Origin of the sequence: Arcticibacter pallidicorallinus, assembly GCF_003002875.1 — a bacterium.
Lineage (GTDB): Bacteria > Bacteroidota > Bacteroidia > Sphingobacteriales > Sphingobacteriaceae > Arcticibacter > Arcticibacter pallidicorallinus.
Genome location: NZ_PVTH01000004.1, coordinates 403,700 through 461,370, shown reverse-complemented (window position 1 = coordinate 461,370; position 57,671 = coordinate 403,700). Strand labels below are relative to the sequence as shown.

The 57,671-nt window shown below is 45.8% G+C and carries 41 protein-coding genes (2 of these 41 running past the window's edge); 25 read left to right on the top strand and 16 right to left on the bottom strand.

Annotated elements, in window-relative coordinates; all coding sequences use genetic code 11:
- Both B0I27_RS09135 and sucC read right to left on the bottom strand, forming a co-directional pair.
- Window positions 1-1,102: the beginning of a monovalent cation:proton antiporter family protein gene (locus B0I27_RS09135; RefSeq protein WP_106292922.1), read on the bottom strand. Its footprint begins 1,175 nt before the window's first position; the window shows 1,102 of its 2,277 coding nt (coding positions 1-1,102); its start codon is at window positions 1,100-1,102; the stop codon falls past the left edge of the window.
- A gap of 212 nt (window positions 1,103-1,314) precedes the next feature.
- Window positions 1,315-2,514 (bottom strand): ADP-forming succinate--CoA ligase subunit beta, encoded by a 1,200-nt coding sequence (gene sucC / locus B0I27_RS09130; protein ID WP_106292921.1) that lies wholly within the window; start codon window positions 2,512-2,514, stop codon window positions 1,315-1,317.
- A gap of 94 nt (window positions 2,515-2,608) precedes the next feature.
- On the opposite strand from sucC, the gene B0I27_RS09125 reads away from it, so the two are divergent.
- Genes B0I27_RS09125 through B0I27_RS09110 form a run of 4 tightly spaced genes read left to right on the top strand, consistent with a single transcriptional unit; the run spans window position 2,609 to window position 5,664 of the window.
- The gene (locus B0I27_RS09125) at window positions 2,609-3,265 is read left to right on the top strand and encodes an ABC transporter ATP-binding protein (RefSeq protein WP_106292920.1); all 657 of its coding nucleotides are present in this window, start codon (window positions 2,609-2,611) and stop codon (window positions 3,263-3,265) included.
- Between the two features lie 3 nt (window positions 3,266-3,268).
- Window positions 3,269-3,592, top strand: a complete 324-nt coding sequence (locus tag B0I27_RS09120; protein WP_106292919.1) for an ATP-grasp domain-containing protein — start codon at window positions 3,269-3,271, stop codon at window positions 3,590-3,592.
- Window positions 3,592-4,194: an HAD hydrolase-like protein gene (locus B0I27_RS09115; RefSeq protein WP_106292918.1), complete on the top strand. Its 603-nt coding sequence runs from the start codon at window positions 3,592-3,594 to the stop codon at window positions 4,192-4,194. The genes B0I27_RS09120 and B0I27_RS09115 overlap by 1 nt, the downstream gene beginning before the upstream one ends.
- 30 nt (window positions 4,195-4,224) lie before the next feature.
- Entirely contained in the window at window positions 4,225-5,664 is a 1,440-nt protein-coding gene (locus B0I27_RS09110) for a S41 family peptidase (RefSeq protein ID WP_106292917.1), read from the top strand.
- Here B0I27_RS09110 and smc read toward each other — a convergent pair.
- On the bottom strand, window positions 5,648-9,190 hold the full coding sequence (gene smc / locus B0I27_RS09105; RefSeq protein WP_106292916.1) for a chromosome segregation protein SMC: 3,543 nt from the start codon (window positions 9,188-9,190) through the stop codon (window positions 5,648-5,650). The two genes, B0I27_RS09110 and smc, sit on opposite strands and share 17 nt — an antisense overlap.
- Before the next feature lie 109 nt (window positions 9,191-9,299).
- On the opposite strand from smc, the gene B0I27_RS09100 reads away from it, so the two are divergent.
- Window positions 9,300-9,749, top strand: a complete 450-nt coding sequence (locus B0I27_RS09100) for a hypothetical protein (RefSeq protein ID WP_106292915.1) — start codon at window positions 9,300-9,302, stop codon at window positions 9,747-9,749.
- On the opposite strand, the gene B0I27_RS09095 is transcribed toward B0I27_RS09100, so the two are convergent.
- From B0I27_RS09095 to lpdA, 7 genes are all read right to left on the bottom strand, one after another.
- Window positions 9,740-10,384 carry an ATP-binding cassette domain-containing protein gene (locus tag B0I27_RS09095; RefSeq protein WP_106292914.1) on the bottom strand — a complete coding sequence of 215 codons (645 nt, stop codon included), beginning with the start codon at window positions 10,382-10,384 and terminating at the stop codon, window positions 9,740-9,742. The genes B0I27_RS09100 and B0I27_RS09095 overlap by 10 nt on opposite strands.
- Before the next feature lie 326 nt (window positions 10,385-10,710).
- Window positions 10,711-11,382: an N-acetylmuramoyl-L-alanine amidase gene (locus B0I27_RS09085; protein WP_106292912.1), complete on the bottom strand. Its 672-nt coding sequence runs from the start codon at window positions 11,380-11,382 to the stop codon at window positions 10,711-10,713.
- 1 nt (window position 11,383) lies between these two features.
- On the bottom strand, window positions 11,384-12,928 hold the full coding sequence (locus B0I27_RS09080; RefSeq protein ID WP_181276725.1) for a SusD/RagB family nutrient-binding outer membrane lipoprotein: 1,545 nt from the start codon (window positions 12,926-12,928) through the stop codon (window positions 11,384-11,386).
- Window positions 12,929-12,951: 23 nt separating this feature from the next.
- A complete protein-coding gene (locus B0I27_RS09075) occupies window positions 12,952-15,999 on the bottom strand; it encodes a SusC/RagA family TonB-linked outer membrane protein (RefSeq protein ID WP_106292910.1) in 3,048 nt (1,015 codons plus the stop codon).
- Window positions 16,000-16,350: 351 nt separating this feature from the next.
- Window positions 16,351-17,211 (bottom strand): sigma-70 family RNA polymerase sigma factor, encoded by an 861-nt coding sequence (locus tag B0I27_RS09070; protein WP_106292909.1) that lies wholly within the window; start codon window positions 17,209-17,211, stop codon window positions 16,351-16,353.
- A gap of 138 nt (window positions 17,212-17,349) precedes the next feature.
- A complete protein-coding gene (locus B0I27_RS09065) occupies window positions 17,350-18,189 on the bottom strand; it encodes an MBL fold metallo-hydrolase (RefSeq protein ID WP_106292908.1) in 840 nt (279 codons plus the stop codon).
- Window positions 18,190-18,269: 80 nt separating this feature from the next.
- The gene (gene lpdA, locus B0I27_RS09060; protein ID WP_106292907.1) at window positions 18,270-19,658 is read right to left on the bottom strand and encodes a dihydrolipoyl dehydrogenase; all 1,389 of its coding nucleotides are present in this window, start codon (window positions 19,656-19,658) and stop codon (window positions 18,270-18,272) included.
- Window positions 19,659-19,985: 327 nt separating this feature from the next.
- On the opposite strand from lpdA, the gene B0I27_RS09055 reads away from it, so the two are divergent.
- A complete protein-coding gene (locus B0I27_RS09055; RefSeq protein WP_106292906.1) occupies window positions 19,986-23,105 on the top strand; it encodes a TonB-dependent receptor in 3,120 nt (1,039 codons plus the stop codon).
- Between the two features lie 127 nt (window positions 23,106-23,232).
- Window positions 23,233-23,616, top strand: a complete 384-nt coding sequence (locus tag B0I27_RS09050) for a hypothetical protein (RefSeq protein ID WP_106292905.1) — start codon at window positions 23,233-23,235, stop codon at window positions 23,614-23,616.
- Here B0I27_RS09050 and B0I27_RS09045 read toward each other — a convergent pair.
- Complete coding sequence (locus B0I27_RS09045; protein ID WP_106292904.1) at window positions 23,613-24,734, bottom strand: acyltransferase family protein; 1,122 nt, start codon at window positions 24,732-24,734, stop codon at window positions 23,613-23,615. The genes B0I27_RS09050 and B0I27_RS09045 overlap by 4 nt on opposite strands.
- A gap of 183 nt (window positions 24,735-24,917) precedes the next feature.
- Here B0I27_RS09045 and B0I27_RS09040 point away from each other — a divergent pair, with 183 nt between their 5' ends.
- The 13 genes from B0I27_RS09040 (at window position 24,918) to B0I27_RS08980 (ending at window position 47,116) form a co-directional block, all read left to right on the top strand.
- Window positions 24,918-25,889 carry a serine hydrolase gene (locus B0I27_RS09040; protein ID WP_106292903.1) on the top strand — a complete coding sequence of 324 codons (972 nt, stop codon included), beginning with the start codon at window positions 24,918-24,920 and terminating at the stop codon, window positions 25,887-25,889.
- A gap of 21 nt (window positions 25,890-25,910) precedes the next feature.
- On the top strand, window positions 25,911-27,728 hold the full coding sequence (locus B0I27_RS09035; RefSeq protein ID WP_106292902.1) for a serine hydrolase domain-containing protein: 1,818 nt from the start codon (window positions 25,911-25,913) through the stop codon (window positions 27,726-27,728).
- Window positions 27,729-27,840: 112 nt separating this feature from the next.
- Window positions 27,841-29,064: an NlpC/P60 family protein gene (locus B0I27_RS09030; RefSeq protein WP_106292901.1), complete on the top strand. Its 1,224-nt coding sequence runs from the start codon at window positions 27,841-27,843 to the stop codon at window positions 29,062-29,064.
- Between the two features lie 59 nt (window positions 29,065-29,123).
- Window positions 29,124-30,200 (top strand): dipeptide epimerase, encoded by a 1,077-nt coding sequence (locus B0I27_RS09025; RefSeq protein ID WP_245925470.1) that lies wholly within the window; start codon window positions 29,124-29,126, stop codon window positions 30,198-30,200.
- Between the two features lie 196 nt (window positions 30,201-30,396).
- Window positions 30,397-31,254: a phosphodiester glycosidase family protein gene (locus tag B0I27_RS09020; protein ID WP_106292899.1), complete on the top strand. Its 858-nt coding sequence runs from the start codon at window positions 30,397-30,399 to the stop codon at window positions 31,252-31,254.
- Window positions 31,255-31,652: 398 nt separating this feature from the next.
- On the top strand, window positions 31,653-34,904 hold the full coding sequence (locus tag B0I27_RS09015; RefSeq protein ID WP_106292898.1) for a SusC/RagA family TonB-linked outer membrane protein: 3,252 nt from the start codon (window positions 31,653-31,655) through the stop codon (window positions 34,902-34,904).
- Window positions 34,905-34,916: 12 nt separating this feature from the next.
- The gene (locus tag B0I27_RS09010) at window positions 34,917-36,644 is read left to right on the top strand and encodes a RagB/SusD family nutrient uptake outer membrane protein (RefSeq protein WP_106292897.1); all 1,728 of its coding nucleotides are present in this window, start codon (window positions 34,917-34,919) and stop codon (window positions 36,642-36,644) included.
- A gap of 52 nt (window positions 36,645-36,696) precedes the next feature.
- Window positions 36,697-38,223: a glycoside hydrolase family 10-like protein gene (locus tag B0I27_RS09005; protein ID WP_106292896.1), complete on the top strand. Its 1,527-nt coding sequence runs from the start codon at window positions 36,697-36,699 to the stop codon at window positions 38,221-38,223.
- A gap of 1 nt (window position 38,224) precedes the next feature.
- Window positions 38,225-40,084, top strand: a complete 1,860-nt coding sequence (locus B0I27_RS09000; RefSeq protein WP_106292895.1) for an outer membrane protein assembly factor BamB family protein — start codon at window positions 38,225-38,227, stop codon at window positions 40,082-40,084.
- Window positions 40,085-40,109: 25 nt separating this feature from the next.
- Entirely contained in the window at window positions 40,110-41,837 is a 1,728-nt protein-coding gene (locus B0I27_RS08995; protein ID WP_245925469.1) for a glycoside hydrolase family 3 protein, read from the top strand.
- A gap of 105 nt (window positions 41,838-41,942) precedes the next feature.
- The gene (murQ, locus tag B0I27_RS08990) at window positions 41,943-42,749 is read left to right on the top strand and encodes an N-acetylmuramic acid 6-phosphate etherase (RefSeq protein WP_106292893.1); all 807 of its coding nucleotides are present in this window, start codon (window positions 41,943-41,945) and stop codon (window positions 42,747-42,749) included.
- 22 nt (window positions 42,750-42,771) lie between these two features.
- On the top strand, window positions 42,772-44,262 hold the full coding sequence (locus tag B0I27_RS08985; protein WP_106292892.1) for a sodium:solute symporter: 1,491 nt from the start codon (window positions 42,772-42,774) through the stop codon (window positions 44,260-44,262).
- 31 nt (window positions 44,263-44,293) lie between these two features.
- The gene (locus B0I27_RS08980) at window positions 44,294-47,116 is read left to right on the top strand and encodes an FAD-binding and (Fe-S)-binding domain-containing protein (protein WP_106292891.1); all 2,823 of its coding nucleotides are present in this window, start codon (window positions 44,294-44,296) and stop codon (window positions 47,114-47,116) included.
- 29 nt (window positions 47,117-47,145) lie between these two features.
- Here the strand turns inward: B0I27_RS08980 and B0I27_RS08975 are convergent, their stop codons facing one another.
- A complete protein-coding gene (locus B0I27_RS08975) occupies window positions 47,146-47,889 on the bottom strand; it encodes a DeoR/GlpR family DNA-binding transcription regulator (protein WP_106292967.1) in 744 nt (247 codons plus the stop codon).
- A 139-nt stretch (window positions 47,890-48,028) separates the two neighbouring features.
- On the opposite strand from B0I27_RS08975, the gene B0I27_RS08970 reads away from it, so the two are divergent.
- The 3 genes from B0I27_RS08970 (at window position 48,029) to B0I27_RS08960 (ending at window position 51,124) form a co-directional block, all read left to right on the top strand.
- Window positions 48,029-48,436 carry a c-type cytochrome gene (locus B0I27_RS08970; RefSeq protein WP_106292890.1) on the top strand — a complete coding sequence of 136 codons (408 nt, stop codon included), beginning with the start codon at window positions 48,029-48,031 and terminating at the stop codon, window positions 48,434-48,436.
- A complete protein-coding gene (locus B0I27_RS08965) occupies window positions 48,437-48,838 on the top strand; it encodes a hypothetical protein (protein WP_106292889.1) in 402 nt (133 codons plus the stop codon).
- Window positions 48,839-48,916: 78 nt separating this feature from the next.
- Window positions 48,917-51,124 carry a S46 family peptidase gene (locus tag B0I27_RS08960; RefSeq protein WP_181276724.1) on the top strand — a complete coding sequence of 736 codons (2,208 nt, stop codon included), beginning with the start codon at window positions 48,917-48,919 and terminating at the stop codon, window positions 51,122-51,124.
- 70 nt (window positions 51,125-51,194) lie between these two features.
- Here B0I27_RS08960 and B0I27_RS08955 read toward each other — a convergent pair whose 3' ends face one another.
- Genes B0I27_RS08955 through B0I27_RS08945 form a run of 3 tightly spaced genes read right to left on the bottom strand, consistent with a single transcriptional unit; the run spans window position 51,195 to window position 53,235 of the window.
- On the bottom strand, window positions 51,195-51,569 hold the full coding sequence (locus B0I27_RS08955) for a hypothetical protein (protein ID WP_146133107.1): 375 nt from the start codon (window positions 51,567-51,569) through the stop codon (window positions 51,195-51,197).
- Between the two features lie 3 nt (window positions 51,570-51,572).
- Window positions 51,573-52,076: a YdeI/OmpD-associated family protein gene (locus B0I27_RS08950; protein WP_146133106.1), complete on the bottom strand. Its 504-nt coding sequence runs from the start codon at window positions 52,074-52,076 to the stop codon at window positions 51,573-51,575.
- Window positions 52,057-53,235 (bottom strand): AIR synthase related protein, encoded by a 1,179-nt coding sequence (locus B0I27_RS08945; protein ID WP_106292965.1) that lies wholly within the window; start codon window positions 53,233-53,235, stop codon window positions 52,057-52,059. The genes B0I27_RS08950 and B0I27_RS08945 overlap by 20 nt, the downstream gene beginning before the upstream one ends.
- A gap of 117 nt (window positions 53,236-53,352) precedes the next feature.
- Here B0I27_RS08945 and galA point away from each other — a divergent pair, with 117 nt between their 5' ends.
- Both galA and B0I27_RS08935 read left to right on the top strand, forming a co-directional pair.
- Window positions 53,353-56,232, top strand: a complete 2,880-nt coding sequence (gene galA / locus B0I27_RS08940) for a beta-galactosidase GalA (RefSeq protein WP_106292886.1) — start codon at window positions 53,353-53,355, stop codon at window positions 56,230-56,232.
- An 18-nt stretch (window positions 56,233-56,250) separates the two neighbouring features.
- On the top strand, window positions 56,251-56,706 hold the full coding sequence (locus tag B0I27_RS08935; RefSeq protein WP_106292885.1) for a family 43 glycosylhydrolase: 456 nt from the start codon (window positions 56,251-56,253) through the stop codon (window positions 56,704-56,706).
- A gap of 15 nt (window positions 56,707-56,721) precedes the next feature.
- Here B0I27_RS08935 and B0I27_RS08930 read toward each other — a convergent pair whose 3' ends face one another.
- Window positions 56,722-57,671: the 3' portion of a hypothetical protein gene (locus B0I27_RS08930; RefSeq protein WP_106292884.1), read on the bottom strand. 34 nt of this gene lie beyond the right edge of the window; 950 of the gene's 984 nt are visible here — the last part of the coding sequence; its start codon lies off the right edge, out of view; its stop codon occupies window positions 56,722-56,724.

Here is a 57,671-nt window from a genome sequence, read left to right as displayed (position 1 = left end):
CAGATGCACCAACGGCAACGGGGAAAAGGAAATCGCTGATTACACCGAGTGACAGACCCAGGGTAGCTACGATAAACGCGAACTCCCCGATCTGCGCCATACTCATACCCACTTGCACGGATTGTTTTAATGGCTGTCCGGATAATAGTGCTCCCAGGGTAGTGCTGAACAGCTTTCCGAACAGGGTTAGCAAGGTAACAATGACGACCGTCCAGCCATGCTCCATAATGGTGACGGGATCAATCAGCATACCTACCGATACAAAGAATATAGCGCCGAAGAAGTTCTTTATAGGTAAGGTGATGTGTTCGACTTTCTCTGCTGAAGTGGTTTCTGCGAGGATGGAGCCCATAATGAAAGCACCCAGTTCTGCTGAGAAACCAACCTGGGTAGCGACAACCACCATACCCAGGCAGAGGCCGATAGATAGTATCAGCAGTGTCTCATCGTCAAGGACGCTCTTGGCTTTTCGGAGTAAGGTCGGGATCAGGAAAATTCCGGCAAGGAACCATAGGATAAGAAAGAAGAAGAGTTTTCCGACGGTGAACAGCATTTCCGTTCCTTCGAACTGCTTCGTTACGGCTACGGTGGATAGTAATACCATCAGGAGGATGACCACGATGTCTTCCACGACGAGGACCCCGAAGACGATCCGTGCGTACTGCTTGGTTTTGACCCCGAGCTCATCAAAGGCTTTGATAATGATCGTAGTAGAGGAGCTCGCCAGCATACCTCCGAGGAAGAGACTGTCCATGGTCGACCAGCCCATCCATTGACCGAGGAAGTATCCGGCCAGTGTGATGAAGATAATTTCGACAAAGGCGGTGATGGATGCCGAGCCTCCCACCCGGACGAGCTTCTTAAAGCTGAACTCAAGACCCAGACTGAATAGCAGGAATATAACGCCTATGTCTGCGAAGGTTTTCACATTTTCGGTATCCGCTACGCTGGGGGTTAATGAGAGGTAGGGGCCGACTACCAGACCTGCTATGATATAACCTAAAACCAGAGGTTGCTTAATGCTTTTAAAAAGTATGGTCACGAAGGCCGCGACGATTAAGATTAATGCTAAGTCCTCTATAAGTTTTGGTAAATGTCCCATTCAGTAAAATTGTGTGTGATCGCGACCTAATTTAATAAATTCCGGGGCGTTTGTGAAAACATCGGAGCTTTTTTACGGCTGAATGGCTAAAGTTCCATGGCAAAAGTGAAGGCAGGAGAGGGAGGCGGGATGATATTTAGCCAGATGATATGACGTAAAAAAAGGACGGCTCCTGTCGGATACCGTCCTTTCAAATTATAAGACCGTAAGAATTAAGCTTCTTCAGCCAATACTTTAGTCACCAGGTCAGCAGCTTCCTTTAAAAGGATTGCTGAGAATACCTGAAGACCTGACTCGTCGATTAATTTTTTCGCTTCCTCAGCGTTTGTTCCCTGTAGACGAACGATGATCGGTACGCGGATATTTCCAAGTTCCTGATAAGCATCGATTACACCCTGGGCAACACGGTCACAACGTACGATACCGCCGAAGATGTTGATCAGGATAGCTTTTACGTTAGGATCCTGAAGGATGATATTAAATGCCGCTTTTACAGTTTGTGCGTTGGCCGTTCCACCTACGTCAAGGAAGTTAGCCGGCTCACCACCCGCAAGTTTAATGATATCCATGGTTGCCATGGCAAGACCTGCACCGTTAACCATACAACCCACGTTTCCGTCAAGCTTTACGAAGTTCAGGTTTGATTTGCTTGCTTCCACTTCCATCGGATCTTCTTCAGACTCGTCGCGAAGTTCAGCATACTCCTTGTGACGGAATAAACCGTTATCGTCCAGGTTCACTTTAGCATCAACAGCAAGGATCTTGTTGTCGGACGTTTTAAGAACCGGGTTGATTTCAAACATTGCCGAATCAGTTTCTTCGTACGCTTTGTAAAGCGCAGTAACGAACTTGGTCATTTCTTTCATCGCTGCACCGCTTAACCCCAGGTTATATGCGATACGGCTTGCCTGAAACGGGCGAAGACCTAACTGCGGATCGATTTCTTCTTTGAAAATGAGGTGAGGAGTGGTTTCAGCTACGTGCTCAATATCCATTCCGCCTTCTGTAGAGTACATGATGATGTTGCGTCCTTTTGCACGGTCAAGCAACACACTGATGTAGTATTCTTTTGGTTCAGTCTCTCCCGGATAGTAAACATCCTGAGCAACGAGAACTTTATTTACTTTCTTACCTTCTGGACCAGTTTGAGGGGTTACCAGTTGCATACCGATGATCTGCTCTGCCCTTTCTTTTACCTCTTCAAGGTTCTTCGCCAGCTTTACACCACCGCCTTTACCACGGCCACCTGCATGAATCTGAGCTTTAATTACTACCCAGTCAGAGTTAAAATCTTCTTTCAGCTTCTTAGCCGCTTCAACTGCGTGCTCGGGGGTATCAGCAACGATACCTTCCTGAACTCTGACACCGAAGCTCTTCAGTATTGCTTTGCCTTGATATTCGTGAATATTCATTTGTTTTGAAGTTTGCGTGGCGTAAAGCTAATATTTTTTTTCTTTATAGAATACCGAAGACGGGAACATTCATTCTTTTAAGTAATTTCGTCGGATGCTGCAAGCGACAGGAATTTACAAGAAATATGGCAAGCTGGAGATCCTGAAAGGAGTCGATCTGACCGTCGCCAAGGGGGAGATTGTGACCATTCTCGGTGCCTCGGGCGCGGGTAAAAGTACCCTGCTTCATATCGTGGGAACGCTGGATAAATCAGATGCCGGGCAGGTGGTCGTCGACGGGATAAACGTTTCCTCACTTTCGGCCGCCAAGCTAAGTGCTTTTCGTAACCATCGTCTGGGTTTTATCTTTCAGTTTCATCACCTGCTCCCTGAATTTACGGCATTAGAGAATGTATGTATTCCGGCTTTTATCGCTAAAAAGGGAAAGAAGGAATCGCAGGTCCGCGCATTGGAACTGCTGGATTTACTGGGATTGAGCAGCCGGGCAGAACACAAGCCTTCGGAACTTTCGGGTGGTGAGCAGCAGCGGGTGGCGGTAGCACGCGCACTGATCAACAATCCTGCACTGATCCTTGCGGATGAACCTTCGGGAAACCTGGATTCGGAGAACGCACTGAGTTTGCACAGTTTGTTTAAAGATCTGAGGGACCAGTTTAATCAAACCTTCATTATTGTGACGCATAATGAAGAGCTGGGCGAAATGTCAGACCGCAAGGTCTTCATGAAAGATGGATTAATTTTAAGTGAATAGATATTGAATATTCTGATTACCGGAGCAACAACATCAAAGGCCTATCAGCTGGAACGGTTTCTGAACCGTCCGGATGAGATCATTCTGGCCGACTCGGCAGAGCTCCCTGCCTTTCTTTTGAAGAGCAAGCGCTTCCTGAAGATACCGGATGAAAATGCTTCTTCATTCGTCCATGAACTTCTTGCCCTGTGTCTCGATCATGAGGTGGAAGAAGTTTATCCGCTGAGACCGCAGGAGATCGCGGGACTCGCTTCGGCGCGACTGTTATTTGAAGAATACGGGATCAAAGTCATGACGCCCGCTGACTATTCATTGGAGAAAGAGTAATGATTAACTATTCGGATTTCGACCCGTCGAAAAAGGCTTTTATCTTCGAGCTGGATAATGTATTGTATCCGGAGAAGGACTACCTGCTGCAGGTGTATTACCTTTTTGCCAATTTTCTGGAGTATATAGAGACGGTTCCGCCTGCCGGTGATCTCATTGCTTTTATGCAGAAGAGCTATGAACATCAGGGGAAAGAGGGGATCTTTGATAGCGCGCAGGAGGTATTTGGCATTGATGAAAAGTACCGGGAGAACTTTTTGCGTTTGCATCGGGAGGCAAAGCTGCCGCTGAAGCTGCTTCTTTATAAGGAAATGCTTGATCTGCTGCAACAGATTACCGTGGACCGGAAACAGATTTTCCTGGTCACGGCAGGAAATCCGATTCAGCAGTTAAATAAGATCAGACACATGGAGTGGAACGGTCTGGAGAACTACCTGAAGGTGTTTTTTACAGACGAGCTGGAGCCGAAGCCGGCGCCGGGTGTGTTGATCAATATATTGAAGGACAATAGCTTAGATGCTAGCGAGGTGGTTTTGATAGGAACTGCCGGCGATGACGAATTATTTGCAAAAAATGCTGCTATAGAGTTTGTTAGCGTGTAATATTTCCTTTACTTAGAGGAAAATATTGAGATGAAACGAACTTCTTTTTCTTGTCTGCTGCGCTCCTTTTTTGTGCTTTGGCTCTTCGTGTTTACTTTTAGTGCCTGCAAGAAAAGTGAAGGTCCGGAACCGGAACTAAGCCGGGAACAAAAAGAGGGACTTCTAAAGGATTCCGTTTATCTCTATACCAAGTTCGTTTATCTGTGGGAGGATGCTTTACCGAACTCTTTCAACACCAGGCAGTATGACACGGGGGAGGATGTTTTGGACGCGCTTACCCAATTTAAGAAAGATGCGGGCGGACAACCTGTAGACCGCTACAGTTTCCTTGATCGTACGGGGGCAGTATCGGAAGAGATCCAGGAGGGCCTGGCGGGTGACTTTGGTTTTGATCTCCGTTACACTGCTGAGGATGATCTGCGTGTGAAGCTTGTTCAGCCCAATTCTCCGGCAAGTGCGGAGGGACTCGAGAGGAGCTGGCGGATCATAAGTATCAATGGAAACACGAATATCGGTCAGAAGGCCTTATCGTCCAACAACTTCAGGGCGTTGCTTGAGGCATTAGCTGGTAGCTCCATCACACTCAAGCTGAGAAAACCCGATAATGCGGAGGTTACTGTTACCCTTCCACGCAAGCAATATGCTCTCAACCCGATTCCTTTTTCAAAAGTTTATACCACAGGTAACGGTAAGAAGGTCGGTTATTTTGTATTCAACAGCTTTATTTCGATCGAAAATAAAAATATACCTACCGCTACGAAAGTGAAGATCGATGCAGTAATGGCTGATTTTCAAACTGCCGGAGTGAGGGAGATGATCGTGGATCTTCGTTATAATGGAGGAGGATCGGTGCAGACGGCAGAATACCTGACTGACTTGCTGGCGCCGGCAGATGCTAATGGTAAGGTGATGTACACCTACAATATGAACAAGAACCTGGCCGCTGATAAGGATTTTAAAGCGGCGTTCGCGCCGGTTAACATCAGCAAAAAAGGAACGTTGAATCTCAATAATATTTATTTTATTACGACAGGTGGTACCGCCTCAGCGAGTGAGTTGCTGATCAATAGCCTTAAGCCCTATCTGCCGGTATGGGTAATTGGAGAACAATACACCTATGGAAAGCCTGTCGGGTTCTTCCCGATCCCGATTTTTGACACGGAGCTGTATGCTGTTTCGTTTGAGACCTTGAATAGCAAAGGAGAAGGACGTTATTATTCAGGTATTCCGGCTAACAGATCGGAGCGTGATGATCTGCTTGAACCCTTTGGCTCATTAGCCGAAGATTGTCTGGCACAGGCACTCTACCATGCTGAATATGGGAGCTTCGGCACGCGAACAATTGCGGGTGTTTCTTCTATCGAGCGGACGTCTTCTGCCAGAGCCAGTGTATTACTAAATACGGCTCTTGACCGGAAAGGCAATAAGGATATGTTTAAGTTTGACGTTCCGGTTAAGCAACTTCCCTAAGGTCTACCGCAACTACTTTAGATACGCCTTGTTCTACCATGGTTACTCCATAAACGACGTCGGTACTCGCGATGGTTCTTTTGTTGTGAGACACCACGATAAACTGTGAGTCCGCGGAAAACTTGCGGATAATCTTATTGAACTTGTCAATATTGGTATCATCCAGCGGAGCATCGACCTCGTCGAAGACGCAGAATGGAGCAGGTTTCAGCAGATACAGTGAGAAGAGGAGGGCGGTGGCTGTAAGTGTCTTTTCGCCGCCGGATAGCTGATTAATGGACAAAGGCCGCTTTCCTTTAGGGCGGGCGATAATGTCTATATCTGAGTCAAGAGGTGATTGCGGGTTTGACAATATCAGATCGCAGCTGTCTTCTTCGTTGAACAGGGAGCGGAATACACGAACAAAGTTTTCCCTCACCTGCGTGAAAGCGTCCATGAACTTATCGCGTGCCGTGTCATCAATCTCTTTGATCGTAGCCATCAGGGAAGCTTTCGCCTCAGCCAGGTCTTTCTTTTCTTTTTGGATAAAGGTATACCGTTCGGTCATCTCGCGAAAGGCCTCCATGGCCATGGAGTTGATTGCTCCAAAGTCGTCGAGTTGCCTTTTGAGCTTTTGCGTCTTTTCTTTGAGGCTTTCTTCTGACTCTCCTTGCGGAACTTCTGAATCAAGCAAATCCTCGATATCAACAGCGAATTCGACAGAAAGACGTTCCTTGAGGGAGGTAAGCTCCATTCGAAGATCATTCTTTCTTGCAGACAGTTCGGCCGCCAGTTGTTCAGCGTGTTCTTTGTTTTTTCTGAGGGTGCTGATGCTGTTTTCCGTTTCGGTAATCAGAGAACGGGAAGAGAAGTATTCTTTTTCGGATTCGCTTACGCCTTTCTCGAACTCCTCTTTCTGGGCATACATTTTCGCCAGGTCGTCGTCTGATAAGTCAGTATGCTCCAGGATTTCGGTCATAGCAGCTTTGCATTTATCCAGATCAAGGGTGTTGCCGGCCATATTCTTTTCCAGAGATTCCTGCTGGTTCTCACGGTGTTCCAGATCTTTTAAAATGCCCGATACTTTGTTCTGCTGCTGATGGAACCGGATGTTATCCTGGTTGTAATCGTTCGCCTTCTCGTTTACGAGCTCAGCGAGTTCCTGGTAATCCTGCTGCTTTTCCATCAGCTCCAAGCTCATCTCATGTCGCGTTTCTTTCAGCTTCGCTAAAGAAGGCTCTGCAATGCTGAGCTCTTCATTGATGGATTCCATCTTTTGTTCGATATCCTGCTTGCGGTTCTGGCTGTTCTGAATAAAGGTCAGATACTGTTCTTTACGGGTCTGCAGGGTGATACGCTCATTGTTCAGTCGGTTGATATCCTGCTCCAGAAGCCTCACTTCGGTTTTCTTTGAAGATGCTCTTAAGTTATCCAATCGCTGGATTTCCTTTTGGAGTGTGTCTTTAAGGGCTTGGATCTCGACATCAAGGAGCTGTATGTCTTTGCTAAGCTTATCGAGGTTACGTGCCCGGCCAATACGCTTTCCGTCGAAGAGGCCAACGGACCCCCCGGACATGGTCAGGCGGCTCTTGCTATATCTTCCGGTGCTGCTTAGGTAAACAACATTTTGATCAGGTAAGGTTTCGGCGATTCCAGACTCGTCTAGAGAAGTCACCAGATAGACGTTACGAAGCAGCTGGTGACAAAGTCTGTAATATTTTGAGTCGGTTTCAATAATGCTCAGAGCGGGGATGACATTGTCGGGCACCATGGAAACCTTGCCAGGCTCGGGCAGATTTTGCAGGGCGTCCATTATGAAGAAATTTGCTCTGCCTTTAGAAGCGCTGCTCAGGAGCTGTATGGCATGGACCGCTTCGGCCTGTGAATCGACCACATAGTGATTCATGACCGGCTCCAGGTAGTTTTCGATAGCAACGCGGTATTCTTCTTTACAGAAGAGGACATCTGACAATAGTGGTGCCTTTTTCGCCCATGTCGTGTTCTTTTTCAGGAACCGGATGGACTCGGGAAATCCCTCGAGACTATCAACCAGAGACTTTGTCAGGTTATATTCGTTACGAAGTGCATCCAATTTACGGCTTTGTATTGATTGCTGTTCGCGGGTATGGAGAATCGCTTCTTCCGAAAATTTTATCTGATCATTAAGGGATCTTTCAAATTCTTCTAATTCGGAAAATTCCTGGTTTTTTGATTCGAGCTGTTTGTCGAGCGTCTCTATAGCGACATTGAATTCGTTGAGCTCCGCTTCTCTGGACTGCGTGTCTTCAAGGTGACGTTTGCTTTCTTCATAGAGCGCGTCGCGCTGGATCTTCAGGATGGTCAGATCTTTTTCGGTAGTATAAACCTGATTCTGCAGTTCGCTGTTTTGTTTGGCAAACTGGTCAAGCTTGTGCTTTGCCGTTTGCTGCTGAAGGCGCAGCTCGTCGAGCTCCATTTTTCTCGAAGAGAGTGCGGACTCTAAAGTCTGCAGATTTTCCTGTTCTTGAAGGTGCTCTTCGGAAAGGCGCTTGATGTTATATACGACGCTGTCGAGTTGATTTTTATCCTTAAGGAGCTCACTATTCAAACGATCTTCTTTGTCCTGAAGGTGCCTCAGCTGTTCGTTTTTTATCTTCTTTTCATTTTCGAAAGTGCGGATCTTTGAAATGAATTCGTTACTCGCTTTCTGCTGAGCGGAGAGGTTTTTCTCGCGGGTCAGGTTCTCCGTTTTAAGTTCGTGTAGAGAGCCTTCGAGGTTTTCGAGCTTCGTAATCAACGCTGTTCTCTCAGCCAGTTGGTGTTCTTCCTGAGATGCAATGCGGCCGAGGGAGTCGCGGAATCCGGTTATATGGAAAGATGCGAGAGATATACTGAGATTTTTATATTGCTCCTTCAGCTTGTAGTAGCGGTCAGCTTTCTTGGCCTGGTTCTCCAGGGTTTTCATGTTCTTCTCGATTTCGTACAAAAGGTCGTTGACACGGCTGAGATCCGTCTCTGTATCGCGGAGTTTGTTGAAGGTCTGCTTTTTACGCAGCTTGTATTTAGAGATGCCTGAGGCTTCTTCAAAGAGGCCCCTTCTCGATCCTTCCTTGTTGGCGATGATCTCGTCGATCATGCGGAGTTCGATGATGGAGTAGGAGTCAGATCCTATGCCGGTATCAAGGAAGAGGTCATTGATGTCTTTGAGGCGGCACTGTACATCGTTCAGGCGGTATTCACTGTCGCCATTGCGGTATAGTTTACGTGTGATCGTGACATGCGCGAATTCAGTAGGGAGGATGTTTTTAGTATTGTCGAAGGTTAAAGAAACCTCTGCCAATTGGGATGGTTTACGGGTTTTTGTTCCGTTGAAGATGATGTTCTCCATCTTTTCAGAGCGAAGCATCTTTGTGCTTTGCTCGCCAAGTACCCAGCGGATAGCGTCTACGACATTGGATTTACCGCAGCCGTTAGGTCCGGCTATCGCTGTAATCCCCTCGTTAAAATTGATTGTTATTTTATCCCCAAAACTTTTGAAGCCTTTGACTTCCAACCGCGTTAGTTGCATTTCCCCTTATGTTATCCCTCAATCCCCTTACGGGGCGTTTTTTCGAGTGGCAAAGTAATGAAATTACTACGAATTATGAGAATCGGTATTTAAGCCTTAACTTTAAAGGATGGGAGAGTACTTACCGTTTTTGTTCGCCATAGCCTATGTAATATACGGGTTTTACAACAACCTGAAAAAGGCGCAGGAAGAAGCTAAGAAGAGAAATCCGGCGAAACCCTGGGACGCGGCTCAGGGCCCTGAAAAAGAGGAATCGCCTTGGGAAAGGAAAGTTACTCCACCGCCCTCACGGCCTTCGTATACCGAGCCTGAGCCCATTTTGGTAAAAGAGGTCCGTCATCCTGATCATCATGAGCCTAAATATGAGTCGGTTTATCAACAACCTGCTTATGCCGAGTACGTTAAGCCAAAGTCGACGAGAAAACAGAAGAGCGTTATTCCCACTACTGTGACTATATCAGATCGAATCAATAATCTTGATGCAGCCGATATGGCCTATGACTTTAATATGCGGGATGCGGTGATTAAGAAAGCGATATTAGACCGGCCTCAGTATTGAGGAATGTATTGATATAGGATTAGGTCTTCTTCTGTTGTAATGTTGTAGGCAGCGTGATTGTGAAGCAGAACTATGCGATCACTCACTTCCAGTAGGGGCTGATACATGTGGTCTGTGAGAATAATCCCCTTGGTTTCTCCTAATTTGCGAATAATATCCTGTAGGATTTCAACCTGATAGGGTGCGATTTCAGAGAAGGGTTCGTCAAGTAAAATGTAATCAGCCGGTCTGGAAAGGACCCAAAGGCACTCTAGAAAGCGGCGCTCGCCTCCGGAAACATCCGTTAGCTTCATCTTCAATAGGTCTGCGTACTTCTGGCTGATATCATCGCTGATCAGTTGGGGATTGCATTCGGACAATACATCTTTTACCCGGAAAAAGCGGGGCATAAAGTTGTCCTGTGGAAGGTATGCTATTTTTCCTCCGAGGTAGGAACAGGAAATCATTTTACCCTCGAGCGTTAAATGTTTAAATTGAGGGCTCAGCGTGCCGAAAATTACTTTTAGAAGGCTTGACTTGCCACAGCCATTTCGACCCAGCAGGCCAACCACCTCGCCGGGCTTACAGCAGATGTAGCAGCCTGACAAGATATCTTTGCTGCCGAATGCCAATGCAATGCTATCAGCTTCCAGCATATAACAGGCGATTTATGAAAGTCATTACCAGCAAAAATGCGATAAAATCAACGAGGCAAGAGCTTACGTAGAGTCTAGTGGTGCTACAGCCGTTGTTTTGAAAGTAAGGCCAGTACTTTCGAACATCGAAAATACTGGTGTAATATAATATGAGATACAGGGAGGCCTTCACGGCAATAGTGCCAGGAAGTGAAATGGACTCGACATAAACATATAAGGCCGCAATCCATCCAATGGCAAACCAAACGTAGTATAACCGGAAGAATTGCAGATAAATTTTCACCTAAGCAAATTAGGAATTTAATCGTTGTTAAACAACGGTTCAGTTAGGGTGCTCCTTTCAAATGCAGGTCTTTTAAACGTGTTCGGATTTTTCTCATGAATCTCGTCCCTGGGTCTGTTTTTACGGTGAGATAGGAGGAGTCGGTTTCCTTCCAAAGCTCATGTCCTATAAACTTTTGGTATTCATAGTGTCCAATCAGATAGTCGATATTGTATTTTGTTTTTAAGTATCTGACAAGATCTTCGTTTGCCCTTAGCTGTGCCCGGGTCAGGGGGCTTTTACTGCTTCCGACGTTTTCCACGCCGATAGCGCAGTGGTTCAGGCCGATCACATGTCTGGCAAATACTGTATCAGGCAGTAATTGAAAAATGGTGCCATCCCTGTCAATCAGGAATTGCGACGATACATTCAAAGTACTGGCTGAGGAAATGCTTTTTCTGGCTTCCGGCAAGGTAGCTGAATAAAATGCATGGAAAGTACGCTCAATGTCAGGAATCGCCGTCCAGTGCAGAACAACCATTCTGGGTTGAATGGTTGCTCTGTCTTTCTTTATTCCGTGGCGGGTCTGCAGGTATTCAATGGATAATTTTTCTCGCTCATCGTCAAATACTATCGGTTTGTGGAAAATACGAAACGTTGACGAAGAACAGGAAGACAGTAATAACCCAGCCAGGACTAACGATCTCACATACTTATCATATGTTCTTTCTGCCATATTATTCCGGTTGATTCCACCAAAGAGGAGTGAGTAAGCGGAACCTTTCGGAATTGTCGCCAACAGCTTCCGGGTTACGATTTTGTTCGTTGGTTTCGTATACCATGGCCTGGATCCACTGCGTTGGGTTATCGACATCGAATATTACGGCATTGATGTTTGCAGGACGCTGTAAGCCAGGTCCGTAGATCTGCTGACTGTAATCCATTCTTCTCATGTCAACCCATGTTTCAGGATTTAAACATTGCGTGATATACTTTTGCCGCATGATATGGCTTAAGCCCTGAGTCAGATTACCGAAATGGGCATTCACGCCATTGGTTAACTGTGCTTGCCAATACCTGTCTATATCTGCAGCACTGACTCCGAGTTTTCTCATGTTTGCTTTAACTCCTTCTTCATAGGCCACTAGCGCCCCTGGCTGATCTCCGGATCTCAGGCGTGCCTCCGCTTCGATGAGTTTCACTTCGGAGTAGGTAATAAAGGGGAATGGCGAATCCAGATTTGTGTAGTATCCGCTCTGGCTGAATCTGCCGTAGTCATTTTCGGAAGTTTTCTGTCCCGTGCCGTTTTGACCGCCCACGAGACCCGCACCGGGTTTTAATCCTCGATATTGTCCGTCGGAAGTGGCCGGTGTCATGATCTTACTGATCCTGGGATCTTGAAACGCGGTATTAGTGACCGGAAGCGTATTGAGTATGTCAACGAAAAACTGTGTCCAGGCGAAGTATCTCGGGTCGCTTGCACTTGTGAAGCCGCCCCAGCTTGCCCAGGGGTTTTGATCAGTAACCATGGCGCCTTTAATGTAAGCGAACTGTGCATCCATGCCATCCTTGTTGAATGCATTTTGACAAGCCTCAATTATACGTGCGGAGTTGTATAAGCTTGATTTTTTGGAGAGGTGATTCAAGTATCTCGCTTTGAGAGCCCAGGCGAAGCGCTTCCATTTGTCTACATCTCCCTGGTACATGATGTCACCGCCATTGGCGTTTAGACCGGTTTTATTTGAAGGATCATTGAACGCCGCTATGGCCTCGTCCAGCATTTGGTCAATTCGCTGGTAGACGGTCTGCTGATCCTGCATGGTCGGGGTCAGATTGATCTGCGCTTTACCGGAGTAGTATTCATCCAGGACAATTGAGCCATACTGATCAGTGAGCAAGCCGAAATTCATAGCCAGAAGGGTCTTTCCTACTCCCACAAAGTGGGGATTTCCTTCTTCTACGCCCAGATTGATAAGGTCTACACAATTAGGCATGGTAAACACATAAGCGTTTTGCCAGAGGAAATAACTCGCGGTGAAACGCCATGTTTCGGCGTTAAGGTTGGTGCCGGTTTTGAGCTTTGTGGCGCCATATTGCGTTACGCCAGCGATTTCACGTGCTCCCCTCCAGAGGGAAGCTCCGTTTGAAGTGGTAATCGCCCCTGCGATACGACTTGCCGCCGGAACTTTCGTGGGATTGTTGGGGTCCACGTTTACATCAAGATATTTATCGCATGAGCTCACTATGAGTGCAGCAGCTAATAAAAGTATATTTCGTTTCATATGTTGTCTCATCGTTGCAGGTGTTAGAAGGTCAATTTAAGGCCAAAGTCAAATCCACGGGTAGCAGGAACTCCCAGATTGTCGAATCCAAAGGAGCCGGTGCCGCCCACTCCGGCGCCACTGCCGGATACTTCGGGGTCTACACCTGAATAATCGGTAATCAGCACAAGATTGCGGCCCGTTAATGAGAGTTGAAGTGTTTTAAAGGGGGTTTTGGCAAGTAGCGAGGTAGGGAGGCTGTATGCAAAAGTTGCATATCGCAGGCGTGCCCAGCTTCCGTTTTCGACAAAGTCATAACCCTGGTTGGCATAGATAGTTTGATAGTAGTCTTGAGTCAGCTCAACAGATCTAGCATTCGGTTGTCCGGTTGACTCCACAATGCCCTCAAATACCATGCTGCCTCTGTCAAGCGTCTTGCTGCTTAAACCAGAACGAACCAGTGCATTTTGAGTCCCATTATAGATGTCGCCCCCAACTCTGAAGTCCCAAAGGAAGGAAAAGGATGCGTTCTTATACCGGAAGGTGTTCGTTATACCGCCCAACCAGTCCGGATTTCTGTCACCGATCAGTTGATACGTAGACTGAACCTGCGGATAGCCTGTGTCTCCAATGAGTAATACGCCTTCGGCATTCCGTTTCCATACTCTTCCGTTTATTCCGTACATGGTGCCATTCAAAAACGCGGCGCCCTGGGCTGCGTTATTGTCGACCCAGGCGTCAGACAGTTCAACGCGGTCGATATTACCCGGGAGGTTGCTCACTTTAGATCTGTTCATGCTGTAATTTACATCGATCGTCCATTTTAAATCAGTGCTTGTGAGCGCCTGAAAGTTCAGTATAACCTCAGCTCCTTCGTTCTCGATGCGACCGCCGTTTAAATAGGCAAGGAAAGAAGCGGAGGAAGGAGGGGTGCGGATGCTCAATATCTGATCATCGGAATTCGTTTTGTAGTATGTGACATCAAGCCCTAACCTGTTGTTGATGAACTTCAGATCGGCACCAAACTCAATGGAATTGGTGAACTCAGGTCGAAGGGCCGGATTGCCGTAGTTTTCATTCACGTTAGTGATAAAGCCCCGTGGGTTTATTGTGGAAGTATTCGTAGTGGTTCCGAGCGTTGTTGCCAGCACATGCGCAGGGGCGTCTTTACCAACCCTCGCCCACGAAGCGCGGAGTTTGGCGAAGGAAACGAAGTTGTTTTCGGCGGTCGATCCTAATTCTTTCAGAAGATCTGTAAGGATGATAGAGGTGCTTACAGAAGGATAAAAAAATGATCTGTCGCTGACAGGGAGCGTGGACGACCAGTCATTTCTCCCTCTGAAGTTCAGATATATGATTTCTTTCCAATCCAGATTTAAATCTCCGAAGAGGCCGATGATTCGCCTTCTTTCCAGTCGGTTGCTGACAGTCCTGGTGGCGGTAGGCGTGTTATTCAGGCTGGGGAAGGTTGGGTCATAAAAGTTTACTCCCGTGGATGTAGTGGTGTTTCTTCTATAGTCTTCTATGTTGTGTCCTACTGTAAAGCTTGCATTGAATTGGTCTGCAAAAGACTTTTTAACAGTGGCAAGTAATGTAGATGTCGTTACCTGATTTGTGCTGATCGCTTTGGCGATAGCACCTTTTTCTTCACCTGTGACAATTGTTCCTGCGCCGCGTACGCTCTGAAAGTCGTCCGTATAATAGTCGGTTCCCAGGCGGTAGGTGATGTTCAGAAAATCGAAGGGATCATATACGACATTTCCAATCGCCAGAATTCGATTTACATCGCTTGTTATAGGTTTGTTTCGGGTTGTCCAGTATGGATTGTCATTTCCGGTGGTACTTAAAACACGCTGGTTGCCGTTCTCGTCCAGATATTCTTTCATGTTATCGCTGCGAGGCCAGAAAAGTGCACCCATAATGCCATTTGAACTGCCTTGAGAAAAATAGTTCCTGGAAGACTGAATATAATTTGCGCTTGCTCCTACGGTTAGCTTTTTGCCGACCTTTGTGTCTGCGTTAAACCTTGCCGACTTTCTGGCAAAGTCTGTCTTGTCTACAATTCCGCCCTGATCAAATAAGGAGGCGGAGGCATAAAAAGTACTCCTCTCGGTGTTCCCGCTCACCGAGATATCGTGACTTTGGGTAAATCCTGTTTTGAAGAAATCGCCGAGGTTATCATATACAAGATCCGTTGTCGCATATTCCGGACCCCATGAATTGGCTGCAGTAGTGCTGAACGCCCCTCTTTCTCCCTGCTTGTACCGGGATTGGAGCTCCGGCAGTTTGTTGACATTATCAGTTGAAAAAGTTGTGTTGTAAGAGACAGTTGGTGATCCGCCAGACCCTTTCTTTGTGGTGATTACTATAGCACCAGAGGCGGCCCGTATTCCGTATAGCGCAGCTGCTGCGGGACCTTTCAGGACCGTTACGCTTGCAATGTCTTCTGGGTTTAGATCGACTGCTCTGTTGGATGCAGGGGCGACTCCTGCTGCCAGTCCGCCTTGTGAAACCGGAGTGGTATTGTCGACAGGAATACCATCCACTACAAACAGGGGCTGATTATTACCACTAAGGGATGTTCCTCCCCGGATGATTATATTGGAAGACGCTCCGGGTGAGCCTCCTGAATTTGTGATTTGGACACCTGCGGCTTTCCCCTGCAGGGCGTTTACTAAGTTAGGCTGCTGTGATTCTCCAATTTCTCTCGATCCTACATTTTGAGTGGAAAATCCGAGGCTCTTGGTTTGCTGCTCTCGTCCAAAAGCTGTTACGGCTACCTCTTTCAAGGTTGTCGCGTCGGCCTGAAGGCGTACGTCGATGCTTCTTTGTGAGCCGACCCTGATTTCCTGCGTTACCAGCCCAACGAAGCTAAACGTCAGAATCTGCCCCGGGTTTACTCTGATGGAATATCTTCCGTCGTTGCCGGTACCTGTTGCCTGGGTGGTCCCTTTAATTTTGACAGATACGCCCGGTAGCGGAATGTCATCTGTGGCGGAGACCACCCTGCCGTTTACCGTTATCTGTTGTGCCGTAACCCTGGAAAAGCAGATGCTCATTCCAAGTGTTAATAGGAGTAGCAGTTTTCTCATAATGTTGTAGTTTTTCTGGTGAAAGAGATAAGTTGATGTAAGTTAGCGATTCATTGGGAAAGTTTCTTAGTGTTTGTTCGTCTTTTGATTAGTTATTTGCAAGAATGTGCATGTGTTTTGCACTTATTATGCGTGAGGAGTAAGTTTCATAGGCAATTCTTACTGTTTTTTCTCCTAATTGTGCCGGTTTGCTTCTGCGGTTTCGTTTTTTGGATGACGCCTGTTTTTGTGCACTTAAGTGCAGGCGCACTCTTCGAAGAAGGACTATAATTGGTTTCTTATATTAAGTTATGAAAAAGTTCTGATACTAAAAAAGGCCGCCCGAAGGCAGCCTTTTATATCTTAATGCTTCTATCCTAAATAGGACTTGAGAATTTTACTTCGGGATGTATGCCTTAAGCGTTGCAGGGCTTTGTCTTTAATCTGACGCACGCGCTCACGGGTTAAGTTAAACTGCTCCCCGATTTCTTCAAGAGACAGCGGTTGATTATTCGTTATTCCGAAGAACAGGGAGACGATTTCTCTCTCTCTGTCTGTCAGGGTTTGGAGCGAACGTTTTATTTCTTCAGCCAGAGACTCATTAATTAAAATACTGTCGGTGTTTGGATCTGAATTCTCCAGCACATCGAGAAGCGTGTTTTCCTCTCCCTGAACGAAAGGAGCGTCCATGGACACATGCCTGCCTGAATTGCTTAGCGTGTCAGAGATCTTGTCTACTGTGGTCTCCAGCGTATCTGCGAGTTCTTCGGGAGAAGGCTCCCGCTCATACTCCTGCTCTAGCTTGGAAAATGCTTTGCTGATTTTGCTTAAAGAACCGACCTGATTAAGCGGCAGTCTGACGATGCGGGACTGCTCAGCGATGGCTTGTAGGATAGATTGACGGATCCACCATACAGCATAAGAAATGAATTTGAAGCCTTTGGTTTCGTCGAAGCGTTTTGCTGCCTTTATCAGACCCAGATTGCCTTCATTGATCAGGTCGCCGAGGGTGAGCCCTTGATTTTGATACTGCTTCGCTACGGAGACCACGAAGCGCAAATTGGTTTTAGTTAGCCTTTCCAGTGCGGCTCTGTCGCCTTCCCGGATTTTCTGAGCAAGAATAACTTCTTCTTCTGCTGTGATAAGATCTACTTTGCCAATCTCGTGGAGATACTTGTCAAGTGATTGTGACTCACGGTTGGTTATGGACTGAGAAATTTTAAGTTGCCTCATTTATAGTACGCTACCCCTTTCTGATCGTTAATTCCAATTAGTGCAATAACAACATTTAAGATAAAAAAGTTGTTAAATATTCTTAATAAAATTATTAATTCAAAATCAAATAGCAACATGAAAATGCGCTAATTGGGGTTAAATCGCAGATATAGGAAAGGTTTCCCTGACACGGATACCTTTTTCGGTGCTTTGTAAAGTGCAGCATTCGATGTCTGCATCATGTCCGAAGAATAGAATATATTCATTATCAAGTGCTTCGGTTAAAAATACTGCTTTCTCTTTCATGGTTAGTAAAGGACTGACGTCATATCCGGGAACGTAGGGAACCGGAATGTGTGCTGCTGTTGGAATCAGATCTGCTATATAGACGACTGTTCTGTTCTTGTATTGCAAGGCTGGGATCATCATCGACTCGGTGTGACCGGAGCTTATACGCGTAGAAACGCTCTTTGGAAGCTGATCCTGAGAGTCAGAATTCAGGAAATGCAAGACCTTATGCTCTTGTAGAGGGAGGAGGTTCTCCTTCAGAAAAGATGACCTTTCGCGATCATTGGGATTCATTGCCCAGTCCCATTGAGACTGGTTGGTCCAGTATTTAGCATTAGAGAACGCAGGAAGATATTCGCCGCTGATGATTTTTACGGCACCACCCGCATGATCAAGGTGAAGGTGGGTGAGGTAGACATCGGTGATGTCGTCTCTTGAAAATCCATGAGCAGCTAATGATTTGTCGGTAGAATCATCCCCATGCAGATAATAGTGACGCATCAGCTTCTGATCCTGCTTGTCTCCGATACCTGTGTCTACCAGGATTAGCCGTCCTTCATCCTCAATAAGCAGAGAGCGCATAGCCAGTCTGACGAGGTTGTTTTCATCTGCGGGGACTATCTTGCTCCATATCGTTTTCGGGACGACCCCGAACATGGCACCCCCGTCCAGTTTAAAATATCCGTTTACAATAGCATATAAGTTCATGGTTTCTCAGCGTAAAAATTCAGGTCTAAAAAAAAGACCTGCTCGCAGGCAGGTCTTCTGATATGTTAAAAAAAGTGTAGTTACAAATGGATCACTTCTCCGTAGGCGTCAGCCGCAGCTTCCATGATCGCTTCGCTCATGGTAGGGTGAGGGTGTACCGTTTTCACGATATCCATACCTGTAGTTTCCAGTTTGCGGGCAACCACCACTTCGGCGATCATTTCGGTTACGTTAGCACCAATCAGGTGAGCACCAAGGAACTCTCCATATTTCGCGTCGAAGATCACCTTAACGAAACCATCCTTTGTTCCGGCTGCACTTGCTTTACCAGATGCAGAGAACGGGAACTTACCTACTTTAACTTCAAATCCTGCTTCTTTCGCTGCCTTTTCTGTGTATCCTACAGAAGCTACTTCAGGAGAGCAGTAAGTACATCCAGGAATGTTGTTATAGTTCAAAGGTTCCGGATGATGTCCGGCGATCTTCTCCACGCAGATGATACCTTCCGCAGACGCTACGTGAGCGAGTGCCTGACCTTTAACGATATCACCGATAGCGTAAACACCTTCAATGTTCGTTTTGTAAAAGTCGTCTACCAGTACGCGGCCTTTTTCTGTTTTTACGCCGGTTTCTTCGAGACCGATGTTTTCGATATTTGGCGTGATACCTACAGCTGAAAGGACGATATCCGCTTCAAGTGTTTCGGTGCCCTTAGCCGTTTTGACCTGCGCTTTGCAACCAGCTCCTGAAGTATCTACAGATTCTACATTAGCACTTGTCAGGATATTAATACCCGCTTTCTTTAAGCTGCGCTCCAGTTGCTTTGAAATTTCTTCGTCTTCTACAGGGACGATTCTGTCCATGAATTCCACAACGGTTACTTTCGTGCCCATTGCGTTATAGAAGTAAGCGAATTCAATACCTATTGCACCAGAACCCACAACGATCAAGCTTTTAGGTTGCTCAGGCAAATTCATCGCCTGGCGGTATCCAATAATCTTTTTGCCGTCCTGCTTCAGGTTAGGGAGTTCGCGAGAGCGGGCCCCTGTTGCCAGGATGGTATGTTTAGCAGTATATTCTTTGGCTGAACCGTCAGCAGCTTTAACTTCAACTTTGCCGCCTTTTTTGATTTTTGCGGTTCCCATGATCACGTCGATCTTGTTCTTCTTCATGAGAAACTGAATGCCTTTACTCATGCCGTCTGCAACGCCTCTGCTGCGTTTAACTACAGCACCAAAGTCAGCTTCTCCGCCTTGAACCTTGATTCCGTAATCAGAAGCGTGATTGATGTATTCGAATACCTGTGCACTTTTCAGAAGGGCCTTTGTTGGAATACATCCCCAGTTAAGGCATATACCGCCCAACGATTCGCGCTCAATAATGGCTGTTTTAAGTCCAAGTTGTGAAGCTCGAATTGCAGCAACATAACCGCCGGGTCCGCTTCCGATAACTATCAAGTCGTAATTCATGAATTTCTTATATAAAATGTTAAAACGGTCAAATTTACAAATTGTATGTGGTTTTTAGAAACGAATTAAATAAGGGTGCTGGGAGGGGGTATGGGTTTGAAAAGAAGCTCCTGTGAGATCATGCGTGAAGAATGTGTAATCGACGAGTATTAGATTCAAATTTGAAATGATTTGTAGCAAACAAGCCTGTTTGATAGAAAAAATATAAGGAAAACGGAAAAATCATGTAATTCTTAACATTAAATTCATGTAGAGTTCTCCAAAAATCTAAAAATCGTAATTATCTTTGCGGCAATAATTCACAGAATTAAGAATTAATTAAAATTTATGAAGAAGTTTTTACTTTTTACGCTTGTTGCATTGCTTGGATTTGCCTCAGTGAAGGCCCAGGTTACGACAAGTAGTTTAACCGGAACCGTAAAAGACGCGAAAGGGGAGCCCCTTATCGGTGCCACCGTCAAAGCTGTTCACGGGCCAACAGGAACGCAATATGGAGCTTCTACTAACTCAGAAGGACGAGTTAGCATTTCCAATATGCGAATCGGAGGTCCTTACACGATCAGAATCAGTTTCCTTGGCTTGAACTCGGAATCGCTGTCGAATGCTTATCTTAAATTAGGTGAGCCTTTTTCTTTCGATGTTACTTTGAAAGGTGAAGGGAGTGAACTTCAGGAAGTTGTTGTAACGGGTAAGGTTGATCCACTATTAAATAGCAGACGTACCGGAGCCTCAACCACGATCAGCAAGGATCAACTTGAATCTCTTCCATCTGTTGGCAGATCGTTAAGCGATTTTACTCGTTTAACTCCACAGTCAAGCGGCAGCGGTTACGGTTTTGGTGGTGCTAGCTATAAGTACACCAATATTACTGTTGATGGAGCGACAAATACGAATTTATTTGGACTCAGCGGCCCCGCTCCAGGTGCAAAGGCGGGTGCGCAGCCGATTTCTCTGGATGCCATACAGGAGGTTCAGGTAGTCTTGGCACCTTACGATGTGGTTTACGGAAACTTTACAGGAGCGGGTGTAAATGCGGTGACTCGTTCAGGAACCAACCAGGTTGAAGGATCAGCCTATTTCTTTGTAAGGAACCAGGATCTTGAAGGAAAGAATCCGGTGACAAACAAGCGATATGATAATTTCCATCAGTATCAGTATGGAGTGCGCGTAGGTGGACCGCTTATCGAAAACAAGTTGTTTTACTTCGTCAATGCTGAGCAAACCAAGCAAGATAATCCATCTACATACAATGTCGGTGATGCAGGAGCTGCAATCAGCAGAACTACAGCAGACAGGATTGCGAGCATTGCGAATGGTTATGGTTACAATGTGGGTTCTTACACAGGAGCAAATCCGCAGAGCACAAATAGCGACAAATTATTCGCCAGGTTAGACTGGAATATTAATGATAAACATCAGTTGATGGTTCGTCACAACTATATCAGCGGATATACTGATAAGTTAACGCGAAGTGCTACTGAATTTCATTTCTCTAACAACGGTCAATCTCAAAAGAGTACGCAGAATATTACTGCTATAGAATTAAGAAGTGCTTTCTCTTCAGGCTGGTCGAATAACCTGATCCTTGGACATACATCGATTAAGGATAAAGCGCAGACCAAAGGGGAATTGTTTCCAATGGTTACGATCAATAATATTGACGGTATTTCAGGAAACAGAGCGGTTATTGGTTCTCAAAACAATAACGTAGCTAATGAGCTTGATCAAACTATATTCGAGGTTACCAATAACGTGAAATTCTTGTCAGGTAATCACTCATTTACTTTTGGTACGCACAATGAGTTCTATAAGTTCAGAAACTTGTTCATGAGTAACCTGTATGGTAACTGGACCTTTAATAATATTGATGATTTTGAGGCAGGAAGAGCGCTAAGTATGTCTTCCAACTACTCATTGCTTCCTGGTGGTGAATTACCACAGGCTAAATTCGGTGCAGGACAGCTAGCCTTCTATGCGCAGGATGAGTATACTTTTTCTGATAGATTGAAAGTTACAGGTGGGCTTCGTGTTGACATCCCATTGATCTTCGATACGCCGGCAGCTAATGCAGATGTTGAAGCTGCTTTTCCAGGTCAGCGTACCGACAGAAAAGCGAAGTCATCTCTGATGTTTTCACCCAGAGTTGGATTCAACTATGCTGCAAACGCAGAGCGTTCATTGCAGTTCAGAGGAGGTTTCGGGATATTCACAGGTAGAGTTCCTTTTGTTTGGGTAGGAAACCAGTTTACCAATGCAGGAACGACACAGGGAAGCATTTCCGCAGCTAATCCGGATAGGTTCATTGCAGATCCTTATAATCAGTCTGCTGTCACTATCAATGGCCAGCCTCAGGCAGGTAAAGTATCTTCACGTGCAACAATTAACCTTATCGATGAGGATTTCAAATTCTCTCAGGTGATGCGTGTGAATCTTGCTTCTGACTTTAGATTACCGGGTGAAATCACCGCAACGTTAGAAGGTATTTACTCCAAGACGCTTAATAATATCCTGTTCCAGGACTTAAATATTGAGCAAAATGGAACGCTTAATCCTGCTTTGACAGGTGGTGCCGATAACCGTCCAGTATACAAAGCTCAGGTAAATAGCAAATTTACTAACGTGATGTATTTAACCAACACGGATAAGGGGTACACCTACTCGTTGACAGCACAGCTTCAAAAGGCTTTTGCAATGGGACTGAATGCTAATTTTGGTTATACATACGGACAGGCAAGAGATGTTACCAGCGGTACAGGAGATGTTGCTTTCTCAACATGGAGGTTCAACCAGATTTCCGGTGACCCTAACAATCCGGGACTGGCTATTTCAAGCTATGAGATCCGTCACCGTTTAGTTGGGGGATTAAACTACCGTGTGAATTATGGTAAAGATAATCTGTATGGAACCACCTTCTCGTTATTCTATTCAGGATTCTCAGGAACGCCATTCACATACCTTTATGGAAACGACCTGAACGGCGATACGAACAACCAGTCAGGAAATGACCTGATTTTCGTTCCTGCTAATGCAAGTCAGATCAAGTTTAGCGGAGATGCCGCTGCGCAGGCTGCACAGTGGGAAGCTCTTGAAGCGTTCATTAATGGTGATAGCTATTTAAGAACCAGAAAAGGCGACTATGCAGAGCGTAACGGTGCAAGAACTCCATGGAGCCACAACTTCGATCTTAGAATCTTACAGGATGTGGGCACTGCCTTCGGCTCGACCAAAAACAGATTGCAGATTTCCGCAGATATTTCTAATGTTGGAAATCTATTGAAGAAAACGTGGGGACGCCAATATTTTGTGAGCAATCAGGCTTCTTCTCTGATCTCATACAATAACGGAGCTTACTCCTTCAGAGCACCTACTACTGGTAAAGCATATCAGGTAGACGCGATTTCGTCTACTTGGCAAATGCAGCTGGGAGTACGGTATTTGTTTAACTAAGTAATCCTTACAAAAAAAGAAGCTGTCTCGTGTAAACGGGGCAGCTTCTTTTTTTTTATGACATGCGTAATTGTAAATATGCTGTGTGCACGCTAAACAAATGTCGAAGGAATGCTGTATTGATTAAATGTCTTTAACAACACAGATCGTCTGGCTTTTTATTCTGGCAATACCTATCGCGTGCGTTGCCTGGACAGTTACTCATGAGGAAGTATTTCGCGAGCCGCGTGAATATTGTGTGCAATGCAGTCAAAAGGGAAGAACTTTGCTTCAGAGGAAGTTTTTCTATCTTTTCACCTGCGAGTATTGCTTTAGTCACTATATCACCATCTTTTTTTTAATCCTGACGGACTTTAAGCTCTTAATGGACGACTGGAGAGGTTATATTATAGCAGGATTTGCATTGGTTTGGGTAGCCAACCAGTACATGAGTCTGTATGGATATTTGCGTATTGATCTTAAAAAAGAAAAGCTCCTTACCAAGAAGGAGGAGCAGGAACTGGAGGGTTAAACCTTTATAATCCAGTTTTTTTTATACATCGGCCATAATAGCAACAGAAATAAAAGAACAAAGGTTAGGGCCCACGCAAGGGATGCAAGGTCTGCCGGTAGCCAGGATGTAAAGAATGTCTTGTATAACCAGGTATGCAAATTTACTTCTTCCCCATTTCTGCTGAGTTTTATCATTCCCATTGTCTTTGCTATGACTGCCGACAAAAAGAATACAGTAATAGCATTTACGCCGTACGCTACGAAGATCTTGCACCATCTGCTATGACCTTGTACGTCAATTACCCAATAAAAGAGAGCGAGCCCCATGGAGGCAAGGCCGCCACAATAAAGAACATAGGAGCTTGTCCATAAAGACTTGTTGATGGGGAAGAAGAGCCCCCAGGTCATTCCAAGAATCCAGGCTATAAATCCAAAGCTAAAGAGCCAGGCAGTCCTTTCGGCAGCTGACTTCTCTTTGTTTTTTAGAATGCCGCCTATCAGCATCCCAAATAAACCGGTCGCTACAGCAGGCATGGTACTTAATATGCCTTCCGGATCCCAAGTTTTGGATGATTTCCAGGTGTGGTTTTCGGTGAGGATTAATCGGTCCGCCCATGCCGCCAGATTGGTTTCCTTTTCAAGATTAGGAGCGCCGAATCCAGGTACCGGAACAAAGGTCATTAGTATCCAATATACGACCAGGATACTTGTCATGATAATAAACTGAGTTTTGGGTTTGGTCTTTATAAATATGGCAGCACATATAAAATACACCACTCCAATGCGTTGTAAAACACCCATGATCCTTACAGTTTCGAAGTTGAATTTCGGGTACAATGCGAGAAGCAAGCCAAGCAAGAATAATATGCATCCTCTTTTTGCGGCCTTTATGAGAAGTTGATTATGATTGCCGGGGTCTGTTTTCTTGGTTTGAAGCGCAAACACAATTGCTACGCCAACGATGAAAAGGAAGAATGGAAATACCAGATCGGTAGGAGTGCAGCCGTGCCATTCAGCGTGTTTCAAAGGCGGGTAGATCTTAGCCCAGCTTCCGGGGTTGTTGACGAGGATCATCGCTGCCACTGTAAGGCCTCGGAAGGCATCCAGAGATAGAAGTCGGTTATTGGGAAGAGCCATGTGACGAAATGGGTTTAGTGTAAATATATGCGTTATGATGCGTTTTTCAACAAACGGTACGCAATTATTTGCAATTGCCGTTTCGTCGGCTTATCTTCATTTTGGTAATCCGCAATAACTGTCTTCCAATACCAATGGGGGGAGAGGAATCCATTGAATCACCACTTACAAGCTTAAACCACGATGAGATATACGTTTACGATCATTTTATTTCTTATTTCCGCCAAAATAAGCCTGTGTCAGGAAGCGACCGGAGAATCCTCTGTGAATGTCAATGATTTGATGAGGAATGTCTTTAAGCGTAAGGCGATTTCTTCCAAGCAATTGAAAACCAGTATTCAGTCTGAATTTGCAGTGTATCCTGAGGCAGCCTTCGCTGTCTCATACCGGGACATAGATACGGGTGATAAGTTTAATATCAATGAACGTGAGAGTTTTCATGCTGCGAGTACCATGAAAACTGCCGTGTTAGCAGAAGTGTACAAGCAGGCCCATGATGGCAAATTTTCACTCGACGACTCGATACTCGTCCAGAACTCCTTTAAGAGCATCGTCGATGGGAGTAGTTTTGCTGTTGATTCTGCAGATGACAGCGAGAAGGAACTTTATAACTTGATCGGATCTCATGTTTCCATTCGTGATATCCTGATCCGGATGGTTACCAGAAGCAGCAATCTTGCCACAAACATCATTATTGAGAAGATTGGCGCAGAAAATGTCAACCATACGATGCGTAGTTTGGGAGCGAAGGATCTTCGGGTGTTACGTGGAGTTGAAGACATCAAAGCTTTTGAACAGGGCTTAAACAATACTACTACAGCTAATGACCTGGCGGTTATTCTGGAAAAGATCGCAAGGAATGAATTGATCAATGCGCAAGCCTCTGAGGAGATGATTGATATTTTGATGAATCAGTATGACAAGAATATTATCGGAGGAAAGCTGCCTCTTGATGTGAAGGTGGCTAGTAAAAGCGGGGCCATCACTTCGATATGTCATGATTCGGGAATAGTCTTTTTGCCGGACGGCAGGCGCTATGTAGTGGTGCTGTTATCAAGAGGAATAGATAACCACAAGGCGGCTTCGCAGCTGCTTTCGAATGTGTCAAAGCACATTTATGAATATAATAAGAGCAAACATAAATTTCCCAGGTAGACACATCAACAGATAAATAATATGGGCTTACGCAATTTAATTCTTTTCAAAGTGCTTGTACTCTGCAGCCTGATTACTTCAGGTGTTTATTCGCAGCAGCAGCATAAGCTTAATCAACGCTGGATTAAGGAAAGGAGAGGCGTTGAAAAGACCACCGTGTTGCTTAATAATGAACAAGGGACCATTCCCCTTAAGGACCTTGCTGGAAATCGTATAGTCAGTGTGGGTTTTGATTCCCGGCTTTCACCGGTATTTGATCGGGTTCTAAATTTTCATGCCCGGGTAGCCAGTGTCGGGGGAAAAGAATATCTGGATAAGTCGGGCCGAATGGAAGATTTGAGTTATGATCTGAAGTTCTATAATACGGTGATTTTACAGGTTTCGGCTGATCAGTTGAGGGACAGTCAGGTTCTCGACTTTATCAGGGATAATCAGAAGAGCAAGACGATTATCGTCGCAGCTTTTGGTGATAGAAAGGTTCTGGCCAGATTAAATGATCTCCAGGTGCCGGTTATATGGTCATCAGGCTATTCTGCAGAGTCAGTTGATTATGTAGCACAGGCCATTTTTGGAGGTTTGCCGCTGCTTGCAAAGCTTCCAATTGACGTCTCGGAAAGGTACAGGAAGGGCGCGGGATTTCAGACTGAAGTAACGCGTCTTACGTATACAGTTCCCGAGGAGCTTGGTATAAAAGCCGAGGATCTTCAAAAGCCTGTTGATGAGATCATTGCCGAGGCTATCGCACAGCGTGCGACCCCGAGCGCTGTTTTGATGGTGATTAAAGACGGTAAGGTGATCATGAATCAGGCTTTCGGATCTCATACATATGAGGGTACGCAGCCGACAAAAACAACCGACATATACGATCTGGCGTCTGTCACCAAGATAACGGCTACTACTGCCGCAGTTATGAGACTGTTCGAGGAGAAAAAGCTTAATTTGGATACGCCTGTCAGCGCCTACATACCAAAGGCATGGAGTACCAACAAACGAAATATTCCCGTTCGTCAGGTTATGCTTCATGAAGCTGGTTTTATACCTTTTATTCCGTTTTTCAAAGATATAAAGCCTGAGGATTTTCGCAGGGATTCTTCTGCAGCTTATCCGATTGCAGCTTCTCAGAACTACTATTTCCGCAAAGATTTTTTTAAAAATGTCATGTGGCCGCTAATGCTGAATTCTGCATTGCGTGATACGGGCAAATACGTGTACTCTGATTTGAGTATGTATTTTATGAAGGAGATTGTGGAAGGTATATCTGCTGAGCATATGGAAGACTACGTTCAGCAGAACTTCTATAAGCCCCTGGGAATGCAGCGAGCCGGGTACCATCCGCTTTACCGCTTTCCCAAGGAGCAGATCGTTCCTACCGAAGTAGACACACTCTTTAGAAATACATTATTGCAGGGGTATGTGCACGATCCAGGGGCATCTATGGTGGGAGGTGTATCGGGACATGCCGGTCTGTTTGGCTCCGCATATGATCTGGCTATCTTTTATCAGATGCTTCTAAACGGTGGTACTTATGGCGGAGTTCGGTATTTTAAACCAGAGACTGTTGAAATGTTCAGTTCCAAGCAGTCGCGAACAAGCCGCCGTGGACTGGGTTTTGACAGGAGTGATGCAAAGACCGAATATCCTTCCAAACTTGCTTCGGCAAACACGTTCGGACATACAGGATATACGGGTATAAGGCTGTGGGTAGACAAGGATGTTAATCTGATCTATATTCTCTTAACCAACAGAGTTCATCCGGTTACCTCCAATAAACTAAATGACCTGAATATCAGCTCAAGGCTCATGGATACGATATATAATGTTATTTCCGAAGTGAAGTAGGAAGTCTTTTCAGGGGATGCGTTTTTGTGCAATGTATTCTAGTAAAGTTGCAAGAACTATGCTGTGTATGATACTAAATCGCTATATTTAGGTAATATCCATCGACCTGTAAATGAAAATCTCCATTATCATCTTTCTGTGCTTCTTTAGTACGACTTTTTTATCAAAAGCCGAAGAAAAAGATTCGCTATTGCTTAATCGGTACGGGAACCTTCTGAATGAAATACGTAAGGAATTCGCGCCGGATAAGCGTACTGACCTTTTCAATCTTACACTTGTTGATGGAGCGCTGGAAGTCGAAACAACAAGAGAGGACGCTCTTGTTAAGTTCAGGTCTGTGATCAAGGAACAAAACGTCGGGGGGGCTGTGGTGGTAGAGAAACTACTTCCGGGGAAAGACTTGGGTGAAAAAGTGTTTGGAATAGTGCGCTTATCTGTTTCTAATCACAGACAAAATCCCGCACACTCTTCTGAAATGGTAACACAAAGCTTGCTTGGAACGCCGGTACAGTTGTTGAAAAAGGAAAGAGGTTATTACCTTGTAAGGACGCCTGACCGCTATATTTCGTGGTTAAGTGCCGACGAGCTAAGTCTCCTTACCACTAGTGAAATGCAACAGTGGAAAAAGGCAGACCGCGTCGTTTTTATTCCCGAATACGGTCACTCTTTTGCCGAAGCATCGGGTCAGTCTCTCCCGGTGTCTGATCTGGTAAGCGGAAACATTCTGGAGGTTATTGGTAAACATAGAAAATTTAGCAAAGTGAAATATCCCGATGGCCGTGTCGCATGGATTTCAAATAAAGAATTGATGCCGTTGGACAAGTGGCTGTCGAGACCCGTGCCTGGCGGTGAAGATGTGTTAAAAACGGCCTATAAATTTCTTGGCGTCCCCTATCTATGGGGCGGAACGTCGACTAAGGGAATGGATTGTAGTGGATTTACCAAAACCTGCTATTTTCTAAACGGAATACAATTGTCTCGTGACGCGTCGCAGCAAGCTCTTTACGGCGAAAATATCGACATTTTTGATAAAGATAGTTTGAGCTTGGAGAAGTGTCTGGCAAATTTACAGGCCGGCGATCTCCTTTTTTTCGCGGCAGGACGGGCGGAAAATAAGAATGCCCGCGTTACTCATACTGCGATATATATTGGAGAAGGTGAGTTTATTCATGCAGCCGGACTTGTCAGGATAAACAGCATAAAGAAGGACGCTTCCAATTATGCAGATTTTCAGAGCAGGACCATTGTAGGAGCGCGGCGGATCCTAAAATCGGTAAGTACGCCAGGTATCAGGTGGATAGGTCGGGATGAACTTTACAGAACAGCATCACATTAATATATATGCATAGCAGAAGAAATTTTATCAAAACAACAGGTTTGCTAACAGGAGCGACTATGATAACAGGATCATCCGACTTACTTGCTAAGGCATCATCTGAATGGGCTGGCAAGGGCAAAATGCAGTTGAGTTATAAAGCCTATACACTCAACCTTCGTCATGCTTTCAATCTGGCGACAAGTTCACGGACGACTACTCCTGTAGTGCTTACGCAGTTGACCTATAACGGTATCACCGGATATGGGGAAGCTTCGATGCCGCCCTATCTTGGCGAATCGCATGAAACCGTGCTGAAGTTTCTATCGAAAGTTGACCTTTCGGCATTTGAGGATCCCTTTCAAATGGAAAAGATCCTGGACTACGTGGATCGGCTTGAAGAAGGAAACAAAGCGGCGAAAGCATCGGTCGACATTGCCTTGCATGATCTTGTGGGTAAAATGATCAAACAGCCCTGGTACAAGATATGGGGATATGATGCCGCGGACACACCTAATACTTCTTTTACCATCGGAATAGACACGCCCGAGGTGGTGCGAAAGAAGGTAAAAGAAGCCGATCCGTACAAGATTCTGAAAGTGAAGCTTGGGAGAGATACCGACAAGCAAATGATAGAAACAATTCGTGAAATGACCGACAAGCCTCTGTGTGTAGATATTAATCAGGGCTGGACAGACAGGCAGATGGCACTGGATATGGCTCACTGGCTTAAGGAGAAAGGGATCGTGTTCCTGGAACAGCCGATGCCCAAGGAGAGGATTGATGATAATGCATGGCTTACAGAAAACAGTCCGCTTCCAACTATTGGAGATGAGGCAGTTCAGCGACTGGACGACGTGCTTAAAGCATATAAAGTCTACAGCGGTATCAATATCAAATTAATGAAGTGTACAGGAATGCGCGAAGCACATAAGATGCTGACTTTGGGTCGGGCGTTGGATATGAAGATCATGATCGGTTGTATGACTGAGACTTCCTGCGCTATCTCTGCTGCCGCACAATTATCTCCGATGACTGACTGGGCCGATTTGGATGGCGCGCTTTTGATCAGCAATGATGTTTTCAAGGGTACGACGGTGATTGATGGTAAAGTGACTTTGAGTTCCGCGCCCGGTATAGGCGTCGAGAAAGTGTAGCATATAAAGACTTTTAGATAGAAGGGGGAGTTATGCCGTTTTCTAAGTCTGTGTTTATTCTTTTTCAAGCGATGTGGTCCGTTTAGGTGCATAGTTATGCGTTTTTTTGATTTTTTTATGCAAATTCTTGCATGTTTAAAGGATTACATTTATCTTCATACTGTTGGCAAGCCACACTAACCGGTTATCTGAAATTATGAAGGTCATCTTGCGTATAGCATTTGCTTTAATAGGAACCAGTTCTTTCGCACAGAGCGACTCTATTGCTGTAGCCGATGCGGATTGGCTGACAACGAAAATTTCCAAAGGCGTTGTTTTAAAGCAAGCGTCTTTTAATCAGAATCTTTTTGCATCCAACCAATATATCAGCATACTCGAAATTAAACAGAAACGACGATATGCTGTTGATCTAGCCCATGACGATTCTGTGCTAAGAACGACAAGTAATTTCGGAGAAGCGCATAAAGCTATAGCCGCTGTTAACGGCACATTCTTTAACATGGCTAAAGGAGGATCTGTGGACTACCTTCGGTCAGACGGATCAGTGATCAATTATAATATGCTGAACAAGGACGGTTCTCGAGCCCTGCACCAGAAAGCTGCTATCGCTATAAAAAGGGGTAAGCTGTCGCTATTGCAATGGGATGGCACCGCTGAGTGGGAGAAATCTATCGAAGGTGAGGATGTTATGGTTAGCGGTCCATTGCTGTTACGGGACCGGTCTTTTGTTTCCCTTGATTCGTTAACTTTTAATACTGCACGTCACCCAAGGTCGCTTATCGCTAAGGGTAGAAGAAATAAAGTATTTTTCATAGTGATTGATGGTAGAAGGGAGCTTGCGGCCGGAATGTCTCTTTTTGAAGCGAGAAATGTATTGAAATGGTTGAAACTTACTGATGGTATAAATTTAGATGGAGGAGGGTCTTCGACCCTTTGGATATCGGGTCAGGATTTCGATGGAGTCGTTAGTTATCCTTCAGATAATAAGAAGTGGGACCATGAAGGGCAAAGAAAGGTCGCCAATGTGATTTTGTTAAAAAAGAATAGACGATAAATGGTTGTCTGTGCAGAAGTGTTTTTTTGAAATTTAACGATCGTTAAATGCTGTATTTGGGGAGTTGACGTTATTTCAGGTTTCTTTTTGCAGGATTTAGCGTTAATTTAAAAAATTTCAATTGTGTTATGAGTGTCAGAATGAGAAATAGCCAATAATTTCGTCGTTTTTTAAACGAAATATTAATTAAATACTCAATTAGGTGTAAAATTATTAGTTAGGAAACTATTTACTTCGTTGAAAATTGCGGTTTTATGCAAATGTTTATATAAAAGTTGCAAAAAGTAACGTATTTTAGATTTCAATTTATAATAATTAGGGCTTTGATCTCGCTTATTGCTGTATGAGGTTAAGGCAGTGGATTCATTAAATCAATAAACTCAAAATCAAACAATGTTATGAAAAAAAGGCTACTCACATTTTTAATGGGCCTCATCATGATCACTGTGCAAGCGGTTGCGCAGCAAACGGAAATAACAGGAACGGTTATTTCCGTTGACGATGGTAGTCCATTGCCGGGAGTTTCTGTTAAGGTCAAGGGAACCACCCAAGGTACAAGCACTAACGCGAATGGTAAGTACACCATCCGTGTTGATCGTGGCGCGGTGTTAGTGTTCAGTTTTATTGGTTCAGCTACCCAGGAGAAGGCGGTTGGTGCTAACTCCGTAATCGACGTTAAACTTGGAACCGATTCGAAATCGCTTGATGAAGTAGTGGTTGTAGGTTATGGTACGCAGAAAAGGGCTAATCTGACGGGAGCAGTTTCAACGGTAGACACAGAAGTGCTACAGTCAAGACCTGTTACCGATGTAGGCCGTGCCTTGCAGGGTACTACTCCAGGGTTGAGTATCACCACTTCAAGTGGAGCTATAGGACAGAACCCGAGTATCAAGCTGAGGGGGAATACAGGTACGCTGACTGGTACCGGAGGAGCACAGCCCTTGATACTTGTCGACAACGTGGAGATACCAAGCCTACAGCTGGTTAATCCTGAAGACATCGAGTCTATTTCGGTTTTGAAGGATGCAGCTTCAACTTCTATTTATGGAACGCGCGGAGCATGGGGTGTAATTTTAATCACCACAAAAACCGGTAAGAAAGGTGCTCCGACTCGTGTTCAATACTCAAATAACTTCTCTTATAGTACTCCGACTACTACGCCTCAGGTCGCTCCCGCAGCAGACGGTGCTGAAATGGCTTTCCTTGCTTTCAGAAGGACGAATCCTAGTACCCCTCTTTTTAGTGCGGTGGGCGTTTCTATCGATGAAACTGCAATCCAAAAGATGAGAGAGTGGGAGACTTTATACGGTGGTGAAGATTTAGGAAATGAGATGGTATTAGGACGAGATTTTGAAATCAGAGAAAATCGTCTCTTCTTCTATCGCCCATGGGATGTAAATGAAATGTTCATGAGGGACTATACTCCGCAGCAAAACCACAATCTTTCCGTTTCCGGTGGAAGCGAGAAAACAAGCTATAATCTTGGAGTTGGTTACCTCGGGCAAGAAGGTGTTTTGAAAGCTAATCCAGACCAGTTTGCACGTTATAATCTTAACCTTGGAATAAATACATCGGTTAACGATTGGTTTGATGCAAGAGGAAAAGTTTTGTATTCGAATTCAATACTAGAACAGCCTTTTGTGTTTGCAGCAGCGGTTTATGATCCATGGTATTATTTGTATCGTTGGCCTGCGATTCATCCCTACGGAACTTATGAAGGTAAGCCTTTTAGAAATGCTGTGACAGAAGTGGAGCAGGCAAATATGAATAAACATACATCCGGTCTTACACGTGTATCGGTTGGAGGAACCCTTAGGCCTGTAAAAGGTTTAACTGTAGATGCTGACTATACTTATACGTCTGTAAATAATCATCAACGGAACGCTGGTGGATCGGTTACCGCTCTGAATTATTGGGCCGGACTGACCAATGGTCAGATCCCGTATCAGAATTATACAGCTGCGAGTTACAACAAGGCGGAATATAACTCCTACTGGTCTGATATGCATACCGGGAAGTTGTTCGCAACATATTCAAAGGATGTTAATGATCATGCTTTCAAAGTGATCGCAGGTGGTGATGTGGAGACCTTCCAGAATTATTCACATAACTCAGCCCGTCTTGCATTGATTGATCCGAACCTTGTGGAGCCGGTTCTAGCTACAGGGGATCAAACCATAGGAAGCACCCGTGGTCATTGGAATACAGCAGGTGCTTTTGGAAGAATTAACTATAGCTTCAGAAATAAGTTCCTTTTGGAGGTGAACGGACGCTATGACGGATCCTCCAGATTGTCGCCGAACTTGAAATGGGGCTTTTTCCCATCGATGTCTGCCGGGTATATTATCAGCGAGGAGCCATTTATGCAATTCGCAAAGCCGGTTCTTTCATCGTTGAAATTTAGAGGGTCCTGGGGAGAAATTGGAAATCAGAATACCTCAGTAAGTAGTATCTATTCCGTTTTGCCTACGACTAATTCGAATTGGCTGATCGACGGCCAAAGAGTGCTCACTACAGGAACACCCGCGCCTATTTCCGGAACTCTCACCTGGGAAAGCGTTGCTACACTTGATTTTGGACTTGACGCAAGGGTGCTAAACGATAAGGTTGGAATCGTGTTTGACTGGTATCAAAGAACCACTAAAGACATGCATTCTGCAGGCGCTGCTCTCCCTAGCTCATACGGTGCAACTGCCCCTAGAAGGAACTTTGGTGAACTACAGACAACAGGATGGGAGATTGCCGTAGATTTCAATCACAGATTTGCTAATGGTTTAACCATTAATGCAATGGGTACCTTAACAGACTTTAAAGAGAAGCTGACCAAATACGAGGGTTCACGTGCAGTCACTGGGAATTATCAGGGCAAAGTTCTTGGTGAGATCTGGGGTTATGAAACTGATCGGTTTTTTACAAATGACGATTTTGTTCAGGATGCGAATGGTGTACCTGTCTTGCAGGACGGACGTTATGTTTTCAAAGAAGGAATTCCTAGTCAGGCTCAGTTTGAGGGAAGTGGATTCTTTTATGGCCCGGGTGATATCAAGTACGTGGATGCAAATGGAGATGGCGCTATCTGGAGAGGAGATAATACTGTAGAGAATCCGGGAGACCAAAAGGTAATAGGTAATTCAACCCCACGCTATCAATACGGTTTCCGCCTTGGAGCAGATTTTAAAGGTATCGATTTTACTGCATTTTTCCAGGGTGTTGGAAAGAGGGACTTCTGGGCGCAAGGTCCAATGTTTGTACCTGGTTGGAGACCCGGAGAAGCATGGTATGCTCATCAGTTAGATTACTGGACGGAAGAAAATCAAAACGCTTTTTATCCCCGCGTGACTCAGATTGGTGAGGCTAGTACTAAAAACTTTTATCCACAAACAAAGTATCTACTGAATCTTGCTTATCTCAGGATGAAAAACCTGGCGGTTGGCTATACCTTGCCTCAGGCACTTACTCGAAAAGCCCATATCGAACGTCTCAGGATCTATTTCAGCGGAGAAAACTTGTTTGAGTGGGATAAGTTAGGTAAAGTTCCAATCGATCCAGAAGTGAATGTTACTGAAGCGGGTGCGAACGACCCAGCTGCCTTTGGCCGGGTTTACCCTTACCGCAGATCTGTTTCTTTAGGATTACAAGTTACATTGTAAAATTTGATAGTAATGAAAATTAGAATATTAGCGCTGCTTTGCCTGGGATTAACAACAATTGTTAGCTGCAAAGAGGATTATTTGGAGAAACCACCACTTGACCAATTGTCAGATGGTACTTATTGGACGAATGAAGCAAACGTCAGAACCTTTGCATATGGTTTTTACACGGACTATTTTACCGGTTATGGATCGGGAAATACCTGGGGAAATTACTTTTCGGGTCAGGCTTTAAATGATGATTTTGCGTCAGGAACGCCTCCTGAATACACAAGGGTGGTCCCTGCAACAGGTGGAGGCTGGACCTTCACTTATGTCAGAAAAGCAAATCTCTTCTTGTCAAAAGTCCAGAATATGGAGGTCGATGCCGATATGCCGGAAGAGGCAAAACTGCACTGGCAAGGAATTGGTAGGTTTTTCAGAGGACTTGAATATTTTGACTTAGTGAAGCGTTTCGGGGATGTTCCTTACTACGATCAAGTGCTTGATGAGAAAGATGTCGCTCAGTTATATAAGCCGAGAGATCCGCGGACTTTAGTAATGGATAAAGTTTTAGAGGATTTTAAATATGCCGCTACAAACGTTCGCGCAGTTGATGGGAAAGCAGGATTGACGGTTAATAAGTATGTGGTTTTAGCATACATGTCTCGTGTGTTTCTTTTTGAAGGTACATGGCAAAAATATCATCTGAACAATGCGGCGAAAGCAAAGGAATATCTGGAGGCTGCAAAATGGGCAGCTGCTGAGGTCATCGCTTCGAAGAAATATTCACTGAAAAACTATAGAGAGGTCTTCAATTCTCTTGATTTAGCCACCAACACAGAAGTGCTTCTTTACAGACAGTACGTGGAGGGAATCCTGACACATGCCCTGATGTCTTATAATAATAAAGAGGCTCAAACTGGTGCACCAAAGGATCTGATCGAGACTTATCTGGCTTCTGACGGTTTGCCGATATCACTTTCGGCGGTTTATCAGGGCGATAAAACTATCGCTCAAGTTATGGCAAACAGAGATCCTCGTATTAAGGAAACATTTGTGAACGAACTTCGTCCTGCCGGTGTTGTTAGTGCCTCGTCAACTACCGGATACGCGACTCACAAGTTTCTGAATGAATCTATCAAGGATCAGACAATTGGTACATTAAACTTAAATCCGACAGATGCTCCTATCATCCGCTTTGGAGAAGTACTAGTCAACTATGCCGAAGCGGCTGCAGAGCTCGCTACTGTAGGGGGGGCGGCTCTGACAAATGAAGATCTCAATATTTCTATCAACGTACTTAGAAGCAGACCAGGCATCAATATGCCAGCATTAAAGGTAGCTGGTGATGTAGCTATGGTTGGCACTGTTGCATACACAGATCCTCAGAAGGACGCTGACGTGTCTTCCATTATTTGGGAAATCAGAAGAGAACGGAGAGTTGAATTAGTTTACGAAGGCTTCAGATGGGATGACCTGAGAAGATGGAAAAAACTGGAGTACACCGATACTGAGGCTAATCCTGACATCAATAGGGGAGCATACCTTAAGAAAGCAGATTTTCCTAAGATTTCAGCTAACGTTGTACTCGATATGAATCCTGCAGATACTGAAGGTTATATCACGCCGGCCTGGAAGCCTGAGTCTCAGAGGAAGTTCACCAATCCCCGCATTTATCTGAATCCAATTCCTCAGGATCAGATTGTACTTTACAAAGAAAACGGAGCGACTTTAACTCAAAACCCTGGTTGGGAATAAATTGTCCTTACTAACCCTCCGGTAATCTCCGGAGGGTTTTCATTACAGCACCATGATAAAAAATTTTACCTGCCTGCTTCTTGCTTCCCTCTTCATCAGTTACTCGGCGCAAAGCCAGGATTACAGCCCGAAGCGGGAGTTTAGAGGCGTTTGGGTGGCTACAGTTCAGAATATCGACTGGCCGTCAAAAAAAGGGCTTAATTCAGACAGGCAAAAGCAGGAGCTTTCCAACATTTTCGACCAGCATCAGAAGTCCGGCATGAACGCGATCATGTTTCAGATCCGTCCTTCTGCAGATGCGCTCTACGCAAAAAGTTCAGAGGAGTGGAGTATGTTCTTATCCGGTAAACAGGGAGTGGCTCCATCTCCATTGTACGACCCGCTTGAGTTTGCCATCCAGGAAGCACATCTGCGCGGCATGGAACTACATGCCTGGTTTAACCCCTATCGTGCCACCAACGATCTTGTTGAGGCCAATGTCAGCCCGCGTCATATCACCCGTACAAAGCCTGAGTGGTTCTTCACTTACGCAGGAAAGAAATATTTCAACCCCGGAATCCCTGAGGTCAGACAATATATCGTGTCAATCATCATGAATGTTGTTCGTAACTATGATATCGATGGTGTTCATTTCGATGACTACTTTTATCCGTATCCGGGAAAGGAAGTACTTCCCGACACTCTTGCTTATGCGGCCCATGGTAGAAATCAGTTTTCGTCTATCGAAGACTGGCGACGTAATAACGTCGATATGCTGATTAAGGAATTAAATGATAGCATACACGCAGAAAAGAAATATGTAAAGTTTGGCATCAGCCCTTTCGGAATCTGGAGAAACAAAAAAGATGATGCTTTAGGTTCAGAAACAAACGGACTTTCTGGATATAGCGCTTTATATGCAGATGCCCGCAAATGGCTTTCTGAAGGCTGGATCGACTATATCAATCCACAGGTTTATTTTCCTTTCAAATATCCTGCAGCGGCTTATGAAAAGCTGGTCGACTGGTGGAGCGATAACGCTTTTGGGAAACACGTTTACATTGGCCAGGGTGTCTACCGGGCTACCGAACAACGCGATGGCTGGAATCAAAGAAACCAGCTTCCGGAACAGGTACGTTACCTCAGAAAAAATCCGAGGGTGCAGGGAAGTGTATATTTCAGTTCGAAGTCATTGACGAATAATCTGGCAGGGTTCCAGGATTCCCTTCGCAAGGATCTATACCTCGCCAAGGCACTCGTGCCTACGATGATATGGCTTGATGCAATACCTCCGCAGTCTCCCTTAAAGCTCGCCGTAAAGCGAAAAAAAGGGAGTAATGAACTCTCATGGGAAAGCCCGCTCCCGGTGCGCGACAATGAGCCCTCATACGGCTATGTTGTTTACCGTTTCGAAAAAGGCGAAAAGGCAGATATTAACAACCCTGTCAATATCCTAAATGTCAGCTTTGACAGCTCAAAGCGGTCTTTTCTGGACAAAGATACCCGCAAGGGAGCCAGATATACCTATGTAGTTACTACTCTTGACAGGCTGAAAAATGAAAGTCTTCCGTCCAACGAGATTAAGGTAAAGTCAAAATAATATGAAATATCTCAGAGCTTTTCTATTAGCGCTTATCCTATTTTGTTTTAATACCCTTTTGCACGCGCAGTCTGTGCGCTTTGCTTTTGTAACTGATACGCATGTAGGCGGTTCCACTGGTGCAGATGACCTTAGACGCACTGTGCAGGATATCAATCTGGATAATTCGCTGGAGTTTGTGGTTGTAACAGGAGATATTACCGAGTTCGGTTCAGATATTGAGTTAGCTCTTTCCCGCCAGATACTCGACAGCCTGAACAAACCCTGGTATGTAATTGGGGGTAACCACGACTCTAACTGGTCTGAGAGTGGTGCCAACAGCTTTCGCAAGGTTTTTGGATCTGAAACTTTTGCTTTCGTTCATGGTGGGTATCAGTTTGCCGCAACGAGCTCTGGGCCGAATATGCGTATGAGTCCCGGACAGGTGCCCCGTGAGAACCTGGTATGGCTGGATTCTGTGTTAAACAACATGAAAGATCCTGAAATGCCTCTGATCTATATTAATCATTATCCCCAGGATTCTTCATTGAACAACTGGTATGACGCGATCGATAAGGTGAAGAAGAGAAATATACAGCTGATGCTGTGCGGCCATGGGCATCAAAATAAACTGTACAACTTTGAAGGCATCCCACAGGTAATGGGACGATCTAATCTACGGGCAAAAGACAGCATCGGAGGGTACAACATCGTGACCATCAAGAACGGCGCAGCTAAATTCGAAGTGCGCAGGCCCTTGATCGAAACGCACACTAAGTGGCTGGAAGTTCCCATGATCAACTATCGTTTTGCGTCTTCTACTCAGCAGTATCCGCGACCTTCTTACGCAGTGAATGCAAAATATCCAGGCGTGAAGAAGCTATGGGAGTTTCAGGACCAAAGTGATATTGGCAGCGGCATGGCTATCGGAAAAGGATTGGCTGTCGCAGCAAATACCAATGGAGATCTTTACGCCCTCAATCTGAAGAGTGGAAAAAAGAAGTGGTCATTTAATACCGGTGGAAAGATCTACTCCACACCCGCTGTTTCAGGCGAATATGTTGTGGTAGGTTCATCCGATAATAATATTTATTGTGTGTCCCTTGCCGATGGAAAGCTGGTATGGAAATATGCCACTGAGAAGGCAGTGCTTGGGTCACCCGTGATCGAAAATAATACAGTCTACATCGGCGGCTCTGATGGTCATTTCCGGGCGATTAATCTTCAGTCGGGTAAGCTTATCTGGGATTTTGCGGAGGTTAAAGGATTTGTAGTGACGCGCCCGCTTATCTACGAGAATAAGATCTTCTTTGGTTGCTGGGGACATGATTTCTACGCCCTGGATCAGAAGACCGGCGCGTTGGTGTGGAAGTGGAATAACGGAAATGCAAACAGGATGTTTTCGCCTGCAGCCTGCTACCCCGTAGCATCCAACGGCAGAGTTTTCATCGTTGCACCAGATCGCTTCATGACCGCTTTCGGTGCAACAACAGGTAAGGTTATCTGGAGACAGCAGATGAAAGAGGGACGCGTTCGCGAGTCTATGGGGATTTCCCAAGACGGTAAGCTCGTGTACGTAAAGACCATGGACGGACAGTTATTTGGTGTGTCTGTAAAAGCTGATTCTCTCGAAGTTGCCCTGAATACAGAATTAAAGTTGCCCTACGAGCTAAGTCCCTCTGAATTGGTTGAAAGCAAGGGCCTGATCTACGTTCCAAGTAACTCGGGTTTAGCTACCGCCATCGATAGAAAGAGCGGCCGTGTGGTGTGGCAATACAAGAGTTCCAATGCACTGGTGAATCCCATGTTGCCTTTTGGCAAAAGATCGGTTCTCATGAGTACAATGGATGGAAAGATAGTATGTCTTGACTACAAAGATTAGGCGAGACAACAAAATGCAAATGACAATGAAAAAGATTTTACTTATAGCGTTTTTGTTCACTTCGACAGGAACGTTTGCACAACGATTTTTAGAAGTTACTCCCGAGTCAAAACGCTGGGCAGACAGCACTTTGAAAAAGTTATCAAAGAAGCAGAAGATAGCCCAGCTGATGGTTATCCGTACTTCAACAGTCACCCCGGAAGGGCCTAAGTTCTTCGAAAAAGATGTACTGAAATACATTCGAAAATATAATATTGGCTCCATCTGCCTGTTCCAGGGTACATCCTTACAGCAGGCCCTGCTTATTAACAAGCTTCAGGCTAAAGCAAAAACACCGTTGATGGTATGCATCGATGGTGAAACTGGTCTGGGTATGCGTTTCTCAGATGTTGTTGCTTTCCCCGACCAGCTCACGATAGGTGCAGTCCAGAGCCCTACTATCGCTTATAACGTGGGCGAGGCTATCGCCGCGCAATGCAAGCGGATCGGCATACATGTAGACTACGCGCCGGTTGTAGATATTAACAATAACCCCGCAAACCCTGTGATTAATTTCCGCTCTTTTGGGGAGGATAAATACAAGGTGGCATCTTTCGGTAGCAGCATCGCAAAAGGAATGCAGGACAACGGTGTTATGGCCTGTGCAAAGCATTTTCCGGGACATGGAGATGTATCGGTTGACTCACACTATGATTTGCCTGTTATCAACAAGTCTTTTGCACAGCTCGATGAGCTTGAACTCTACCCGTTTAAAACGATGATCAAGGATGGCATAGGCAGCGTGATGGTCGCGCACCTCTATATTCCGGCTATTGACTCTACCCGTAATCGGGCAACTTCGCTGTCCCCGAATAACGTGAGTAAGCTGCTTCGTCAGGATCTGGGCTTTAAGGGATTAACATTTACCGATGCGCTGGAGATGAAAGGCGTTTCTAAATTTTATCCGCAGGGAGAAGCCGCTGTGCAGTCGCTAATCGCAGGTAACGACATGCTTTGCCTGCCTGGAGATATAAAAGGCAGTATCCGTAAAGTCAGGAAGGCAATCAGGAAAAAGGAACTGAGCTGGGCAGATATCGACGAAAAGACCAACCGTGTTCTCCTTGCAAAGTATAACCTCGGTCTTGACGAGGTGACAAAAATTGATACCACCTCCCTCGCTGAAGATCTGAACGCACCTACAAACGTCCTTAAACAGCAGGTCTATAAAAATGCAATAACGCTTCTTCGTAATGATAATCCGGAGCTGCTTTCTAATCTAAAAGCAAAGAAGGTAGCTTATGTTGGAGTAGGTGCCGAGAACACCAACCGCTTTGCGGGCGAGCTCCATAGCCGGTTAAACGTCGATTCCTACTACCTGTCTCATTCCGCCAATCGGGCTTCGGCAGACAGCCTGTTGCAAATTATCGGCGACAAGTACGATGCTGTAATCCTGGGCGTACATAAATACAAGAAATACCCGGCCGGAAATTTTGGTGTAAAAGAAGACGTACTGCGCTTTATCACCACATTGGGCAGCAAAGAAAACGTATTTAGCTTTATATTCGGAAATCCATATTTGATCAGCAATTTCCCGGAGACAAAAAACCTTGTAGCATGTTATGAGGACGATTCGCTGATGCACGATACGGCTATTGAATTTATAGAAGGCAGACTTATCCCTGGAGGGTCACTGCCCGTAACGGTTTCACCGCAATACCTGTTTGGTTCAGGAATCAAGGCGAAACCGGCGTCAATCACGTCGCAGGCTCACTAATAACCTAAGGAGGGAAGGAGGTCACGATTCGAATGTTCCTGCTCCCACAAGGATGGTGTGATGATATATTATAATTGAGAACAATACAGCAGTTTTAAAAATACAATGGAAAGAATAACAGAGAAGGATTCAAACTATAGCAACCTGGAAACGATGTCAGTGAAGGAAATCCTCGAAAATATCAATAGAGAGGACAAGACTGTACCTAATGCCGTTGAACAGGTTATCCCTCAAATTGAGAAGCTGGCCGAAATAGTATCTGATAAAATGAAAGCGGGCGGTAGGATGTTTTACATCGGAGCCGGAACCAGCGGGCGTCTTGGCGTACTGGATGCTTCCGAATGCCCACCTACTTTCGGTGTTCCGTTTGACTGGATCGTCGGTATAATAGCCGGTGGCGATACCGCGATACGCAAAGCAGTTGAATTTGCAGAAGACGATATAAATCAGGCCTGGATAGATCTGAAAGAGTATGATATCGACGAAGGTGATGTCGTGGTAGGTATAGCGGCATCGGGAACGACACCTTATGTAATTGGCGGACTAAGAAAGGCCAATGAAAATAATATTATAACCGGCTGTATTGTCTGTAATTCAGGTAGTCCTGTTGCTGCAGAAGCAAAGTACCCGATAGAGGTGGTTGTCGGTCCGGAATTCGTTACCGGTTCAACACGTATGAAATCAGGTACCGCACAAAAGCTTGTATTGAACATGTTGAGTACCTGTGTAATGATCCGTCTGGGTCGCGTTCAGGGAAACAAGATGGTCGACATGCAGCTTACAAACAAAAAGCTGTATGAACGTGGAGTGAAAATCATTATGAACGAAACAGGTACCCCCGAGCCGGCTGCTGCAGAACTGCTCCAGAAGCACGGTAGTGTACGTAAGGCGATAGAGGCCACGGCCAAGTAATCTCATTCTTTCAAAGTTCATTATGGCTCCAATAGTATTATTATCCTTTCTTATCGGCTACTTTGCTCTTTTGATTGTTGTATCGTACTTTACATCAAAGGGCTCCTCCGATAACTCCTCTTTTTTTATCGCCAACCGTAATTCAAAATGGTATTTTGTCGCCTTCGGAATGATTGGTACCGCGTTGTCCGGGGTGACTTTCATCTCGGTACCCGGAGCAGTTATTAACAGTAGTTTCGGCTATTTTCAGTTCGTCCTGGGTAATGCCGTGGGCTTCGTGCTGATTGCTACTGTTCTATTGCCCTTGTATTATCGCATCAATCTTATTTCGATTTATACCTATCTCGAGAACAGACTCGGCCATTGGAGCTATAAGTCGGGCGCTATGATCTTCCTGATTTCCCGTACCATCGGTTCTGCATTCAGGCTCTATCTGGTAGCTATCGTGCTTCAGAAATTTATATTTGATGCCTGGAATGTCCCTTTTTGGGTAACCATTGCGATTTGTCTGATCCTCATCTGGTCATATACCTTTAAAGGAGGTCTTAAGACGATCATTATCACCGATACGCTGCAAACGGTATTTCTGCTCTCTTCGGTAGTTTTGTCGATATATTTCATCTCAAAAAGTCTTGATCTCGATATCGCCGGAACTATTGAAACCGTTAAGAATAGTTCCTACTCCAAGATATTCTTTTGGGAAGACTTCGTCGGAGATAAGAATCACTTCGTCAAGCAGTTTCTGGGTGGTATATTCGTGACTATAGCCATGACAGGCCTTGATCAGGACCTGATGCAGAAAAACCTGAGCTGTAAGAACATCGGTGAGGCACAGAAAAATATGCTCACATTCACAGGCGTGTTCGTGCTGATGAATATTTTTTTCCTGAGCGTTGGAGCCTTGCTTTACAGCTATGCAGGAGCCAAGGGAATCGACTTAGCAGCTTTGGGTACTCCTGATCATGTGTTCCCGGAAATTGCTTTAAATTACCTGGGGGTTCTACCTGCTATAATCTTTATGCTGGGTCTTACCGCGGCAACCTTTGCAACGACAGACTCTGCGCTGACAGCGCTGACGACTTCTTTCTGTGTGGACTTCCTGAATTTTAACAAAAAAGATAATCACAACGACCCGAAACTGATCCGCACCCGTCATACGGTGCATGTGGTTTTCTCCGTTATCATGTTGTTGGTGATCCTTGTTTTCAAGGCTATCAATGACGATTCGGTAGTCAACTCGATATTTAAGGCCGCAGGTTATACATACGGGCCGCTGCTGGGATTATTCGCTTTCGGCATGATCTCTAAGAGAGCCGTCAAAGATAAGCTGGTACCGTTTTTCTGTATCCTCTCGCCGGTAATCTCATTCCTGATCGACAAATATTCACCAGCCTTAATTGGTTATTCTATTGGCTTTGAACTTATCGTTATCAATGGACTTATAACCTATCTGCTGCTCTTCCTGACCAGCCGTCACCATACCGACGAAGAAAGAAAGAGCGTAGTTTACTAATATTGCATTGATTTAAATTGTACGACTTTTTATGAATATAGGAACGATGCTCGAGCAGGTCATGCCTAAAGCGAGGATTAAAGCGAGGCTGATTGATGTGGTGTCTTATGCTTCAGACGCGGGGTTTTATTACCTGCTGCCGAAAGCGGTAGTCCAGCCCGTCTCAGAAGAGGAGGTCAAAAGACTATTTAGCTTCTCACATGAGCATCGTATTCCCCTGACATTCCGTGCAGCAGGTACAAGCTTGTCCGGACAATCCATTACTGATGGGATCCTCGTAGATCTCAGTCAGTACTGGAGCCTGGTCCGCGTCGAAGATTCCGGAGAATCCGTGAGGGTTCAACCCGGCGTTACAGGAGCCGTTGTCAACGCACAACTTAAAAAGTATAAAAAGAAGATCGGACCCGACCCTGCCAGTATCAATTCGGCGATGATGGGAGGGATCCTTTCCAACAATGCCAGTGGAATGTGTTGCGGAGTCAGCCGCAACTCTTATCACACCACGCGGTATATTCGTTTCATCTTACCGAACGGATTGTCATACTCAACCGAAATTAAAGAAGACTATGGCAGGTTCCGCCTGGAGAATCCAGCGATATTCGACACGCTGATCGCCTTGCGCGAACAGATCAGGAGCAATCCCGAGATTTATGCGCGTATTCGTAATAAGTACAAGACCAAAAATACGGTCGGATATTCGGTCAATGCCTTCATCGATCATCATGAGCCGATGGATATCCTCGCACACCTTCTCATAGGAGCGGAGGGAACACTCGGTTTTATCGCTGAAGCAGTGATGCAGACGGTGCCCGATTATCCAATGAAGTCGACTGCTCTCATTTACTTCCCCGATATTTTCGCAGCCTGCAGAGCCATAGTTCCCCTAACCAACTCGGGGGCTGAAGCCGTTGAGCTGATGGATCGCGCGTCACTTCGTTCCGTGGAGCATATCCCCGGGTTACCCGATGTGCTGAAAACCCTGCCTGAAAGTGCAGCAGCCCTGCTGGTGGAATATCAGGGAAACACCCAGCAGGAACTCGATGAGAAAAGCGAACGCTTTCTCGCTGTAGCACCGGAGTTGACTACACTCAACGCACCAGTCTTCACCACGAACCCGATCGAGCAGGCTTTTCTCTGGAAAATCCGTAAAGGCATGTTCCCTGCTGTAGGGGCGGTAAGAGCCAGTGGGAGCACGGTGATCCTGGAAGATATTGCCTTCCCGGTGGCACAACTTGGTGATGCTATTCTCGATCTGCACGGCTTATTTAAGGCCCATGGTTACCATCAGGCCATCATATTCGGACACGCTAAAGACGGAAATATTCATTTCGTGGTCACGCAGTCATTCGAAAGCCCTTCTGAAGTGGATCGCTACGATCGCTTTTTGCAGGATGTAGTCGATCTTGTTGTGAAAAAATACGATGGCGCTTTAAAAGCTGAACACGGCACAGGCCGGAATATGGCGCCATTTGTCAGCACAGAATGGGGAGGGGAGATCTACGAAGTGATGAGGTCACTAAAGAGCGTTATCGACCCGGAGAATCTTTTGAACCCGGGAGTTATTATCAATGCTGACAAAAACGCCCACATACAGAACCTTAAGGAGCTGCCAAAAGTGGAGGAAGAGGTCGACAGATGCATGGAGTGTGGCTTCTGCGAGTACAAATGTCCGAGCAGAAACATCACTCTCACGCCCCGCAGACGCATTGTGGTCAGACGTGAGCTGTTACGGCTCAAAAGGCAGGGAAAAACTCCGGCTTATAAAGAACTACTAAAAGAGTACCAGTATGACGGACTGGAAACCTGCGCGGTAGATGGCCTCTGTGCCACCGCCTGTCCCGTCGATATCAATACCGGCTCCCTTGTCAAACGCTTGCGCAGAGAAAGCCATAGCGATTTTGCCAACAGTATGGCTATGATGGTTGCTAAGAACTTCCGTCCGGTAGCGGGAGCTGTAAAGCTTGCCCTTCAGGCAGGTAACGCGATGAACAAGATCCTTGGCGCGAATACGCTTGTCAAAACCACGGGTGCTATTAAAAAGGTGGTTCCCGTTATGCCGCTGTGGAGCAACCAGCTGCATGCGTCTGTTGATACCAAGGCTTACGGTTCCTCAAACATCAAATCAGAAAAAACCGTCGCGATTTATTTCCCCACCTGTATTTCACGGAATATGGGAGGATCAGCCGATAAAGAAGAAAGCATAGTAGACGTATTTAAAAAAGTTTCAGAGAAGGCAGATGTCGGTTTCTGGATACCAGATGATATAGCCGGTACCTGCTGCGGACAGCTATTCTCATCCAAAGGGTTCAAAGACGCCTACAACTACACCGTTAACCAAACTATAGAAAAACTCTGGAACTGGACCGATCATGGTCAGTATCCTGTCGTGCTTGATATTACTTCCTGCACCCATACCTTACAAGGCTGCAGGCCAGCGTTGAATCCCGAAAATCAACAACGTTATGACGCTTTAAACATAATCGACAGTATCGATTATATCAGTGATTATTTATTACCAAAACTTACCATCCGACAAAAGAAGAATGCCATTGTACTTCACCCGGTTTGTTCCCTGCAGCATATGGGACTTGAAGCGAAGTTTGTCAGCATCGCCCGTCAGATGGCTGAGGTTGTGGATGTTCCCCTCCATGCGGGTTGCTGCGGAATGGCAGGCGACAGAGGCTTTCTCTTCCCTGAGCTGACACGCTCGGCAACTATGCCTGAAGCTCTGGAAGTTAAGCAGAAAGACTATGAAGGTTATTATTCTACATCCAAGACCTGCGAAATGGCTATGTCAGATGCTGTAGGTAAAAACTATAAGTCCCTTATTTACCTTCTGAACGAGTGTATCTAAACTGCAATCAATAAAAGCTGGTTCAGGTTTTAAAGAACCTGAACAGCTTCAGCATATCTCTTAAGCTGAGCGTCTTTTGGATCCAGGTCGGTGATAAGGTAATTAATAGCATTCAGTCCGCATATCTTCATTTTCTGAACAGACTCCAGCTTTTCACCGATACTGATGACAGCAGTCTTCTGCGCCGACTTTAGCATGGCCTTCTTCACCTGAACTACTTCCCAGTCAGACTCAGTTATTCCGGCGTCGTAGGAAAGGCCATTAGTGCCCATAATACACAGATCTACCTTGATGTCTGCAAGGAGATTAATCGTCAGCGCTCCCGTATTGATATGAGAATTCTTGGAAAGCTGTCCGCCTATCAGAATAACTTCGACGCCCGCACGCTCCGTTAGCTCCAAGCCAACCAGGGGACTAACCGTAAACACCGTGCACTCCATATTATCCGGTACAGATCGCGCCCACTCAATCATGGTAGTCCCGCCGCCGGCAAGCAGCACCATGCCGTTCTGCACAAGGTTCATGGTTTTCTGGACGATGATCTTCTTGGCGTCTTTTGCGTAGACCTCATTTTGCTGAAAAGGATAATGAAAAGATTTCGACAAAGCCCCTCCGTAAACCTTCATAATCTTGCCGCTCTCAGCAAGTTCGTTGAGATCTCTTCTTATTGTATCTTCCGACACTGCCAGCTGAACGCTGAGGTCCGAGGATAGTACTTTATTATGAAGGTTTATTTGTTTTATGATGTAGGCTTGTCTTTCTTCTTTTAGCATAGCAGTCGAGGTATTGAGTTCAAATATATAGAAAAACGCAAGTTTTAAGCGGTCAATGTAACGGCAATATAACAGATAAGCGAATTTCTCCAACTATACGAGTTCAATGTTGTTCTTAAAGTCATAAACAAGACAGCATATGATTAAACTAACTCATCTCGCGCTGGCGTCGCTTATATTTGCCTCCTGTAACTCTTCTTCCGGCCCTGAATCGAAAGCAGCTGCAGAAAAGGGGGACACGATACAATTCGCGAAAGGGAAAATGTTATTTAAACGTGAAGATTGCGGGGGATGCCATGCAGAAAATCAGACCATCATTGGTCCCTCATTCCGGCATCTGGCAGGCGAATATCCGCCAACGGAAGCAAATATTGCTCATCTAGCGCATATCATACAGGTCGGCGTGAAGCCAAACCAGGGCGTCTGGGGTGGGAGAGAGATGCCCCCACATCCAAAGATCAGTCGCGAGGAGGCAGAAGAGATCGTGAAATATATGCTGTCGTTTCCGGCTGATCCGGACAAGCCTTTTTTATACAATACGAAGTAGATGATTAAAAAACGTAATTATATCTTAATACTGATCGTTGTCGCGGGACTGCTTTACATGATGAAAGACTCCTTTTTCCAGCCGGGCGTCGAGGACTTGAAAGGCAGTTTCAAGGAACTCGGCTTTACCCGTAACGAGAACAATACCGGACCTGTGCTACGTCTCTATTCGGTTAGTCTGACAGATACACTCTGGAAAGAGATGGAAACCTACGGGAATTACATGCCCCATACCAAGTACGGCGTAACAAAGGTCTTCTTTTTCCTGGAGGGGAGCCCATCACCCGCTAGTATATCGCTCGATACGCAGAAACCTGCAGATGAATATCAAAAAAACTGCGTGGCCATGTATGAAAAAGACGCCAATAGTCAGGTTAAGCTCGTTCGCTATCCGTTTCGTTGAGTTTATAAGACATAAACCTCGATAAACACGCATAATCAAATAGCGCAAATGCTTAGTTTTGCAGCATAATTAACAAAAATGAGAAGGATACATTTTTTTATTACATCCTGTTTGCTTATCGCCCTGCTTTTCAGCTCGGCCGTTAAAGCAGACGAGGGGATGTGGGTGCCGATGCTCATCGGCAAGAACTATGAACAGATGAAGAAGCAGGGATTCAAGCTGACCCCTGAAGATCTTTACAACGTTAACAAAGCGAGTCTGAAAGATGCGATCGTGTCTTTCGGTGGATTTTGTACCGGAGAGATCGTTTCTAGAAACGGTTTGATCTTCACCAATCACCACTGCGGATATGAAGCGATCGTAGCGAAATCTACTCCTCAGGATAATATCCTTGACAATGGATTTTGGGCAAAGCAGTACTCACAAGAAAAGGCAATCGAAGGCTTATTCGTTAACTTCCTGGTACGTATGCAGGACGTAACCGAGCAAATCAATGCCGCAACCCAGGGTATCGCAGAAGACAAAAAAGAGGATGCTATTCAGGCAGCCGGTGCACGTATTGCTGCCGACGCTACCAAGGGAACACATTACGATGGTTTCGTACGCGATTTCTACAAGGGCAACCAGTATTTCCTGTACATCTTCGAAAAGTTTACTGACATACGTCTGGTAGGTACGCCTCCACAGTCAATCGGTAAGTTCGGTGGTGATACCGACAACTGGCAGTGGCCAAGACATACCGGAGACTTTGCCGTTTTCCGTGTGTACGCAGGAGCCGATAATAAGCCTGCTGCTTATTCAGCAAGCAACAAACCCTACACGCCGAAAAAGTTCCTTCCAATCTCCATTAAGGAGTTGAAGAATGGTGACTTCTCTATGGTATATGGTTTCCCTGGCAGAACAGATCGTTTTCTTACATCAAGCGGCGTAAAGCTTGCTACCGAAAGAACATCTCCAACCATCGTTAAGCTTCGCGACATTCGTCTGAAAGCCTGGGATGAGGTGATGGAAAAAGATGTGGCTACCCGCCTGAAACTTTCTTCTGTACACGCAAAAATCGCTAACTACTGGAAGTATTTCATCGGGCAGACCGAACAGTTGACTCGCCTGAAAATCTACGAAAAGAAGGTAAAAGAAGAAGAAGAGTTTGCTGCCTGGGCAGCTAACAAGCCTGAGTATGCAAACCTGATCAAAGACTATCAGGAAGTTTACGCAGCCTACGCGCCTTTTGCTATTCAACGCACATACATCAACGAAGGATTCTTTGCATCAAACTGGGTAAGACAGGCTATTCCTGCTAAGTCCGCATTAACGCTGCTGGAATCCAAAAAAGGTGATGCCGCAGCTTTGAAAGAAGCGCAGGATAAGCTGAATGCCAGTATTGCAGAGTACGAAGAAACGTACAATGAGCAGGCAGATAAGAAGATCTTCGTTCAGATCCTTACCGCTTTCTACAACGATATTCCAAAAAATCAGCATCCTAAGTTCTACACGGTTATCGCACAGGATTACTGGCAGGGAACACCGGAGGCTACATTCCAGAAATTCGCCAATGAGCTTTGGGAGAAATCAAACTTTATCCGCCCGGAGAAAATGAAAGCGTTCTGGAGCAATCCAAGCTTGAAAGGTATTGAGCAGGATCCAGGATACAAATATGCGATCAACCTGATGCCTGCAGATTATATCCGCAACAACTTCGGTACAGCAATCTCTGACTTTGAAAACAAGAAAGCAGCCCTGGATAAAACCTACATGAAGGCTCTTCTGGAGAAGAACAGAGGAAAGCTGATGTACCCGGATGCTAACTCCACCATGCGTATCAGCTACGGAAACGTGCAGAGCTATAACCCGAAGAACGGTATCACTTACGATATCACCACTACTATCGATGGTGTTATGGAGAAATACATTCCTGGAGACGCGGAGTTTGATTTACCTCAAAACCTGATCGACGCTTACAACGCAAAGAACTACGGTCAGTACGCTGATTCAAACGGCGACCTGGTTGTAAACTTCATCAGCAATAACGATATCACAGGTGGTAACTCCGGTTCTCCGGTCATCAATGCAGAAGGAGAGTTGATCGGCCTTGCATTCGACGGAAACTGGGAAGCTATGTCCGGCGACATCGCATTTGATAAAGAGTACAAACGTACCATCAGCGTGGATTCCCGTTATGTATTATGGTGCATTGACATCCTTGGAGGTGCCAAGAACATCATTGCAGAGCTCGATATTCGCAAAGATCCGGTGATCAAAACAACAAAGAAAGCCAAAAAGAAATAGTGCTTAACACTGAAAAAGGCGTCTATCCAAACCGGAGAGACGCCTTTTTTTATACGCTGAATCCTTAAAATTAAATATCGTCAGGCTCCCGCTCCGGAAAGAACTCACCGGTCAGCGTAATCATTCCATTTTCGAAGTCGGCCTCAAAGTCAATCTGCATCTTCGCCTTATCACTCAGATCCAGATCTGCACAGGCGTTGTATAATCCCAGTATATAGCGCGCCATAAACGAACCTCTGCCTTCTTCGTCCACCGTCATGGAGCTTGTATCCAGCTCGAGATGATCCACACTGCCGCGCTCACGAAAATGATATCCCATCAGCAGATCTTCCACATGCTTGATTTCATTCTCAAAAGTTTGTGCCAAAATGACTTTCTTATCAGCACCATCCTGTATCGCCTCAATGGCTTGAGGCGACATTGCAAATTTTGTTGTTTCCTGCATAACTCAGTCGTTTTGTTTCGATCCATACAGCGTACCAGTCTTTACCTTTTCGGCAATTTCCAGGCTACGCTTGATGCGGGTGTCAACAGTTTTAGCTGAACGGATATAGTAAATCAATCCACGTTTTCCTCCCGGAAGAAGCTTCTCAAACTCAAAGCTGAAGTGCTCATCCTGAATCAGCACCTCGAGCAGCTCCTCCGGAAGCTGTAATCCGTCATGCACATCACTGCGTACCCGCACATTGAAAGGAACATGCGGAGCGAGTTTAAGTTTTTTTATCAGCTGTTTACTGGCGATGATGATGTAGCGACCCTGTCGCGGATTCAACGCACAAGGGAATTCTTCGGCTCCGTTAATCGAACATAGGATTCGCACTGCGCCTTTGCCTTCCCTGAAAACAAGGCAGACCTCTTCCGGCACAACGATGACATACTGATTCATTCCTCCTCCAACTTCATGAAGGAGACCTTTAAACTCTGCTGTTTTGTTAGTGATAGACGAATTCACCAAATTCCGATTTGATGGTTACCTGTTTCTTATCCGCAGCCTCAACCCGACCCACAATCTGCGCATCGATATGGAAGCTTTGAGAGATAGCAATAATATCATCGGCAAGCTCTTGCGGAACGTAAATCTCCATACGGTGACCCATATTGAAGACCTTATACATTTCCTCCCAGCTGGTGCCCGACTCTTCCTTGATCAGCTTAAAGAGCGGCGGAAGAGGGAATAAATTATCTTTTATAACGTGCAGGTTCTCGATAAAGTGCAATACTTTGGTTTGTGCACCACCGCTGCAATGTACCATGCCATGGATCTGAGAACGATGACTTTCCAGGATCTTTTTAATCACAGGCGCATAGGTACGCGTAGGAGAGAGTACCAGTTTGCCCGCTGTCATCGTTTTACCCAGACCTATTTCAATTTCGTCGGTCAGCTTTTTGCTTCCCGAAAATACAAGTTCATAAGGAACCGAAGGATCATAGCTTTCGGGATAAGCCACGGCAACCGATTTGCCAAACACATCATGACGTGCTGAAGTCAGTCCGTTCGATCCCATTCCACCATTATACTCCGTTTCGTAGCTTGCCTGACCAGAGGAAGAAAGCCCAACAATAACATCACCGGGCTGAATAGTATGGTTCGAGATAACATCTGAGCGCTTCATGCGGCAAGTTACCGTAGAATCCACGATCAGCGTGCGCACCACATCACCCACATCAGCAGTCTCGCCGCCTGTGGAGTAAATGCCTATGCCCATCTCACGTAATTCAGCCAGAATTTCCTCCGTTCCATTAATTAAGGCAGCAATTACCTCACCCGGAACCAGGTTTTTATTTCTCCCTATAGTAGAAGAAAGCAGGATCTGATCGATAGCGCCAACACATAGCAGGTCGTCAATGTTCATGATGATGGCATCCTGAGCAATACCTTTCCAAACAGAAAGATCGCCCGTTTCCTTCCAGTAAACATACGCCAGGGAAGATTTCGTACCGGCACCATCCGCATGCATAATATTGCACCACTCCTCGTCACCACCCAGGATATCCGGAATGATTTTGCAGAAAGCCTGCGGATATAAACCTTTATCAATGTTTTTTATGGCATTGTGTACGTCTTCTTTTCCAGCAGACACGCCTCGTTGGTTGTATTTAAGATCTGACATCGGGGCAAAGATAATGATGATGAAGACATTTACAGACATAAAAATCCGCCGTTTTTAAGGTAATTCACTGAACCTTTCTATCTTTAGATAGCCAAAACGAACCTAGATCTATAAACCATGAATATATCGGGGATACGCCTGCTTCTCTGTTGCCTGACCCTGCTTCAAAGCTTTGTCTACGCACAAATAGAAGTTAAGAATAAGCGAGAACGCTTGCTAATGGATTTCGGCTGGCGTTTCTCCTTTGGTCATCCTTACCAGACCGAGAAAGATTTCCATACCGGAACAGGCTACTTCTCTTATCTGGCAAAGGCCGGCTATGGTGACGGCGCCGCCGATCCTGCGTTCGACGATCGCTCCTGGCGCAAACTCAATCTTCCCCATGACTGGGCCGTAGAGCAGGATTTCAACGAAAAAGCGAGCTTTAGTCACGGCTTTAAAGCCATCGGGCGTAATTTTCCTGATGCCAGTGTGGGCTGGTATCGCAAGACCTTCAGCATCCCGGAGTCGGATCTGGGCCGGAAGATATCCATTGAGTTCGACGGTGTCTTCAGGAATTCGGCGGTTTGGATCAACGGTCACTATCTGGGTACAGAAGAAAGCGGCTATAACAGCTTTCGATATGACCTTACGGACTACCTGAACTATGGGGGCAGCAACGTAATAGCTGTACGAGCAGATGCAACCATGGAAGAGGGATGGTATTATGAAGGCGCGGGTATTTACCGGCATGTTTGGCTCAGTAAACACGATCCCTTGCATGTGGCCCCTAACGGAACCTTCGTTACAACGAAAGTTGCGGGGACAAGTGCACAAGTGCAGGCCCTGGCCAGAATCAGTAACGAATCACCAACCGGAAAGCTATTTACGGTGGTACAAATCATCACCGATCCTGAAGGGAAGCAAGTAGCCCGGGGAAGTAAGGAGAAGATATCTCTGTCGCCATTTAAAGACCTGGAAACCACGATCTCATTAACCGTAAATGACGCCAAGCTATGGGATCTCGAAAATCCGAATTTATACAAGCTCAGTACCACCATCATAGAGGGCTCTACTGAATCCGACGGGTATGAAACTCCTTTCGGTATCCGTACCATCCGCTTTGACGCCAAAGAAGGCTTTTTTCTCAACGGCAAGCATGTCAAACTTAAAGGAACCAATAATCACCAGGATCACGCGGGTGTAGGTACGGCTCTGCCTGATGAACTGCAGTATTACCGCATCAGGAAGTTGAAAGAAATGGGCGCCAACGCCTACCGCTGCTCGCATCATCCACCAACGCCTGAGTTACTTGAAGCATGCGACAAATTGGGTATGCTGGTTATCAATGAAAATCGTCTGATGGGCACCAATGAGCACATGCAGGGGGATATGAGGCGGCTCATCATGCGCGACCGCAACCACCCAAGCGTCATCGCCTGGTCTATAGGAAACGAAGAATGGGCCATAGAGAATAGCGAAACCGGCGCACGCATTGCCAAAACGATGCAGGCTTATGCGAAGAGTCTGGATTCAACACGCGCAATCACAGTAGGGGTCAGCGGAGGCTTCCAGAGCGGTATATCCGACGTGATTGACGTGATGGGCTACAACTACCTCGGCAACGGTGATATCGATGCCCATTACAAACGCTTTCCCGGCCAGCCGGGGATGGGTACCGAGGAAGGATCAACTTTCGCTACAAGGGGAATCTATGTGGATGATGCCGCCCGGCAGCATATTGCAGCCTATGATAAGAAGCCGCGTCCGAGCTTCTATAGCATCGAAGAAGGCTGGAACTTCTATGCAAGCCGTCCATACATGGCGGGAATGTTTATCTGGACGGGTTTCGATTACAGAGGCGAGCCAACTCCTCACGGCTGGCCATCGGTAACTTCCTACTTCGGCATGATGGATCTCTGCGGATTTCCCAAAGACAATGTCTTTTATCTAAAATCCTGGTGGCAAAAACAGCCCGTCCTGCATATTCTCCCTCATTGGAACTGGAAGGGCAGGGAAGGAGAGGAGATCGACGTCCGCATTTACAGCAATTGCAATGAAGTGGAACTCTTCCTGAATAAAAAGAGTCTGGGCAAAAAGCCGATGAAGCTCCATTCACATCTTCAATGGAAAGTGCCCTATGCAGCCGGAAAGCTCGAAGCTATAGGGTATAGGGATGGGAAAGAGATCCTGACAGAATCCAGGACCACCAGCGCTGAAGCCAGCCAGATTAAGCTGTCAGCACATAAGAACACGCTGCAGGCAAACGGAGAAGATTTAGCGGTGATCACCGTAGAGGTAGGCGATAAGAATAATATCCCTGTACCTACAGCGGAGAACGAGATCAGCTTCTCAATTAGCGGACCAGGCAAGATTATCGGCGTCGGCAACGGCAACCCTTCCTCACTAGAGCGGGAAAACTTTGTTGATCAGATCAGAAATGTGGGGATCAGCGGGATTATGGAAAAGGCAATACCGGATGTCGCGAGCGGTCAGCAATATCTGAACGATCATAAAGACAGCACCTGGAAGGATGCTTTCATCGGTCGCGACTATAAAAATCTTGCCGCCGCCTATATGCACCGGGGTACATTTGAACTTCCTCCAGACTACGAAGCTTCCACCGTTACCTTCTTTTACAAAAGTATCGGTACAGATCAGCACCTCTATATCAACGGCAAGGAAATAGCCAAAAGCATTAACGATTCAAAAGAGGGTCATGTCTTTAAGCTCAACCACGCTATGCTCAGGCCAGGAGTCAACGAGTTGACTGTCATCGCGGTGCCTCTTCCGAAGAAACGCGATTGGGATAAGGTCAACACCGATCCCGGCACTATACAGATCCTCAAACCGGCAGATCCCTGGAAGAGAAAACTGTTCAGTGGTCTCGCACAAGTCATCGTGCAGACAAGCGGAGAAAGCGGGGACATAAAAATACAAGCCAGTTCATCAGGACTCAAAACCGCGACCTTAACTATACAGGCACGACCAGATGAAACAAAGGCCGGCTTAAAGTAATACATCAAGAAAAGGAATATGAAAAAGACATTAGTACTCCTTGGGCTGCTCAGCGCAGCGACCATTAGTCGGGCGACGGCACAGACCCAAAAGAACTTTATCAGTAATCCCATAGTCAGCGGGTATTTTGCAGACGCCACAATTGTCAAGGATAAAGACACCTATTACATCTACGCCACCATCGACCCATGGGGTGCAGACGAGTTGGCAGTGCTTCAAACAAAAGACTTTAACGACAACCCTATTCTCAGTACGACACCGGATAGCACCACTTACGGACCCGGACACCATACCGTGTTCCGTGAAGGCAAGCAAGATTACATCCTTTACCACCGCCTCAAGCCAAACAAAGAAAAGGCTGTGCTTCGTCAATTATGTATCGACTCACTAAATTACAATGCAGACGGAAGCATCAAAAAGATCATTCCGAAAGGAGTGAGCTCTTTTATAAAGGCCAGTACTGCGCGGAAATAGAGAACGGAGTAGAATCTAGGATTTGGAAGAAAACGACACCCGCTTCCCTGGCTGGAAATTCGTGTTGTTTTCGTCCACCTTCGCTCGTTTCTTTGTGGTTATTGTCGTTGTCTGCGTTACTGTCCCTTTCCTTCGTTCCTGATCCCTTAGCAGTCTGTTTCCCTCATAACACATATTGTGAATAGATGCTCCCCTTAGTTGCTGCGCCTCATTAAGTTTCATATTCACAGGTCCCGTAGGGTACCCTCCCGGTTCTTCCGCGTGGAAAGCAGCGATTATCGAACATGGACTGAACTCCTTGCTGTTGAGCAATACATAGCCTTCTTCCATCCTGGTCTCGCTATAAGCCAGCAAGGATACGCTGAGCATCAGCAGCTGATCCGCTTCCGGCCGGGTTTCAAAGCGGATTTCCTGGGCTTCCAGCTTTCCCTGCCAGCGGAACTCCAGGTCTTTCACTTCCAGATATTCGTAGTACTCCTTCCTGAAATTGAAGCCGATCAGGCTGAAACGGAGCCTGTACTTACTCACCGGTTTACTGATGCTTAGCGGTACCTTCAGGTCAGTTTTGGCGTTCAAAGCTCCCATGAAAACGCTTAGGCGACCTTCCTCATCCCGCTCCACCCGCTGGCTAACCTGCAGTACTTCGCTCATACGGCTTTGGATATTGAAGTCCATCCCGATGAGGCTTTCCAGGTCTGCATCATGCAAGTCGCGCTGACCAACGCTTCCGCGTAAGCTATTGCGAATCCCCCGGTACACCAGCTGTGTGCTGCGGCTGACCGCCTCGCCGTCCCGGTGCACATAGGCCGGCTCAAAGGCCTGACGGATTACTGCCGCCGTCGTACTGGAGAGACCGAACTCCGTGGAGGCCCGGATGCTTGCACTGGTCTGTTCGAATTTACGGGGTTTCCCCTGGATGATGTTCAATTCGCGGTAGCCGCGATATACAACGGAACCTGCTGTTC

Excerpts from the sequence above, each read along its gene's own strand:
- B0I27_RS09100 (WP_106292915.1), top strand. The coding sequence starts at position 9,300 with ATGGGAGAGTACTTACCGTTTTTGTTCGCCATAGCCTATGTAATATAC.
- smc (WP_106292916.1), bottom strand. The coding sequence starts at position 9,190 with ATGCAACTAACGCGGTTGGAAGTCAAAGGCTTCAAAAGTTTTGGGGAT.
- B0I27_RS08945 (WP_106292965.1), bottom strand. The coding sequence starts at position 53,235 with ATGTCAGATCTTAAATACAACCAACGAGGCGTGTCTGCTGGAAAAGAA.
- B0I27_RS08960 (WP_181276724.1), top strand. The coding sequence starts at position 48,917 with ATGAGAAGGATACATTTTTTTATTACATCCTGTTTGCTTATCGCCCTG.
- B0I27_RS09010 (WP_106292897.1), top strand. The coding sequence starts at position 34,917 with ATGAAAATTAGAATATTAGCGCTGCTTTGCCTGGGATTAACAACAATT.
- B0I27_RS08965 (WP_106292889.1), top strand. The coding sequence starts at position 48,437 with ATGATTAAAAAACGTAATTATATCTTAATACTGATCGTTGTCGCGGGA.
- B0I27_RS08955 (WP_146133107.1), bottom strand. The coding sequence starts at position 51,569 with ATGCAGGAAACAACAAAATTTGCAATGTCGCCTCAAGCCATTGAGGCG.
- B0I27_RS09040 (WP_106292903.1), top strand. The coding sequence starts at position 24,918 with ATGAGATATACGTTTACGATCATTTTATTTCTTATTTCCGCCAAAATA.
- B0I27_RS09005 (WP_106292896.1), top strand. The coding sequence starts at position 36,697 with ATGATAAAAAATTTTACCTGCCTGCTTCTTGCTTCCCTCTTCATCAGT.
- B0I27_RS08975 (WP_106292967.1), bottom strand. The coding sequence starts at position 47,889 with ATGCTAAAAGAAGAAAGACAAGCCTACATCATAAAACAAATAAACCTT.
- B0I27_RS09025 (WP_245925470.1), top strand. The coding sequence starts at position 29,124 with ATGATAACAGGATCATCCGACTTACTTGCTAAGGCATCATCTGAATGG.
- B0I27_RS09035 (WP_106292902.1), top strand. The coding sequence starts at position 25,911 with ATGGGCTTACGCAATTTAATTCTTTTCAAAGTGCTTGTACTCTGCAGC.
- B0I27_RS08980 (WP_106292891.1), top strand. The coding sequence starts at position 44,294 with ATGAATATAGGAACGATGCTCGAGCAGGTCATGCCTAAAGCGAGGATT.
- B0I27_RS09020 (WP_106292899.1), top strand. The coding sequence starts at position 30,397 with ATGAAGGTCATCTTGCGTATAGCATTTGCTTTAATAGGAACCAGTTCT.
- B0I27_RS08970 (WP_106292890.1), top strand. The coding sequence starts at position 48,029 with ATGATTAAACTAACTCATCTCGCGCTGGCGTCGCTTATATTTGCCTCC.
- B0I27_RS09085 (WP_106292912.1), bottom strand. The coding sequence starts at position 11,382 with ATGGCAGAAAGAACATATGATAAGTATGTGAGATCGTTAGTCCTGGCT.
- B0I27_RS09075 (WP_106292910.1), bottom strand. The coding sequence starts at position 15,999 with ATGAGAAAACTGCTACTCCTATTAACACTTGGAATGAGCATCTGCTTT.
- B0I27_RS09065 (WP_106292908.1), bottom strand. The coding sequence starts at position 18,189 with ATGAACTTATATGCTATTGTAAACGGATATTTTAAACTGGACGGGGGT.
- B0I27_RS09080 (WP_181276725.1), bottom strand. The coding sequence starts at position 12,928 with ATGAAACGAAATATACTTTTATTAGCTGCTGCACTCATAGTGAGCTCA.
- B0I27_RS09030 (WP_106292901.1), top strand. The coding sequence starts at position 27,841 with ATGAAAATCTCCATTATCATCTTTCTGTGCTTCTTTAGTACGACTTTT.
- B0I27_RS09095 (WP_106292914.1), bottom strand. The coding sequence starts at position 10,384 with ATGCTGGAAGCTGATAGCATTGCATTGGCATTCGGCAGCAAAGATATC.
- B0I27_RS09125 (WP_106292920.1), top strand. The coding sequence starts at position 2,609 with ATGCTGCAAGCGACAGGAATTTACAAGAAATATGGCAAGCTGGAGATC.
- B0I27_RS09045 (WP_106292904.1), bottom strand. The coding sequence starts at position 24,734 with ATGGCTCTTCCCAATAACCGACTTCTATCTCTGGATGCCTTCCGAGGC.
- B0I27_RS08995 (WP_245925469.1), top strand. The coding sequence starts at position 40,110 with ATGAAAAAGATTTTACTTATAGCGTTTTTGTTCACTTCGACAGGAACG.
- B0I27_RS09070 (WP_106292909.1), bottom strand. The coding sequence starts at position 17,211 with ATGAGGCAACTTAAAATTTCTCAGTCCATAACCAACCGTGAGTCACAA.
- B0I27_RS09015 (WP_106292898.1), top strand. The coding sequence starts at position 31,653 with ATGAAAAAAAGGCTACTCACATTTTTAATGGGCCTCATCATGATCACT.
- galA (WP_106292886.1), top strand. The coding sequence starts at position 53,353 with ATGAATATATCGGGGATACGCCTGCTTCTCTGTTGCCTGACCCTGCTT.
- B0I27_RS09050 (WP_106292905.1), top strand. The coding sequence starts at position 23,233 with ATGTCTTTAACAACACAGATCGTCTGGCTTTTTATTCTGGCAATACCT.
- B0I27_RS08935 (WP_106292885.1), top strand. The coding sequence starts at position 56,251 with ATGAAAAAGACATTAGTACTCCTTGGGCTGCTCAGCGCAGCGACCATT.
- murQ (WP_106292893.1), top strand. The coding sequence starts at position 41,943 with ATGGAAAGAATAACAGAGAAGGATTCAAACTATAGCAACCTGGAAACG.
- B0I27_RS09055 (WP_106292906.1), top strand. The coding sequence starts at position 19,986 with ATGAAGAAGTTTTTACTTTTTACGCTTGTTGCATTGCTTGGATTTGCC.
- B0I27_RS09115 (WP_106292918.1), top strand. The coding sequence starts at position 3,592 with ATGATTAACTATTCGGATTTCGACCCGTCGAAAAAGGCTTTTATCTTC.
- B0I27_RS09000 (WP_106292895.1), top strand. The coding sequence starts at position 38,225 with ATGAAATATCTCAGAGCTTTTCTATTAGCGCTTATCCTATTTTGTTTT.
- sucC (WP_106292921.1), bottom strand. The coding sequence starts at position 2,514 with ATGAATATTCACGAATATCAAGGCAAAGCAATACTGAAGAGCTTCGGT.
- lpdA (WP_106292907.1), bottom strand. The coding sequence starts at position 19,658 with ATGAATTACGACTTGATAGTTATCGGAAGCGGACCCGGCGGTTATGTT.
- B0I27_RS08985 (WP_106292892.1), top strand. The coding sequence starts at position 42,772 with ATGGCTCCAATAGTATTATTATCCTTTCTTATCGGCTACTTTGCTCTT.
- B0I27_RS09110 (WP_106292917.1), top strand. The coding sequence starts at position 4,225 with ATGAAACGAACTTCTTTTTCTTGTCTGCTGCGCTCCTTTTTTGTGCTT.